Here is a 57,671-nt window from a genome sequence, read left to right on the forward strand (position 1 = left end):
TCCTGCACAGGACATAAACAGGTTTGTCCTTCGGGAGCTTTGACAGTCCTGTGGATATCTCGTCAAAGGGCACGTTGACAGAGCCCTCAAGCCCTTTTAGTTCAAACTCCTCTCTGCTCCTAATATCAAGCAATAGTACCTTTTTGGTATCGAGGCTACATAATTCCGCTGCATTTATTCTTTTCATAGTGATTTCCTTTCAGGAGGTAAAAATGATCTTATCAGATGAACAGCTCGCGCGCTATTCGCGGCATATAACATTAAAGGAGATAGGCGTAAAAGGACAGAAAAAACTCCTCGCCGCAAAAGTCCTCATAATCGGTGCAGGAGGTCTGGGCGCACCTGCCGCCATGTACCTCGCCGCCGCAGGTGTAGGGACGATCGGCATAGCCGACTGTGATGACGTTGAGCTGTCCAACCTGCAAAGGCAGATAATCCACACCACCGAAGATGTTGGCAAGTCCAAGGCAGAGTCCGCCGCGGAGACCATAAAAGCGCTGAACCCCGATGTCACAGTAAAGGCTTTTCACGGATATGTCAACAGCAGCAATATCGCCGAGCTCATAGCCGATTACGACTTCATCATCGACGGTGCCGACAATTTCCCCACAAAATTTCTCATAAACGACGCCTGTGTACTCGGGGACAAGCCCTTCTGCCACGCAGGTATACTCCGCTTTGAGGGACAGCTCATGACCTATGTCCCCGATGAAGGTCCCTGCTATCGCTGCATATTCGAGGCGCCTCCCCCGAAGGACGCGGTCCCGAGCTGCCGTGAGGCAGGTGTTATCGGCGCAATGGCAGGTATCATAGGTTCTATGCAGGCTCTCGAAGCCGTAAAATATATCACAGATCAGGGGGAACTTCTGACAGGAGCTATGCTCATATTTGACGGACTGAAGATGGAATGGCGCAAGGTTAAGCTGCCGAAAAGTGTTCCCTCCTGCCCCATATGCGGCGAAAGTCCGACTATAACAAAGCTTTACGACGAGGAACAGCCCTCGTGCAGCCTGCTATAAACTGATTATATAGCAGGCAAAAGCATTTGTCAATGGTTTATTCACAGAATTCCTATTGACAAAGTATGCAAAATGTAGTATAATATTATCATAGTGTTTCAGTATGTATTTACGGAGGTGTTTGTTATGCAAGTCTGTATTATCGGATCAGAAAATGATATGTATATAGCAAGCCGCTCCCTGTCAGCTGAAAAATAGGCTAAAACTGCCTGTAAATAATGTCTGACAGGGAGACAGGTATGTCTCTTTTTTATTTGCAGGAGGTATATATGAAAAGGATAGAAGTCATCTCCATCGACAGAATAGGTCTTGTGCAGGAGATATCCAAGGTAATAAGACGGCTTAACGGTAACATAGTCTCTCATACATCAAATGTTCTGACAGACAGCCATAGCGTTCCTGTTTCGCATTTTACAGCCGATATCCTCTTTGATACGGCGGCGGAAAACGAGTCTGTTCTTCGCAGGCTCCGAAAGATCAGAAACGTGCAAGAGGTAAAAATCACAGATCTGTGAGGCGATGAATATGAACACAAGCAAATATTTTTTCTCGGGCAGCTTTGGGCTTGAACGCGAGACTCTCCGTGTGGACGATCAAGGCAGACTTGCTCAGACTCCGCATCCGTTCGGCAATGACGAGCACATTACCCGTGATTTCTGCGAAAACCAGATCGAGCTGGTCACACCTGTCTGCCGCAGTATTGACGAGGCATTGGAGTCCCTGTCCGAGCTTGACAAGAAAGCGCGGGAGGTACTTGCCGGGAACGGCGAGAACATCTGGCTGTACAGCAATCCTCCGCATTTTGACACCGAGAACGATATCCCCATAGCAGATTTCACCGGAGACCACTCCTCAAAGCGAAGCTATCGCGAGGTACTGCAAAGGAAATACGGCAAAAAGCTCATGCTTTTCTCGGGCATACACTTTAATTTCTCATTCGCAGAGGAATTCCTCCGTGAGCTCAATACAGAAAAAGAGGACTTCCATTCATTCCGCGACAGACTGTATCTCAGGCTGTATAAGCAGCTAATGTGCCACAGCTGGCTGCTGGTGCTGCTGACAGCGGCAAGTCCATACTATGATGCTTCACTTGACAAGGACGGAAAGAGCAGCATAATCATGAGCCGATACTCCTCAATGAGAAACAGCGAACGCGGCTACTGGAACAAGTTCCTGCCCATACTCGACCACCGCGATCTGCGGACGTTCACGGGCAGCATCAAGAAGCATATCGTAACAGGCTCGCTGTATTCCGCAAGCGAGCTGTATCTGCCCATAAGGCTGAAGCCAAAGGGAGTGAACAGCCTTGAGAACCTTGCCGTCGGCGGAGTAGATCACATCGAGCTGAGAATGTTCGACCTCAATCCGTCCGCACCTCTGGGAATAGACAGCAGAGACCTTGAATTCGCCCATCTGCTCATTCTGTATCTTCTCTCGCAGGAGGACTTTGACTTTACTCCGCAGCTTCAGGAAAAGGCAGTTTCCGACCATAAGAACGCGGCACTGCTTGAGCCTGATAGCAAGCTGCTTGAGCGCGGCGAGCTGATAATAAATGAAATGTCGGAGTATTTCTCCGCTAACGAGAAAGCTCTTGAAATAATAGAATTTGAAAAGAATAAGATAAGCGGCAATGTCTGTTTAAGCAGAACTATGATGAACCATGCATGATCAATTTTGAAGGCGGTGAAAAAAATGTGCGAGCTTCTGGGCTTCACTTCCGAAAAGAATACCGACATCTCGGACTACCTGCGGACGTTCTTTTCCCACAGCAGCAGTAACCCCCACGGCTGGGGAATGATGTACGAAAACGGCAGCAGGATAATACTGAAAGAAGCTGTAAGTGCAGAGGAAAGCAGCTTTCTCAGCGACATCATAGACAGTCTTTCGCCCCAGAAAAACCTTCTCGCTCATATCAGATTTGCTACAGTAGGCTCCATAAACGAAAACAACTGTCACCCTTTCACGGGCACAGATAACTCAGGCAGGGAGTGGACTCTGATACACAACGGAACCATCTTCAACGGAAAGCATAATCACAGATATTCCGCCGTTCAGACAGGCGATACTGACTCGGAGAGATTTTTCCTTTCGCTTATTGACCGCATGAACGAGCACATTTCCCGAGCTGTCCCCAATGAACGGGAGCGGTTTGAGATAATAAACACCTTCATAGCGGAAAACGCACCGCGCAACAAGCTGAACCTGATGATATACGACGGTGACCTGCTTTATGTTCACAAGAACCTGAAGAACACCCTCTGCTTCAAACGGCTTGAAAACGGCATCGTATTCGCCACCAAGCCTCTTGACACCGGCATATGGATACCTTTTCCCATGGCGCAGGTCATAGCATACAAGCACGGTCGCGAGGTCTACCGCGGAGACCGCCATAAGGACACATTTGTCCCGACTCTCGAATACATCACCGCAATGGACGCGATGTATATATGAACATTTAAATTCCAATAAATATAAAAGAAAATGCAGGAGCGTTATACTCCTGCATTTTCTCATATTGTAAGGCCGCTCTCAAGCATTCCGAAGATGTCTGCACTTTAATATGATAATGGTTATCATTTTCATATTTATTATATCACTTTTTTTCCGTTTGTCAATACTGTTGTTATTATTTTCACACAACTTTCACATTTGATAATCATTCTCATATTCACACTTATTTATAGCAAAACCATGATAATTATGGTACAAAAATGTTATTTTATGGCATGAAAGACTATTTTTTCGGCGAAAAATATGGGGTATAATATGAGCAGAAGCAAACGGTACGGAATGATCCGTAAATAAATGAGAGGGTGATATAAATGAGAAAGATCATATCGGCAATACTTTCATCGGCACTTGCCGTGAGCGCAGTCGGCATAGCTCCCCTGCACTCGGAAGCAGCGGGCAGCCAGTACGAATTTGAAGACGGGACCATAACAAGTACGGGCGAGAACAGTGCTGAGATCGGCACACTCAAAGGTGCCAGCGGCGGCAGAGCCGTTGACCTGAAGGACGGCGGCAACACAGTAACGGTCAAAGTAAACGCCTCCGAACAGGGAATGTACAGGATAACTCTTCGCTACTGCCAGCCCTATGACGAGGACGGCAAGTATCAGAACATACTTGTAAACGGCAGGAACGCAGGCGAGATATTCTGCGAATACACAGGTGATAACGAATTCTCCACAGTCAGCATAAGCTCAGAGCTGAAAGCAGGAAGCAATGACATAACCGTTGAGGCATCATGGGGCTGGACTTATTTTGACGCACTGCTCATCGAAAAGGGCAATTTCACCGCATACACAGGCGGCGGAAAGCTTTCCAATCCCAAGGCGTCGGCTCAGGCACAGTCACTTTACAACTTCCTCTGTGACACCTATGGCAAAAATGTCATATCGGGACAGCAGGAGTCTACTTGGATGGGCAGTGAGGACTACGAATTCGATATCATAAAGAATGCCAGCGGAAAGTATCCTGCACTCCGCGGACTGGATTACATGGGCGACGACTTCGCAGGCTGCAACAGACGTGCAAAAAAATGGTACGATAAAGGCGGTATAGTCACTATCTGCTGGCACTGCGGAAGCGACTTCCGAGGCAGTCATACCGAAGCTATGAACAGCGACCTCAACTGGAACGCCGCCCTGACTGAGGGTACTGCGGAGTACAATACCCTCATTGCAGGCATGGACAAGGGCGCAAAGGCACTGAAGGAATTGCAGGAGGCAGGCATTCCCGTAGTGTGGCGTCCCTTCCATGAATTTGACGGAAAGTGGTTCTGGTGGGGCAAGGGCGGAGCCGAAAACTTCAAAAAGCTCTGGCGGATAATGTACGACAGATATACGAATTACTGGGGACTTGATAATCTTATATGGAGCCTTGGCTACTGCGGCGACGTTAACGCAGGCTGGTATCCCGGGGACGAATACGTTGATATAATAGGCTCTGACACCTATGTGAACCACACAGGCTCGCTGGCACCTATGTACAACAAGACTGCTCAGGTCGCCAACAAGCCTGTATGTCTCCACGAGAACGGACCTATCCCCGATCCCGAGAAGATGAAGTCCGAGGGAGCAAAGTGGCTCTGGTTCATGACATGGCACACCTCTTTCATCGACAGCAACGAATTCAACACTGCATCATATCTCCGACAGGTCTACAACAGCGACTATATGCTCACCCTTGATGAGCTTCCCGACATCTATCACTACGGAAGCACAGCCTCCTACGAGAGCACGGACCCTGTTTTCAAGATAGAGCCTGCCAAGGGCATAAAGGGAGACCTTAACAGCGACGGCGAGGTAAATGTTGCCGATGCAGTTCTTCTCCAGAAATTCATTCTCGGAGCAAAGGACGCAAGCATAACCGACTGGAAAGCAGGCGACCTCTGTGAGGACGAGGTACTGGACGTATTTGACATGATAGAGATGAGAAAGCTTCTCACAGCGCCTATTGTAACTCCTCCTCCCGTGGAGCCGGAGACTCCTAAGACCACATACAAATTCGATCCCGCAAAGAAATACGCCGAATACGGTCAGAACTACCGGAATAACGCCTCACAGGGCGGAACCATCGTGAAAGAGACCTACAACGGCATAAACGGCACCAATTCACTTAATGTCTATCTGCCCTACGGCTATGACAAGAACAAGAAGTACAATATATTCTACTTCATGCACGGCATGGGCGATAGTGAGAATTCGCTTTTCTACAATGACAACGGCGAGTCAGTCCGTCTCATAGACAACATGATACAGAACGGCGATATCGAGCCGATGATAATAGTTACCCCCACCTTCAACAAGGTAAGCTCCGACACATTCTACAATGCCGAGAACTTCTACAAGGAGTTCCGCGAGAGCGTCGTTCCATTCGTTGAGGGCAAGTATTCCACATATGCGGCTTCCAATTCCAAGGAAGATATCAAAGCATCCAGAATGCACAGAGCCTACGGCGGCTTCTCAATGGGAAGCGTTTCCACATGGGCAGTTTTCGAGAACTGCGTTGACATAGTGGGATACTTCATGCCCATGAGCGGAGCTCATCACTGGGGCACAGGCACAGCCGACGCAGGCGCACTGGCAAGAGCCGTTGATCGTGCAGGGCTGAAGAAGAACGAATACTTCATCATGTCAGCAACAGGCACCTCAGACTTTGCAAATCCCGTTCTGAGCCCTCAGATAGAGTCAATGAAGAATCTGAGCCAGTTTGAGTACACATCGGACTTCTCCAAGGGCAACCTCTGGTTCATACTGGCAAACGGCGGAGAGCACAGCTGGTACTATGTAAGGCAGTACATCTACAACTGTCTGCCGTTCTTCTTCCGCAATTGACAAGAGATCTACAGACATCCTCACTCCCATTATCGTGCCAATAAATATTCAAGGCATCAGCCGACCCGTTCCCCACGGGCGGCTTGCAGGAACTCCGCACCACCATGCGGAGTTTTTGCGTATTGACGTATTCCGGGGATGAGTGTATAATAAAAGCGGAGGTGATATCATGGACAGTATCGGACGCATAGCCGTTATAGTTCCCCATATCAGCAGCAACACCGAGACATCGTTTATCGACGTCATACATAGAATGGCAGAAGGATACGGCTATGATACCATAGTCATTTCGGGAGTTATAAACTACGTTGACCAGCAGCTTGACGAGGTATACTCAAAGGGTCAGACAAACATCTACGATCTTATCCTCCACGGTGGCTTTGACGGCTTTATATTTGAAGCGAATATATTTTGCAGTGAAAGACAGCGCAGGGCGATACTTGACCTTCTTCACAGGCGGGACGTTCCATGCGTGGTGGTCAATTATGACCAGCCGTACTTCCCTGTTGTTTCGGCAGATGAGACTATTCTCCTCTATCTCTCAGCAAATCACCTGATAAACGAACACGGCTGCCGAAAGCTTTACTGCATAGGCGGCACCAAGGGACACACTCCCTCAGAGGAGCGCATAAACGGCTTCCGCAGAGCCATGGACGAGGCAGGGCTCCCTTACGATGAGAGCTGTATCCTTTACGGAAACTACTGGAGAGATATCCCTCACAGGGCAGCTCTTGATATTGCCGGGGGCAGGCTCGAAAAGCCCGACGGCATAGTCTGCGGCAGCGATATCATGGCAGTGGAGCTGTGCAGGACACTTGCGGATAACGGCATAAAGGTGCCCGAGGACATAAAGGTCACAGGCTGTGACGGAAGCATCATCTCCCAGACCGAAAGGGTCTCGCTGACCACAGTTGCGGGACAGGAAAGGATAAACGGCTTCCTTGCATTCAGGAAGCTGATGAAGATACTGGGCAGGGACATAAGCGGCGGGACAGTCTCCCCCGAGCTCATCATAGGAGAGAGCTGCGGCTGCGGAGACAAGGGCGCCATATCACGCAGCAGCAGTCTTTCCGACACAAGGGAATATGCAGGAGTGATACTCAGCATACTCGAGCAGCGCAGGACCAGCAGTCAGGGCGAGATAATCAGGCGAATGTCCGAATGCAAGGACCTCTATGACGTTACGGGCACATTTCTCGGCTGCTGTTATATGATACCCACAGGCATAAGGGCGGAGCTTTGTCTTTGCGAGGACTGGCAGAGGGATATGAAGGACCCGTCCGTCTACCGCCGCGGCGGTCTCCCCGACAGGATGCTCCTTGCCATGGAAGCCTGCTATGAGGGAGGAGAGCAGATGAAGGAGTTCATGACAAAAGATATCTTCCCCTCACTTACAAAGCCACACAGTCCGCGTCTGACAGTGATATCCTCACTTCACTACAAGGGGCAGATACTGGGCTATGTTGGATTTACATACAGAAAGGCAGTCCACATAATCCTTGACGAATTCTACATGAGCTGGTGTGACGCGGTCAGCAGCGGACTCAATACCGTATGGAACAGGATGTACAAGGACTACGTCAACAAGCGTATCGAGTCACTTTCGGAGTTTGCTCCCGTACTCGGCATATACAATAAGCGCGGACTCATCAGCAAGCTCATGGGAATGATGTCCGAAAACAGCAGTGCAGAACTGACCCTCACTCTCCTTTCCTACATAAAGGAGGACAAGGTAAGATACAGCGTACCGCCGATAAATTCCATAGTCAACGCCATACGTCTCAGCGACGGCAAGGCTGTTCTTGCCAGCATAGGCGACGACATTATCGCCATAGCCCGTTCTGCGGAGAACGAATGCTCTGAGCAGTCACTTGCCGCCGAGATAGCACAGAACGTAACGGACTCCTACAAGGGAGCAGTTGACATAAGGCAGGAGCGCATAGCAGTTCTTTCCTGCTCTGTAGCGCCGTCGGATATATTCGGCATCGATGAGATAATATGCGGCATGGAGGACAGACTGAAAGGCAAGATGATAAGCATGAGCTCGGGCACATTCAGCTACAAGGATCAGTTCATCGCCATGAGGGACAATATTTTCAGGCATCCCGAAAAAGAGTGGAACATTGAAGCCCTTACGCGCAGCATGGGACTCAGCAAGAGCCATTTCCACAGGATATACAAGGAGCTTTTCGGCACAAGCTGCAAGGAGGACATAATCTCATCAAGGCTTGAAAAGGTGAAATGGCTCCTTGACAACACCTCGCTGACGGTCGCCAAGATAGCTGAGGAGAGCGGATATTCCAACACCAGCCACTTCATAAGGCAGTTCAGCAGCAGAACAGGTCTGACTCCATCAGCATACCGCAGAAAAAAGGGGCAGAAAGGCAAATAAAATGGGATAAAACCGCATTTACTGCCGCCTGTTTTTGATGTATCATAATTACAGGGGAGACAAAAGGAAGCCTTCTTCAGCCGCATTTCTGCACTTCTTTGCGGCTGATGAAAAGCATTCCGCAAAACACAATTCCTTTTATAATATCCTCCTGAGGTGGGACAGATCAGAGACCGTATCGGCAGATGCGGTCTTTTTTCTTGAAAAATCCGCAATAAACAGCTTGACATCAACATTTCTGTATGCTATACTTTAGGGGAAGTGCAGGATGTACTTCATATATCTTATTTTAAGGAGAAGTTGTTTGAAAAATAATAACAGAACAGAGATAGCAGCGTAAACGGAGGTTTGCGAATACTATCTCACACAAGCCTCCGTATGTCCCGTCAACATTTTCAGGAGGAAAAAAACAATGAATAAAAATGACTATATCATACGTAAGGAAACAGAAAAGGACTACCGCGAAGTTGAAAATCTTGCAAGAGAAGCTTTCTGGAATCTCAGCAAGCCCGGCTGCTTTGAGCATTACTTCATCCACATCATGAGGGAGCACAAGGACTTTGTTCCCGAGCTGGACTATGTCATCGAAACAGACGGAAAGATCGCAGGCTGTGTAATGTACTGCCGCGCGAAGCTCAGGGACGAGCAGGGCAATGAGAAGGACATTCTGACAATGGGACCTCTCTGCGTGCTTCCCGAATATCAGCGCAAGGGACTGGGCAAGGCACTGCTGGAGCACACCTTTGCTATCGCCGCAGAAATGGGATACGATGTGGTTATCAATTTCGGCAATCCCGATAACTATGTGGCAAGAGGCTACAAGAGCTGCAAAAAGTACAACGTGTGCTTTGAGGGAGACTTCTTCCCTGCCGCACTTCTTGTGAAGGTGCTGAAGGAGGACGCTCTTGACGGCAGAAAGTGGTTCTACCATCCCAGCGATGTTGACGCCCCCTGCGATGACGAAAAAGCAGTCGAGGAGTTCGACAAGCTCTTCCCTCCAAAGGAAAAGGGCTGGCAGCCAAGTCAGGAGGAGTTTTACATCCACAGTCATTCTTCCATAAACGGATAAACAAAAAGCTCGTATCGGATATCGCTCCGATACGAGCATTTTTTATTTGTCAAGTCCGAGGAGATGCTGCTGAATGACGAGGGCATCATTTGCAGTAACACCGTCACCGTTGGTATCGGCATTATCCCTGCCCTTTGATGTAAGAGAATACTTATCGGGATTGGCAAGAGCCTGCATAATGAAAATAGCGTCCGAGAGATCGAGGATGCCGTCGCAGTTGGCATCGCCGTATCTGACGATATCATCTCTGAGGCCGTAACCATGTGAAGATGTATTGCATAGCAGTACATCACTGCTTTTTTTGTTTATGATCCCTGAGACCAGAACGTTGCCTAAAATACCAGCTTTAAGTTTACGAATTTCGCTGAAGTCTTTGCAGTACTCACTAATATACTCAATATAAAAAGCGCCGCTGCTTGTGGCATCAAGGAACATTTCAGGTGTTCGTAATATACCGCATATGGTGCAGTTATCCTTCAGCACCATCAGGGCTTCCTTTTCACTGTAAAAACATATGGGAAAGCTGTCATCATATGACAGGATCACACCATCATCCATGCCCTCATAGAGTATTCCCCTGCTGTTGCCTCCGCAGGTGAAAGTGCCTCTTATAAAGAACCTCACCGTACCCTTGCCTGTGCTGACGGTGATGGTGTTGCCGAGGGTCAGATCGTCAAGCAGCACGATTATGTCATTATCTCCTGCATCAATAGTGAGATCATGATCCAGCGCTTTAATGGTACAGCTTCTGTTGACTGACTCATCGGTAAAGCTCTCATCAATGACACATTCAGCCACTTCCGCCTCTGCATTATCCCTTATCATTCCAATTTCAGTATAATACAGAGTATAGCTGTCCGGATCAAAGTCCGTATCTGCATCGGGAGGAAAGCTGTTTCCGCCGTCAAAAGCTCCGCCTATCTCCTGAATTCCTTTGATACCGCCTTTTCTTTCATCTTCTGCAAAAGAATTAAGACATAAAGCCGATACAGCTGTAAGCGCCGCAGCTGAAGCTGCAATTATTCTTTTGGTAAATCCGTGTAATGATCTGTGTTTCATATAGTGCCGTCCTTTCGTCAAATAGGTGTTCATGCCGCAGCAGTTCTGTCTACCATTCATTATACCATTCTTTACGCGATAAAGCAAGATGCGCGGAGAAAAAACTGCCTTTTTTGAAGCTTTGCCGCGAAACAGCCTGTGCAGCTCACCGCTTATGTTTTTTGCAGTTACTTCAGGACTCTCTTTCGATCTTCTCCAGCGTATCAGCGAGAATAGCTTTTCTGAGCTCAGTGAGCCATTCCGAGAAGGCAACAGTATCAAAGGCGTAGGTCTTGTTCAGCTCATACTCATTCTCCGACCATGTATCTATGGGAGACTCATTGTGCTGTATCAGCGCCTCCAGCTTGTCGAGAGCCTTGAAAATCTTCGCCTCGACAGTCTGCTGAGCATTCATCTCCGCATACAGCTCAGAAAACTCGCTTCCTATCCCGTCAGGCAGGGACGACACCCATCTTTCGAGGAGACTGTCCTCGGTCACGCGGTCTGCATCTGTTTTTACAAAAGTGGGGATATCTCCCGTAAAGCACTCCCCGAGATCATGGATAAGGCACATCCTGACCACCCTGTCCATATCGGCGTCGGGAAACTCATTTTTCAGCAGCATAGCCATCAGCGACACACGCCAGCTGTGCTCGGCAACGCTCTCCGTACGCCGCTGTGAGGTAGTACAGTGCCGGGGCGTATCCTTTAGTTTTTCCGCTGTATGAAGTATATCAAGAAACTCTTTTGCGTTCATTTCTCTGCCCTCCGTTAATATAATGAAAACAATTATACAGCAAAAGCCGCATGAAGTCAATGATTTTGCGTTTTTTCACTTGACACGGTGAAAAAACTGTGCTATAATGCATTCAGAAATTACTGAAAGAGGTGTGAGGATGAAAAAATAATTCACTTTTGAACACATGAATATTTTTACTGACAGTGTGAAATTTTACGGGCATACTGTCTTATCATGTTGCCAAAAGTGGATTATGTTCTCATAACCTCTTTTTTGTGCTATATATTTATCCGCGCACATTTTTGCAGGCTGATACTGCAAGTGCGCCCTGAGGTCATGGAATGTAACGGGAACTGTTTGGCAGCAAACGGTCCCCGTTTTTTTGTGGGACCGAAAGGAGGAATAAATATGTCACAGATACTTGTAACAAACCTTTCATTCGGCTATGAAGGAAGCTACGACAACGTCTTTGAAAACGTGTCATTCTCAATAGATACCAACTGGAAGCTGGGATTTATCGGCAGGAACGGCAAGGGAAAGACCACATTTCTGAGCCTGCTCATGGGCAGATACAGCTATAAGGGAACTATTTCATCTTCCGTCAGGTTCAGCTGTTTTCCCTGCACCGTCACCGATGAACAGGCACAGAGGACCGCCTCTGAATTTCTGCCCGAGCTCTCTGCGGAATGCGAGGAATGGCGCATGATATGTGAGCTTTCAGAGCTTGGCGAAACCGCCGATATACTTTACCGCCCGTTCAATACACTGAGCCACGGCGAGCGCACAAAGATACTTCTTGCGCTGCTGTTCTCCTGCGGAGAGCAGTTCAGACTCATCGACGAGCCCACCAATCACCTCGACGAGAGCTCAAGGGAAAAGGTAAAGGAGTACCTCTCGGGCAAGAGCGGCTTCATCCTTGTCTCCCACGACAGAGACCTGCTTGATGCCTGCACCGACCATGTGCTTGTGCTGAACCGCAAGACCATAGATGTCCAGAGCGGCAATTTCTCCGTATGGTGGGAGAACAAGCAGCGCCGTGACAGCTTTGCCGAGGCTGAGAACGAGAAGCACCGCAAGGAGATACGGAAGCTTCGTCAGGCAGCAAAACAGACAGCGGAATGGGCAGATAAAAGCGAGCGCACAAAAATAGGCTTTGACCCCATAAAGGAAAACGACCGCTGTATCAGCACCCGCTCATATATCGGAGCAAAGACAAAGAAGATGCAGAGCCGCGTCAAGCAGATGGAGAAGCGCATTGACCGCAGTATTGCCGAGCAGGAGGGACTTCTCAGCGACATAGAGCGAGTGCCCGAGCTGAAGCTCACTCCCCTTACTCATCACAAAAAGACCATCGTTAACTTCAGAGACTTCACCGTCAGCTACAACGCCGCCTGTCCCGTGTTCTCCCCTCTTACATTCAGCATTCAGCTGGGAGAGCGTGTGGCGCTCCACGGCACAAACGGCTGCGGAAAGTCCACTCTTATCAAGGCAGTCCTGAGTCATGCAGGCTGCATCGTTCAGCCAAACCGCTTTAGTGAGCACGGCATATGCGAGACCGCCTCGGGACTTATAATATCCTATATAGATCAGGACACCTCTTGGCTTCGCGGCAGCATATCTGCTCTGTGCGAGAAACGGGGACTTGACCTGAGTATGCTCTGTACTATCCTTAGGCAGCTCGGTGCGGAGCGCTCACAGCTTGTCAAAAACACCGAGGACTTTTCCGAGGGACAGAAGAAAAAACTGCTCATAGCGGCAAGCCTGCTGACACCTGCACACCTGTACATCTGGGACGAGCCGCTGAACTATATCGACGTTTTTTCCCGTATGCAGATAGAGTCGCTGCTGAAAAAATACGCACCTACCATGCTGTTTGTGGAGCATGACACAAGGTTCCGTGAAGCCATAGCAACAAAGACCATTGAGTTTTCCGAATACGAATAAATATTACGGCAGTCAAAAGGGGCTGCCGATTTTTTTATTCTGCCCCTTGCATTTTTCTCTGCAATGTGGTAAAATAGAAATATGCAGATATAGTATAGCGGTTATTACTTCAGTTTCCCAAACTGAGGAGGCGGGTTCGACCCCCGTTATCTGCTCCAGCGCAGAGCCTGCGCTCCCGACCACGTTGCCGCTCGCAAGCTCGCTCACTTTTACCGGAAGACACTGCTGTATATCGCTTACAGCACTGTCATCTGAATCGCACAAATAGCAGCGGTGAGCCTCGCTGCCTTGTTCGCGTTTCACTTAATGTGGAACGCGGATTTTTTTCCGCACATGATATTATTTCTAAACCTGATCATAACACAGTGGAGCCTGCGCCTCGGTTTTACGGGGCGCTTTTTTGTATCCCAAGCTGTTCACAAAATGTTTACATTTTCAGCCGCACATTTCACCGCACTCATCCGTTAATGTTTATGAAAACGCACAGAAGTGCTTTCGCTCGGCTTAATTTTATCTTACTTTTCAAGGAGGTATATTTATGAAATTCAGGAAAATACTTGCAGCAGCCGCTGCACTCTGTATCGCAGTACCCACAGCTATCGCAGGACAGGTAGCAGCCCTTGACCCTGCCCCCGTAAAGGGAGATGTGAATTCAGACTTTATATTCAATCTTGCCGACGTAGTTATGTACCAGCGCTGGCTCAGAGGTGCAGGCAAGCTCATGGCAGATACAAACGGCGACGTGAACGGTGACGGAGTATGTGACGTCCTTGACCTCAGCGCCATGAGAAAGCTTCTCATAGACTGCATGACAACAGCTCCCACACCGAACTTTGCACCAAAGGCACAGAATCTCTGTGCAGGCATAGCTTCCTCAAAGGTCACCGAATCAAGAGCAGATGAGAAGTTCATCAACAGCCAGACCGCTTTCACTGTTGAGCTGTTCAAGCAGGCATATGCCGAGAACGAGGACCACGAAAACGCTCTTATTTCGCCCTATTCGGTAATGCAGGCACTTTCCATGACAGCCAACGGCGCAGCAGGAGACACACGCACCGAGATGGAGAATGTCCTCGGCGGCGGAATGCCTATGGAGGAGCTCAATCAGTATCTCCTCTCACAGCGCAAGCGCTCCATTAATCCCGAGTACAACGACTACAACAAGTGGCAGATGAGCACCGCCAACTCTATATGGGCAATAGACGACAAAAGCCGTATCGACGTCCGTCCCGAGTTCATCCAGAACTGCGTTGACTACTACGACAGCGAGTTCTACATTGCTCCATTTGATAAAACCACGCTTGACGACGTAAACGGCTGGGTAAACGACAAGACCCACGAGATGATACCAAGTATACTTGACCATATAGGCGATAATGATGTTATGTATCTTGTGAACGCCGTAGCTTTCGCGGCTGAATGGATGGAGCCCTTTATGGATTACCAGATAAATAAGGGTGAGTTCACAAGCTATAACGGAGAGATCCAGAAAGCTGATATGCTCTGCAGCTGGGAGCACTACATCGGTGACGAGAATACCAACGGCATGGTGAAGGCATACAGCGGCGGAAGATACGAATTTGCAGCACTTCTTCCCGACGAGAGCATGACGATCGACCAGTATATCGAGGAGCTGACTCCCGAGAAGCTGAACGGGCTCCTCACTCAGAAAAACTACGATATCAAAGCCGATATAAAGCTTCCCAAGTTCAGCTACGATTACGAGAACGAGCTTTCAGGTGAGCTTGAATCCATGGGAATGCCCACAGCCTTCTCAGACGATGCTGATTTCACAAATATGTCATCGATCGCGGACAGACATCCGTTACACATAGACCGTGTTATACACAAGACATTCATTGACCTTGATGAAAACGGCACAAAGGCAGCTGCCGCAACACTGGTAGCAATGGTAGACGGAGAAGCTATGGCACGAGAGATCAAGGAAGTAAACTTTGACCGTCCCTTCGTATACTGCATTTTTGACGCACAGACCTATGTTCCCGTATTTATCGGAGCAGTAAATTCACTTTCTTAAACGCAACTTTTCTAAAAATCATTCAATAAAACATATCCTGTAAGGGGGATATTTCGGGGGACCTGCACTGTGTCCCCCTTTTTTTGCAGCTGAAGACCTTATTAAAACATCAGATTTCTCTGCGCATCTTGCTATTTAATAAATAATATGTTATAAGCGGGGTGCCCCCGCCGCCTGTTTCGCGGCATAATCACCTGAACCGGCAGTTTTCTCCGCGCATCTTGCTATTTAATAAATAATATGTTATAATAATTTCTATAAGACTTCGGAGGAGGTGGCTCTGTGTCCCTTGATATAAACGAGCAGTACGACAAGATATATCGCTATTGCTTTCTGCGCGTCCGTCACAAGGAGACCGCAGAGGACCTGACACAGGAGACCTTTCTCCGTTACCTCGAACACCCACAGTACCACAGTGAAGACAAAACGCTCCAGCTTCTCTACACTATCGCAGGCAATCTGTGTACCGACGAATTCCGCAAGATAAAGCCCTCGGAGATATCCGAGACTGCGTCCGACGGAAAGGACATAGAGGACAATATACTATCCGATGTGCAGCTGAAACAGGTACTTGACAGCCTCAGTGATGAGGACAGGGAGATAGTTCTGCTGAGATTTGTCAATGAAGTTCCCGTGAACGTCATTGCGAAGCTTTACAATATCTCGCGTTTTGCACTGAACCGCAGGCTGAACCGTATACTCGGCTCCCTGAGGGAACATCTGGGAAAGGAGGAGCTTATATGACCGAAAAGGATAAAAAGAAGATCACGGAAGCGCTTGGCATCCCCGAGCCCGACAGAAAGAAGGAGTTCGCTGAAGAATTTGCAAAGCGCTCCGAGGGAGTGCAGAAGAAGCCCATCAAGCCCATAATAATGCGTATCACAGCGGCAGCAGCAATGCTGGCGGTCTGCATAGGAGCTCTGACGCTTTTCCCGAAGCATAAGACCGATTTCGGCGGCGATGACAATATAGAGGTCATAGAGACCACTACCTATCAGTCGGTGGACGGAGCGATACACTCAGTTCCGCACACCACATCTCCCACGAATACGGAGGGCGGCGTGATAGTTACCACCGCAGCAAAGACCTCCGGCAAAACGGTAACTGCTGTTACCACGATGCAAAACGGCACAACAAAGGGTCCCGCATCTCAGCGCACAACAGCCGCAAAGACTACCGAGGGCAGGGATGAGTCCCGCACCACCACTGCTGACCACCATGAGACCGATGTCACCACAGCCGAGCCCATAGTGCAGGACCCTCCAGTTACAGCTGCTCCCCCCAGAGACCTTACAGTCTCACCCGATGTGACATACACCGTCAGGGACAACACCATAACCGAGGAGGAGCTCCTCACAGGAGAAGGCAGCGACGGCATCGGTATACCGCCGCGGGGCGAGGGAGATCCCCCTATTTCGCCAAATGACCAAAAAATTCAACATATGTTTGATATTTCCTACGCGGTAATACTTGCAAAAGTTGACAAAATAGTGTATACTTCTATTGATAGGCAAGCTGTAACCGCCGAAGACATTACTGTTGAAGCGGCATACGGCGGCAGTCTCAACACAGGAGACAGACTGACGGTGTTCCTCAGAGGCGGCTATATGCCTGCCGAGGAGTACATGAAGTACAACCGCCGCGCTCATATTGACAATGCGGAGGATTACTCCGTATATATCAGCGCAGGATGCAGAATGGCTCAGGAAGAAGGCGAAAGCTACATCTTCTTTGTTTCCGACGATGACAGCGGACTTCCCGACGGAGCATTCTCCCCTGCAGAAGACGGTTACTGCTCGGTATTCATAAAGAGAAACGGCAAATACATCTCCCTCGCAGGCGAGGAGCTCAGCTTCACCGAGGAACAGCTCTCAAGGCTGCAAAGACAGTAAAAACGCCTTTATACAGGCATAATCTATATGAAGGGGCAACTTTCGGGATCACGGAATCGGTGTCATATATTACGAAGTATTTAAAAAAATTTTCATTTTCATGTCACATTTTCTTCTGTCGCTTCGTTATGTTATTATAGATGACGTCAGATAAAACTTGAAAGGAAGATAGATATATGAAACATCCAAAGATACTTAGCCTGATGATGGCAAGTGTTATAGCAGCGACAGGAGTGCTGCCCGCAGGTGCATATGCTGCGGTAAACGGTGATTTTGACGGAAACGGAGTATTGACCTCCGATGATCTCGCTCTTTTGCAGGATCACATTCTCGCAAAGAAGACCCTTACATCCGAACAGGCAAAGCTTGCCGATATAAACGGAGACGGAACAGTTGACGTTCACGATGTTGCCGAGCTGAGAAAGCTCATTCTCAAAACTGACAGAGACCTTCAGTTCAAGAAGGATATAAACAGGGTCGACAGTTCTCTGATAAAGGACGAAATCAAGAAGCTCGCCATTGACAAGGGCGATGTGGTAGTTACTTCAAGTGCAGAGCTCAAGACCGAGCTTACAAAGTACTTTGCAGACAGCATCGTAAACAATCTGCTCACAAAGTACGATGATAAATTCTTTGCGGACTCAGTTCTTCTGCTGAAGCCCGTATATTATGACGCAGCAAAATACGGCGGCGGCACAGCCGCTGTTGAAAAGCTCTCATGCGGCTGTGACTCGTCCTATGCAGGCGTGTACACAACAGGTCCTACCGTAGATATCGGTCTTAACATCCGCAAGGAGCACGATTATAATTCACAGTCACTCGGAGTTATCCCCGCAGGAGCAAAGTTCAACGTCACACACGGAAGCGCAAACTGGGGACACGTTACATACAACGGCATTTCGGGCTATGTAAATATGAACTTCGTCACAAAGGTATCATCGGCGGCATCCGTTGTCCAGACACCCAAGTCAGGTCAGACCATCGCCATCGACTCCGTAAAGTATTCGGGCGGAACAGTAACAGTTACTGCCAAGGAAGTAGTTTCCGCAAATGACAAGTTCGTACCTGCCGAGGTAGCACAGGTAGTCGTTCCCAAGAAGGACTACTATGCAAATGAGGCAAAGTGGAAAGTAGTAACATCTACAACCACTACCACCACAACGACCACTACCACCACAACGACTACATCCTGCCCCTATCCCCTTGCACAGGCAAGACTCAATGTTATCGGCAAGGACCTGAAGAAGGCATTCAACGATGCTGCAAGCATCCCATATTACGGACGCCAGCAGGATCCCAATTTTCCGCAGGATGACAAGACCACCATGCAGTGGTATGCAGACTACGGCTTCAAGAACAGAAAGGGCAACTGCTATGTAATGGCAGCTATGTTCTGCGAGATGGCTAAACTTCTCGGCTATGACGCACATATGATATCCGGTCAGGTACCTCTTGCTGCAGGCGGCTATGGTCCTCACTCATGGGTAGAGGTCACAATAAACGGAACGCTTTATGTGTGCGACCCCGACTTCCAGAATGAAACAAAGAAAAACGGTTATATGATACAGTACCGCCAGTCAGGTACTTGGAGATATGAACCGAAATCCGTTATGAGCTAATACAAGGAGGAAAACAAAATGAAAAAATTTATCGGAACCCTTACATTTACAGCTGCACTTGCACTGGTAAGCTGCGGAAATGTAACACCTGCTGCTGAGGTATCCCAGACTGCAACAGAGGCAACTACCACTGTACAGGTATCTACTGAGCCCACGACCTCAACAGACATGATGAAACTCATCGGCGACAGAGCCGCAGGCAACTCGGTATATATCCTTACTCTTGACAACAAGACAGGCAAGGATATCAAGAGCGTAACCATCAAGGCTGATACCGAGGAGGAATATCCTGCAAACATGATCGACGAGAAGGACCCTTATATCAAGAATGAAAGACGTCTTCTTTACTACGTTCCCAACAAGGTAAGCGATGTTACCTACGGTGACAGCGATGAGATCGCAACTGTTGGCTATACAGTAAAGATCGAATTTACAGACAACAAGTCCGCAGAGCTCCACAGCTTCCCCTTCGGAGATCTTGATGAGGGTGAGATCAAGCTCGAAAAGGACATTGCATATCTCGAATATACATCAAAGGAAACAGGCGACAAGGTAAGCACTAAGGAAGCTGAGAAGGCTGCTGCAGAGCTTGCCGCAGAAAGCGCTACAGAGGCAGTATCCGAGGTAAACCCCGATGCTAACAACAATATCGACGCTCAGTATTATGAAGAGCCCGTATATACTCAGCCTGCATATGATGAGCCCGTATACACACCTCCTGTAAATCAGGAGCCGGTTACTCAGGCACCTGTTGCAACTCCTGAGCCTACTCAGGCACAGGCTGCAGCACCGATTAATCCTAATAGTGGATGTAATCCTGATCCAGAAAAAAATCCCTATATGGAATGGTAATGATTGTGAATAACAGGATATTATATCTAAGCAGATTAAAAGCTTTAGCATGTATTGGCGTTATCATACTTCATGTATTTAGTTCTTCGGGAAAATTTGCAGTATCGCAAAATCAAATGACATTGCTGCTTTCTGTTAAAAACTGTATGTCTTGGGCGGTACCCTGCTTTGTAATGGCATCGGGAGCGCTGCTCCTCGACAGAAAGAGAACGCTGACGCCAAAGAAGCTCTTCGGAAAATACATTTTCCGAATGGTCATAACTCTTGTGGTATTCTCGCTGCTGTTCTCGGTATTCGATACTTTTACCACAGCCAAGCGTTCTGCGGGCGAGACTGTAAAGGATACTCTCAGTGATATCTTCCTCGGAACAGGCTGGCCGCATATGTGGTATCTGTACCTGATGATCGCTGTTTATCTCATGCTGCCCATATACAAGATCATAAGCACAAATGCAGAGCCAAAGGACCTGAAGTACCTCCTCGCAGTATACGGTATCGGACTTTCGGTCCTCCCCTTCATAGAGACAATAACAGGTAAAAAGCTGCCATTCTATATTTGTGTGTTCACCATATATCCCCTTTACCTGTTCCTTGGTCACGTTCTGCATACGGGAGCAATAAGGCTTCCCAAGAACGCTTCGGGACTCATGTTCCTCATAAGTCTCGGAATAGTTGCAATGCTTACGGTATACAGCTGCAATGCAGTATCGGAGTCTCCCGAGACCGCAGGCAAGATAAATGCACTCCTTACAGTTTATTCCTTCCCCGTGTATATCGCGGCAGCTGTGGGTGCATACGGTTACTTCCGCAAGACAAAGAACAAGCCTGTTCCTGTTCTTGACAGCATAGCGGCAGAGCTTGACAGCTGCTCATTCGGCATCTACCTCATACATATGGCGGTGCTGAAGTTCATCTATGCAGTCCTCAATTTCAACCCCTTCAATAACGGCGGCACCATAGCAGTTATCGGCGTATGTATAGTTACACTGGCAGTATCCTATGTGATCACAAAGCTGCTTAAATTTGTTCCGTATGTAAAGACAATAATATGACACAAAGCTCCCCTCGGGGAGCTTTTCCGTTACACACTTATGCTGAGGTGATGATATGAAAGAGATACCCGCAGAAGAATACCGCTCATATATAGCAGAGGCGCAGAGCATAGCCTTCTGCGCAGTCTTTCCCACGGCTGTTGCAGAGGGGATTCAGAGCGGACGCATACACAAAGGCGGCAGCTGCACAGTTTTCCGCTGCCGTAACGGATTCACATTTGTGAGCGGCGTCCCTGACAGCGAGGATACCGCGGAGCTTCACAGGCTCATAACAAACGATGGTGCGAAGCTTCTTACAGACGACGATTCTCTCTGCAAAGCTCTTTCCACAATGGGGGGAGTGACCCTGTTTCCGCGGAATAATTACTCCTTTCCCCATGAAACGGTTCCGGCAATGAACCTCCCCGACGGCTATACACTGCGAAGTATAGACGCTGAGCTTTTTGACAGGCTCACGGGCTCTGTTGTCCCCTCCATGTTCTGGGCTGACTATGAGCAGTTCAGCGTAAACGGCAAGGGTATCTGTATAATGCATGGAGCAGAGCCTGCTTCATGGGCGTTCACCTCCGCGGTCAGCACCACGGAAGCTGATATCGGCATAGAGACCGCCGAAGCCCACCGTCACCGCGGACTTGCCTATGCGGCAGCTGCCGCCGTTATCAGAGAAGTCCTGCCGCAAAGGCGTCCTGTGTGGGGCTGCCATCAGTCCAACAAGGGCTCAGCCCATACCGCGGAGAAGCTCGGCTTTGTAAGGGCTCTCCCCTGCACTCTTATTAGAAAAGCGGACTGAGTTCACGCTTTTTGCTTTCGCCGCATAATATAACGGGAAAGGAGTGGTAATATGGAACCTGCCGAGATAACCGCGCTTACCGTTGTATTTTTCATTGCTGCTGTGGAGATATGCTGTTTTTTTGTGATCTCAAAGCTCCGCGGAAAGAGCTATCCCCTGTACACTGTGATACCCGTTTTTGCTGAGGATAGCGAGCTTTCCCAACGTCTGAGCTACATAGGCTCCCTGATTGAGGACGGGAGCAGCCTTACCGAACACATTATACTCATAGACTGCGGCGGAACCGCCGAACAGCTTGAGCTATGCAGGACTTTCTGCACCTCACATCATGCCGCGGAGCTGATACTTCCCGAGGAAATCGAAGAAACCCTGAGGAACTATCAGCATTTTCACTGATAAAACAGGCTGTTTCGCGGCGCAGCTTCACAGATCAAAACTTTTTCTCCGCGCCACTTGCTTTATTACTAAAAATAATGTATAATATAAGTTGAATGTTTATGTGCAGAGGTGAAAACGTTGGAGCATGAGGTCCTTCACATTGAGGGCACCGTTGAGAATGTCCTATACAAAAACGAAAATAACGGATATATAGTGCTGGACCTTGATGCAGGCGGTGAGCTCATAACAGTTGTTGGCGAGCTTGGCGATATCGAGGAAGGCGAAGGTCTTATCCTCGAGGGAAGCTACATCAGCCATCCCCGCTTCGGTACTCAGTTCAGTGCGGTATACTGCGAGAGAAAGCTGCCCGAGACCGTGGTCAACATCGAGAAGTATCTGGCTTCCGGAGCAGTCAAGGGAATAGGTCCGGGACTGGCGAAGAAGATAGTTGACGTATTCGGTGACCGCACCCTTGATATCATGGAGAATGCGCCTTTCCGTCTGGCGGAGATAAAGGGCATATCCCCGAAAAAGTGCGAGGAGATAGCCGCGGAAGCGCAGAAGCTGTTCTGCCTTAGAAACCTCATGTCATTTCTCTCCCAGTACGAGGTGAAGTCGCGCTTCGCCATGAATACATACAGAAAATTCGGCTCCGATGCCATGACTCTGCTGAAGCTAAATCCCTATCTGCTCTGCGGCGACGCCATCGAGCTTGATTTCGGCAAGGCTGATACCATAGCTCACGATATGCACATCGCCCGCAATGACAGCAAGCGCATAATCGCAGGAGTTCAGTACATACTCCGCGCCAATGCCGGAATAGGTCACACCTGCCTGCCTCTTGAAGTGCTTGCAAAGAAAACTCAGGACACTCTGGGAGTTTCCGAGAGTGATTTTTACAGCGCATACAACGCCGCACTTGAAGACAACGAGCTGTTCGAGTACATAAAGGGCGAGATAGAATTCGTCTACCTGCCCGACTACTTCTATGCAGAGAGCTTCATCGCCGACAGGATACACATTCTGAAGAACTTCTCCTCCCCCGAGGACTTCAATTACGATCTCCTCATAAACATCGAGGAGGAAGAGCATAACATAAAATACGAAAAACTCCAGCGGCAGGCTATCACCACCGCTGTTTCAAGGGGACTAATGGTGCTGACGGGCGGTCCGGGTACAGGTAAGACCACCACCCTCAACGCTATAATCTCCATATTTGAGAAAAAGGGCATGAGGGTACTCCTTGCCGCTCCCACAGGTCGTGCGGCAAAGCGAATGTCCGACCTTGCAGGCTGTGAAGCCAAGACCATACACCGACTGCTGGAGGTGGTCTACGATTCGGGAGACAGGCTGACATTTGCCCACAATGAGAACAATCCTCTGGACTGCGACGTGCTCATCATCGACGAGATGTCCATGGTGGACGTAGTGCTTTTTGAGAAGCTTCTCCGTGCAGTGCGGCTGGGATGCAGGCTCATAATGGTGGGCGACAGCGACCAGCTCCCCTCGGTAGGTGCTGGCAACCTGCTTGGCGATATCATCGACAGCGGCATAGTCCCCGTCACCGAGCTGAAAGAGATTTTCCGACAGGCACAGCAGAGCTGCATAGTCACCAATGCCCACAGGATAGTGGCAGGAGAATATCCCGACCTTACCCGAAAGGACAGCGATTTCTTCTTTTTCAAGCGCACGGACTATCAACAGGCGCTGAAGCTCATAGTGGACCTCGCCAAGACGAGGCTCCCGAAGGCATACAACTATTCCCCCACTGAGGATATACAAGTGCTGACTCCCTCGAGAAAGGGCGTCACGGGAACTGTTGAGCTTAACAAGCTCCTGCAGGACGAGCTCAATCCGCCTGCAAAGAACAAGCAGGAGAAGAAGGGCTACGTCTATACCTACCGTGAGGGTGACAAGGTCATGCAGACCCGCAACAACTATGACATTACATGGTCAAAGGACGGCGAGCAGGGCGCAGGCATCTTCAACGGAGACATAGGACGCATAATCAGCATCGACAACAGGAGCTCCCTTGCGGTCATAGACTTTGACGGACGCAAGGCAACATATACCTTTGACCTGCTGTCACAGGTGGATCTTGCCTATGCAGTAACGGTACACAAGAGTCAGGGCTGCGAATTTGAAGCGGTCATACTTCCCATTATGGGCGGCTTTGACAAGCTGTGCTACAGAAACCTGCTGTATACAGCGGTAACAAGAGCAAAAAAGCTCCTCATACTCATCGGCAGTGAGGAGAATATAAATAAAATGGTAGACAACAACAAGCGCACAAGGCGGTACACCTGTCTGCGCCATATGCTCGCAGGAGCGGCAAAGCAGAAAAGCTCCTCTCCCTTTGAGCAGTAAGAAAGGAACGTAAAAATGGCAAATACTGATATCGGAATAGACCTCGGTACATCAAATATCGTAATGACCATGGGCAACAAGGGAGTAGTGCTCAGCGAGCCCTCGGTCATCGCATACAACACAAGAACTGAGCGAGTGCTTGCTGTCGGCAAGGAAGCCTATGAGATGATAGGAAGAAATCCCGACTATATCGCTGTTAAGCGGCCTATCAGTGAGGGAGTCATCTCCGACGATGACCTTACCCACAGCATGATAAGAGAGTTCATACTCAAAGTAACGGGCAGACAGCTCATGAAGCCCCGCATCGTTATCTGCATTCCATCATTCATCACCGACATCGAGAGCCGTGCGGTAGTTGACGCTGCAAAGAGCGCGGGCTCAAGGCAGGTCTACCTCATTCAGGAGCCCATTGCCGCCATGATAGGCGCAGGAGTCAACATCACCAAGGCAAAGGGACACATGATAGTAGATATCGGCGGCGGTACCACAGATGTAGCCATCGTTTCCATGAACGGCGTGGTGACCTCCCACACGGTCAAGGTGGCAGGAAACTCCATAGACCGCTCCATCATCAAGTATATGCAGAACAAGTACAAGCTCCTCATCGGCGAGAGAACAGCGGAAAAGGTCAAGATAGAGCTCTGCAACCTCTACGACCCCAGCGAGGAGATGACATATCTGGTAAAGGGCAGGAGCCTGCTGAAGGGTCTTCCCGCGCAGGTGCTTCTCAGCGAGACAGAACTCTTTGAAGCCATCGAGGACGACACCTTTGCCATTATGGAAGCTATCCGCAAGGTGCTGGAGGATGCACCTCCCGAGCTTGTGGGAGACATCTACGACAACGGACTTCTTCTTACGGGCGGCGGAGCGCTTCTCGGCGGACTCACCCAGCTCATCAAGCGTACACTGGGAATAAGCTGCAATATCGCCAAGGACTCCATAAACTGCGTAGCTAAGGGCACAGGCATGGCATTCGGAAGAATGACTACTCTGCTTGACGGATTTGAGGCAGCAACGGTATATAAGTACAGATAAAGCGAGATATTCTCTTGTAGGGAACGCCGCCCTCGGCGTTCCGCAATTCAAAATTAATGCGTTTGGGCGGATAATATCCGCCCTTTTCTTATACACGTTAAACAGACAAAAAAAGAACGGCGCGGACGCCGTTCCCTTAAAAAATCACTTTTCCAGTGAAGCTATCTTCTCAGCAGCCTCTGTGAGCCACTCGCCCTCGAACAGCTCGATAGTACCCTGATCGCAGAGCTTAGCAAGCTGGGGATCGATAGGGAGCTTAGCCAGCACGGGGATATCGTACTGAGCAGCGATCTCCTCTATATGGCTCTCGCCGTAGATGCTGTGGCGCTTGCCGCAGTCGGGACATTCAAAATAGCTCATATTCTCGATGATACCGAGGATAGGTATATTCATGAGCTTAGCCATCTTGACAGCCTTCTCAACGATCATTGAGACAAGCTCCTGAGGAGAAGTAACTATAACGATACCGTCAACGGGAAGCGACTGGAAAACAGTCAGCGGAACATCGCCTGTTCCGGGGGGCATATCAACGACCAGACAGTCAATATCCTTCCAGATAACGTCTGTCCAGAACTGCTTTACAACTCCTGCGATAACGGGACCTCTCCATACAACGGGGTCGGACTCATTTTCCAGAAGAAGATTGATAGACATGATATCAAGACCCATCTTGCTCTTAGCGGGGATAATGCCGAATTCGCAGGCATCAGCCTTCTGATGGATACCGAAAGCCTTGGGTATAGAGGGACCTGTTATATCAGCGTCCATGATACCGACATTCTTGCCCAGTCTCTGGAGAGAAACGGCGAGCAGAGAAGAAACGAGGGTCTTACCGACGCCGCCCTTACCGCTGACAACGCCGATGACCTTGCCGATATTGCTCATGGCATTGGGCTTTTCGAGAAGGCTCTGGGGCTCTGTTCTGCTGCCGCAATCGCTGCCGCAGCTTGAGCAGTCGTGTGTACATTCGCTCATAGAAAAACACTCCTTATGATGTAATGATAATATTATACCCCTTTTTGAAGATTTAGTCAATAGCGTATTGACAAATGTATAACACAGTGATATAATAACAGTTGAGAGTTAAGAGTTGAAAATTGAGAGTTAATGTGTCTGCTTCGCAGACTTATTTAAATAACATCGCCGTCAGGTGATACAATAACTGTCAACTCTAAACTATAACGATTATCTTCGGGGCAGGGTGTAATTCCCTACCGGCAGTATAGCCTGCGAACCATTTGGTTGATTCGGTGTGATTCCGAAGCCGACGGTAAAGTCCGGATGAAAGAAGATAAACCGCACAAAAAGTGCAGTATAAGCAGCTACGCCCCGATAAACGGGGCTTTTTTCTATTTCCGCACACGGGAGGGCAGAATGAAGGATCAATTACGGAACGTATTCCTCACAGTAGGACTGGGGACACTCATATTCGTCCCCATGCTTATAATAGACAACGGGCTCAACGATTCCATGAAGTCGGTGCTTATATGGCTTGGCGCGTCAATTCTTTACGGAATGAGCTTCTCCATTCTTGAGCTGAAGACTATCTTCCGCATACCGCTGCATTTTGCAGCCTGCTTCGCCATAACATTTGCAGTAAGGATAGGCTATGCCTATTTCACAAACGGCGAGGTACATCTGAAAAAGCTCTTCATCGTGACGCTGCCCGTATTCATAATAATATATGTACTGCTGTATTTTTACATAAAGAATTTCGGCAGTATTGGCAGCGGAAACAGCAAAGAGGAGGAAACATGACTCACGAAGACTATATGCGAAAGGCTCTTGAACTTGCAAGGAAAGGCATGGGATTCACCTCGCCCAATCCGATGGTTGGAGCAGTCATCGTCCGTGACGGTGAGATAATAGGCACAGGCTATCACAAAAAATACGGTGACCTCCACGCAGAACGCACCGCATTTGCATACTGCGACGAACGCGGCATAGACTGTAAAGGCGCGGATATGTACGTCACGCTGGAGCCCTGCTGTCATCACGGCAAGCAGCCCCCCTGCACGGAAGCTGTCATAGCCCACGGCATAAAGCGTGTATTTGTAGGCTCCTCGGACCCCAATCCCCTTGTAGCAGGAAAGGGCACGCAGATACTCCGCAGCCACGGCATAGAGGTAACGGAAGGAGTGCTGAGAGAGGAGTGTGACGCTCTCAACGAGATATTCTTCCACTTTATAACGACGGGACTCCCCTTTGTTACCATGAAATACGCAATGACACTTGACGGCAAGATAGCCTGCTATACGGGCGAGTCAAAGTGGATAACGGGAGAAGCTGCCCGTGCTCATGTCCAGCAGGAAAGGCTGCGTCACAGCGCCATAATGGCAGGAGTCGGAACAGTTCTTGCGGATGACCCAATGCTCACCTGCCGTCTTGAAAACGGCAGAGACCCCATACGCATAATATGCGACAGCTCTCTGCGGACTCCTCTTGACAGCAATATAGTCAGGACAGCAAAGCAGGTCCCCACCATAATAGCCACCGTATCCGAGGACAGCGCAAGGGCGGCGGAGTACGAAGCCGCAGGCTGCCGGATTATAAAGACAGTCCCAAAAGACGGACACGTTGACCTGTCGGCGCTCATGAAGCTCCTCGGCAGCGAAAAGATCGACAGCATACTCCTTGAAGGCGGCGGCGAGCTTAACTGGTCGGCGCTGAGGGAGGGCATTGTAAGTAAGGTGCAGGCATACATAGCGCCAAAGCTCTTCGGCGGCAGCGGAAAAACTCCGGTAGGCGGAACGGGTGTCCCTTTCCCATCGGAAGCCTTCATGCTTGAAACGTGCAGCGTTACCTCTGTCGGCGACGATATTCTCATAGAAAGCAGGGTGAAAAATGTTCACGGGAATAATTGAGGAGGTTGGCACAGTCAGCCGCGTGCAGCGGTCGGGCAGCTCCTCATTCATTGAGATACAAGCAAAAAAAGTGCTTGAGGACGTCCACTTGGGCGACAGTATCGCCGTCAACGGCGTGTGCCTTACGGTGACCCACTTCGGCAGCGGAACATTCAGGGCAGACGTCATGAACGAGACTCTCAGCCGCTCGTCACTGGGCTCCCTCACCTCGGGAAGCCCCGTCAACTTAGAACGTGCCATGGCAGCAGGCGGACGCTTCGGCGGACACATAGTCTCGGGGCACATCGACGGCACAGGCACGGTCTCGGACATCAGCAATGACGGTATCGCCGTATGGTACACCATAAGCGCCTCCCCTGCACTTCTGCGGTATATCGTGGAAAAGGGCTCCATCGCCATTGACGGCATAAGCCTTACGGTAGCAAAGGTCACCGATACAGCATTCAGCGTCTCCATAATCCCCCACACCGCCGCACAGACCATTCTGGGCAGCAAAAAAGTCGGAGACATCGTTAACCTTGAAAACGACATTATCGGCAAGTATGTGGAAAAGCTCATGAAGCCTGCTGATGATACTCCCAAGCAAAGCAATATAACAATGGATTTTTTGATGAAGAACGGATTTTAACAGGGAGAACGCCATGAAAACAGCAATTATAAAACTCACTTCAGCATTTCTTTCAGCCGCCCTGCTCACTGGATGCAGCAGTGACCTGATAGTAAAAGTTGAAAATGCCAAATACAGAAACTACTTCAGTGACAGCAGAACTGTCAGCATAGACCTTTCGGACGATATATCCTCAGCGGATATAAGCCTCGGCACAGGCGGCATAACCGTAGTCCACACCGATGAGGCTGAGGCTTCGGTATACCTTGATTATACAGTCCGCAGCAATGACAAGGAGCTCTGCAAGGAAGTTGCTGACCACATCGACGCTCTCAGCGAAGAAAAGAACGGCAGTCTCATCATTAATATCGCCGAAAAGAAAACAGGCGATGACATTCAGAAGTGGACACATGACAAGGGATACAAGTGTCAGGTCGAGTTAAATGCCGAGGTAAGACTGCCTAAAACAATAGATACCGTCACCGCAGAAACAAATGTAGGCTCTCTCGATTTCAGAGACATAAAAGGCTGCTTCAGCGGTGAAGTCGACACAGGCAGCATCACCTGCGTAAACACGGAGTTTACTGACAGCTCGTCCATGAAATGCGGCACAGGCAACATCACCATGAGGAACTGCACTTATTCGGAGGATATGACCATTTCAGTTGACACAGGACAATTGCTGTTCAGGCTCCCCACAAAAGGCTCAGCAGCAGACATCGACCTGTCAGTAGATACTGGAAATATGGAAATATGGGACGCTAAGTCCTATGAAATAACAGACGGCTCCGCAAAAGACGGAGAAGTCACACTGGAGTACAAGGATACCAAGGTGTCCGCTTCGGTAAAAACAGGCAATATCAGTATAGATAAGGAGTAATCAAATGTTCCGTTACAACACTGTAGAGGAAGCCGCAGAGGCTCTCCGCAACGGCGAGATAATACTCGTCACCGACGATGAAGACCGCGAAAATGAAGGCGATATGATATGCGCCGCTCAGTTCGCCACCACGGAGAATGTCAACTTCATGGCAGCTCACGCAAAGGGACTCATATGTATGCCCATGAGCATTGAGCTCTGCCGCAAGCTCCATCTTCATCAGATGGTGGACTTCAACACCGATAACCACTCCACGGCGTTCACAGTCTCCATCGACCACATTGACACCACCACGGGAATATCCGCCGCAGAGCGCGGCTACACCGCAAGGATGGCAGTCTCTCCCGGTGCAAAGCCCGATGATTTCCGCAAGCCTGGGCATATGTTCCCGCTTATGGCTAAGAAAAACGGCGTCCTTGAGCGCGAGGGACACACCGAAGCCACAGTGGACCTTATGCGTATAGCAGGTCTTGAGGAGTGCGGACTGTGCTGTGAGATAATGCGCGATGACGGTACAATGATGAGGTCTGCGGAATTGCAGGAAAAGGCACAGGAATGGGGCATGAAGTTCATAACCATACAGGCGCTGAAGGAGTACAGAAAGGTACATGACAAGCTGGTGGAGTGCGTAGCCAACACCAAGCTCCCCACAAAATACGGTGAATTCAGAGCGCTTGGCTATGTCAACAAGCTCAACGGCGAGCACCATGTGGCACTTGTAAAGGGCGACATCGGCGACGGACAGGACATACTCTGCCGCGTACATTCCGAGTGCCTCACAGGCGATGCATTCGGCTCACTTAAATGCGACTGCGGACAGCAGTTTGCGGCAGCAATGACCGAGATCGAAAAGGAAGGCAGAGGAATACTCCTCTATATGAGGCAGGAGGGACGAGGCATAGGACTCATCAACAAGCTCCGCGCCTATGAGCTTCAGGACAAGGGCATGGACACCCTTGAAGCAAACCTTGCACTGGGCTTCCCCGGAGATATGCGCGAGTACTACATCGGCGCACAGATACTCCGTGATCTTGGCTGCAAGACTCTGCGACTGCTGACCAACAACCCCGACAAGGTCTACGGTCTCAGCGGCTTCGGACTGGAAATAAAGGAGCGCGTACCCATACAGGTAAACGCTACCGCCTACGACCTGTTCTATCTCAAGACAAAGCGCGATAAAATGGGTCACATTCTTGATTATTGAGGTGATTTATAATGAGTATCTGGTGGTATTTTGCGACCATTGTACTTTCCGTGGGAGTTCTTCTTATGGTGCTCAACACCATAAACCTGCTCCGCGGTATGCTTAAATTCAAGGACAAGGTCATTGTCATGAATCTTCCCGCGCTGCTGCTCTACATAATCGCTATTGCAGTAGGTATCGCACTTGTCATATTCAACAAGGGCTTCCGCGTTCCTTGGATACTTATGGAAGTCATACTCCTCCTTTCAATATTCAGTCTTTGCGTCCCAATCACTTCTCAGGGAGTTGTCAATGAGGGACCTTTCGGCTGCAAGCTGCTTCCCCGTGAGGAGTACAGCTATGAATTCGGCAAGGACAAAATGGGCGAATGTATGAAGCTCTACCGCAAGGGCGTGGAAAAGCCTGCGGTATTCCATCTGGGCATAAAGAAAATGAAGACCGTAAAGATGCTGGCGGACTGGTACGGCAAGCACGGCTACGAAAACCCGCTGACAAAGTAAGGAGAGACTTCAATGTTTAAAATAATCACGATATGTATTCTCTGCTTAATGATATTGATATTGATCCTCGATATCGTGGGCTTCTTCATCTTCCGCAGAAGGGTCGCAAATAAAAAGACAGCAGTAAAGCTTAAAAGGGAACGCAAGAAGGACCTGCTCTGGTGGGGATGCTGCTGGGCAGCATGGATGGTGTCGGGGCTTCTCAACTGGAACGGTGCAAGGCGGATGAACGATACCTACCATATGCAGTGCTACGGATTTCTTTTCCTCGCAGGCATTATACTTACGATAATACTGGTGCTTGACTTCACTGTCGGCAAGTACGCATATGTGACCTCACAGAGAGTATACTTCCCCGACAATTTCGGACTTGCAAGACAGAAGAAAAACGTCAGCTATCAGCTTTCGGGCTCAACACTGAGCCTGTGGTTCAACAACGGCATCATGCCGAAAAAATTCACAGTCATCGAAAAAAAGGAAGAGCTTGCAAAGCTCCTGAAGGACAATTACAAGCTCAACAGAACTATATAAAAAGGAGTAATCATCATGAAGACTTATGAAGGAAAACTTGTATCAAAGGACATCAGAGTAGGAATAGTAGTAGCCCGTTTCAACGAGTTCATCACATCCAAGCTTCTTGGCGGAGCCATCGACACTCTCAAACGTCATGACGTAAGTGACGGAGCCATCGACGTAGCATGGGTACCCGGCGCATTTGAGATACCGCTTATCGCCTCAAAGATGGCGAAGTCCGGCAAGTACGACGCCGTTATCTGTCTCGGTGCCATCATCAGAGGAAGCACCTCTCACTATGACCTTGTCTGCAACGAAGCTGCAAAGGGCATCGCACAGGTATCTCTCCAGAGCGATATCCCCGTAATGTTCGGCGTTATCACCACCGAGAACATCGAGCAGGCTATCGAGCGTGCAGGCTCCAAGGCAGGCAACAAGGGCAGCGAGTGTGCTGAGGGCGCTATCGAGATGATAAACCTCATCAGAGAGATCGAGGCATAATGACCAACCTGATCTTTGATTACGACGGCACTATCCACAACTCCATGCTGACCTACGCCCCTGCATTCCGCGGCACCATGAAATGGCTGTCCGACAGGGGCTATATCGCAGACAGAGAATACACCGACAAGGAGATAAGCTACTGGCTGGGCTTCAATTCCACGGATATGTGGGGACAGTTCCACCCTGAGCTTGATCCTGAGATACGGGAGAAAGCCCGTGTCATGCTGGGCGAGGACATGGCTCGCCGTGTTGAAGGCGGTGAGGGAGCATTATATGACGGAGCCGAGGAGGTCCTTGCAGACCTGAGAGAAAAGGGCTTCATCCTTATCTTCCTCAGCAACTGCCGCTTCCACTACCTTGAGCGCCACAAGCGCGTATTCGGTCTCGACCGTTTCTTCCACTATTTCTACTGCTGCGAGGCTTTCGACTTTATACCCAAATATGAGATATTCCGCAAGATAGCTCCACTGCATGAGGGAAACTTCATCGTTATAGGAGACCGCTTCCACGATATAGAGACCGCCGCTGTGAACGGGCTCCCGTCAATAGGCTGCGGCTACGGCTTCGGCAGCAGAGAGGAACTTGCCAAGGCTGACATCATCGTGGACAACATACGTCAGATACCATCGGCTGTGGAAAAACTCCTCAGCTGACGCGAAAGGAGTATGTATGAAACTCTCACGCATATCCGCGCTCCTCACCGCAGGAGCGCTGACCTTTTCACTTTTATCATGCACTGACAATAATGTTCCGCGTCAGTCCAGAGTAAGGAACAGCGAACGCGAGTTTGCCATAGGGCATCCTACAGATGAGGAGCCGATCTTTGACACCGACATAGACTGTCCCGACCTTGACGAGGTGCAGGCGTCGGTCCAGCAGCTCCTTGACGATCTTGACTCAAAGGACAGTAAAGCTGTAAATGATGATATCGATCAGCTGCTCGGTCTCTACGACGAGATATACGAGGCATTCGCCTACAAGGAAATGAGTTTCTACGCCAACTATTCCGACAACGATATGGAGGAGGAATACAACGAATACTACCGTGATCTCTATGTTGCAGGCGACATGATAAGGTTCGGCTTTATCAGGGGCTTTTACAGCAGCTTCAGGAGCCGCTTCGAGGAACTTGTAAGCAAGGAGGACATTAAGTTATACAGTGATATCACAGACCTGTTCAGCCTTGATACAGCCCGTTCCGACTCCGAAGCCAGCTTCGATGAGATGTCGGAATACCTTGGTGAATACTACGACATCATTGCAGATGACAGTCTCAGCGATGACGAAAAGGACCTTGAGTGTGCAGAGATACTCATAGACATTCTTCGGGACTATGACGAAAAAACTCTCTATTCCCAGTATGACAGGGATTATACGGGAAGCGAGATACTGGCGCTGGGTGACTCCATAACCGACGAACTCATTCCCGTCATGGACGACCTTATTGACCTGTATGTGGACAACTATGCGTGGGACGATGACTCCGCGGGACGCTCATACGCTGATGTGCCCTTTGAGACGATAAGAGAATACGCGCCAATGCTCTCCGAAGATATTGCCGCGAGTGCCGACCTTATCTGCGACGAAAAGCTTTACAGGATATGCGATAAAAACGATGCTTTTGAGGGAGCCTTCACAGAGGAGCTTCCAGTTGATAATAAAGCGATGATCTTCATAGGAAACGTGGGCGAAGACGAGATACTTCCCACAGCCATACATGAGTTCGGCCACTTCCATGCTTCCTTCTATGACCGCACTCCCACATTTCTTTCACGCAACAATCTTGATATCGCCGAGGTGCAGTCTCAGGGACTGGAGCTTATCTTCACCCGCTTCTACGATGATATCTATGGTGATACAAGTGACACAGAGAAGCTTATGCAGGTCATTGACCTGCTCGACTCGGTGATAAGCGGCTATCTTATCGGTGAATTTGAGTACAGAGCAGTTCAGGACATAGACAATATGACTCCCGAGAAGCTTGTGGAGCTTTTCAACGATAAGCTCAGCTACTATGACGGAGCCTGCTCTCTCTATATGATATCCCATCTCTTTGAGAGCCCGGGGTACTATATAAGCTATTCCACCTCAGCACTTGCCGCCTTTGACCTGTTCGATGATGTGAACAATGACCCTGACAAGGCGCTTGAACGCTATGAGAAGATAGCCAAGATATCCTGCAACTCAGGTGAATACAAGTTCCGCAGGGCACTCAGCGAGTGCGGATTCAGCAATGTACTGACCAAGGATTACATTTCTAAGCTTGCAGACGATATAAACGACTTTATCGCACAGTACAAGTAATAAAAAAGGACTGCAAACGGTTTCTCCGTGCAGTCCTTTTATTATATCCGGTTTTATTCTGTCCTGAGAGCCTCCACAGGGTCCTTTCTTGCGGCAACACCCGCAGGGATAAGACCTGCTATAAGCGTGAGTATCATGCTTATGAGCACCAGCACCACAGCTCCCACAACAGGAACGTGAGCGCGGAGTTCATCCAGACTTGTAACACTGTGAATGATAGCATTTATCGGAATTGTAAGCAGTACCGAAACGCCGATACCTATAAGACCTGCCGCAAGTCCCACAAGCAGGGTCTCTGCATTGAACACAGTCTTTACATTGTGCTTTGAAGCACCGATAGCTCTGAGTATACCGATCTCTCGTGTACGCTCAAGAACCGAGATATAAGTGATGATACCGATCATGATGGAGGAAACCACCAGAGAGATACCAACGAAAGCGATAAGCAGATAGGAAATACCGCTTATGATGCCCGTGATAGAGGACATGAGCAGAGCCACCATATCGGTATAGTGGATTTCATCAGCCTCCTTGACGCCCTTGTTATAGCGCTTGATAGCGTCTGCGATATCGTCCTTGTCCTCGAAACTCTTTACATAGATACGGATGCGTGAGGGATCAGACTCATCGGCAACGCCGAAGAGCTTCAGATTATCCTCATAAGTAGACTTTGATATCTCCTCGGGAGTATACTTTTCAAATACAACGCCATAGTTCTCAGTGCTTATAGGAGTTGAATCCAGCATCTTAGCAAGCTCGGCATTGGTGAGTGAACCAAGCTGTTCCTGAGCCATCTGAGCGTACTGCTCTGTGACCTGCTGACGGATAGCCTCCTCAGCGTAGGACTTTATATCCTCATCGCTCATCTGATCGACGAAGGCGGTTATCTGAGAGGTATCAACGCCCAGCTCATCGGAGTACATAGAAGTGATCTGCTCCACGAACTGCTTTCTGTCGAAGTCCTTCATGGCAGCCTCAACCTGAGCATCGAGCTGCTCGGGATCGGGCTGTGATACCACCAGTCTGTATATATCAGCCTTTGTATCGGTATCAGCCTTTTCTATGAACGCCTTTGCAGTCTCAGCCTTCTCCTCGGGAGTAGGCTCAACATAGTCATCGGTCATGAACTTTGTGCCTGTGATGAGGTCGTTCTCCTTGTCGGCGATCTGATCCTTTACGAGAGCGCTGTCATTTGTCTTGTTGATAACGTACTCTGTAAGCTTGCTGGTATAGCACATATATCCCTGAAGCATGGGAGCCTTTACGCCGTCCTTGGGGTGGATAAGACCCACGATCCTGATATCCGTGCCCATATCCGCAGAATTATAGAGATATTCGATACCTGTCTTGTTGGCAGTGAGGTCAACGCAGCCCTTGCCTGCCTCGTTCTTCTGATAGTACTCACAAGGGAGGATCATCTTGAACTTCTTGTTCATGATATCGTCCATGGTCCATTCCATCTGACCGTAGTCCTTGATCTCCTCGTTGCTCATGGCAGCCTTGAGCTTTTCGTTGAAGCCCTCCTGATCCTTCAGACCCATAGCATAGGTGATGATATCAGGAAGCTCGTTATTCTGTCTGAGTACCAGAACTACCTCGTTGTAATCCTTGGGCCAGTCGCCCTTGACAAGCTCATACTGCTCCTTGATGAGGTCGCTGACGTACTCGCCGTTCTCACCGGGGAGAAGCTCCTCCATAACGTTGAGACCGAAAGCTGACATTTCCATGCCTGCCATAGGATTATTCATAGTGGCAGTCATAACATCCGACTCGCCCATACCCAAAGCCTTGCTGTACATATCCATGAAGTCCACCTTTACGATCTCGCCCGAGGGAGACTCGGTGAACACAGGCATTTTCACATCGTATGAATAGCCGATGGAAGTAGCCTTATCGGCAACAACGCTGTCGTTTTCGAGGAATTTACGGAAGTCCTTCATATTGTTGATCTGCTTTGCAGAGGAATTGAAGGAGTTGAACATATCGTACACCTGAGTATTTGAATAGATCTTATCGTCCTCGAATGTACGGGAATTATATTCCTCCTGACTCTTCATAAGAGCCTCGATCATACCCTGAGTATCAGTATTTTCCCTCATGATCTCCAGCGGGTAGGACGAAAGAGTTTCCTCCTGAATATTATCGATATACTCATTTATACCCGTTGCAAGTGAGAGGATAAGAGCGATACCGATGATACCGATAGAGCCTGCAAAAGCGGTGAGAAGTGTCCTTCCCTTTTTGGTCATAAGGTTGTTGAGTGACAGTGATACCGCGGTACCGAAGGACATTGAGACCTTCTTTTTCTTGCCGTCGGTGCTCTTCTCTGTCTTTTCAGCCTTGTCCGACTTGGACTTCTTGGACTTTTTCTTCTTGTCCTTGCTCTCCGCCTTTGAAGGATCGAATGGATCGCTGTCGGCAGTGAGCTCGCCGTCCTTTATCCTGACGATACGGGTAGCGTACTGCTCAGCCAGCTCAGGGTTATGAGTTACCATGATAACCAGTTTATCCTTGGCGATCTCCTTGAGGAGCTCCATTACCTGAATGGAGGTCTCCGAGTCGAGAGCGCCCGTAGGCTCGTCGGCGAGGAGTATCTCGGGGTCATTGATGAGAGCACGGGCGATAGCCACACGCTGCATCTGTCCGCCCGACATCTGGTTGGGCTTTTTGTGGATCTGATCTCCCAGCCCTACCTTTTCAAGGGCTTCCTTGGCGCGTTTGCGTCTTTCCGACTTTGAAACGCCCGAGATAGTCAGAGCCAGTTCAACATTTGAGAGAACAGTCTGATGAGGAATAAGGTTGTAGCTCTGGAAAATGAAACCGATAGAGTGGTTTCTGTACGCATCCCAGTCTCTGTCCTTATACTGTTTAGTAGACGTACCGTTGATGATGAGGTCTCCCGAGGTATAGTGATCGAGACCTCCTATGATGTTTAGCAATGTGGTCTTTCCACAGCCTGAATGTCCGAGAATAGCGACAAATTCGTTCTCACGGAACGTAATGCTCACCCCGTTCAGAGCTGTTACGACGTTATCCCCTACGCCGTATTTTTTGACGATGTCTTTCAGCTGAAGCATTTAATCTCCCCTTCATAAATCATTTGACAGTAGATAACTGCCGCAAATTAAAATTTGCAAGTATAATTATAGCACTTTGACGAATATTTGTCAATATTATTGTGAGCTTTAAACAAAGGTTTCACACAAATTTTACAAAAGAAAAAGGCACTGTTTGTTTACAGTGCCTTAACATTTATATTACTTCATGCCGTACTTCTTGAGCAGGTTCTCGATCTTGATGTGAGGATCGATGATCTTGCTGATAGAAACGTCGTGGTTGATAGCTTCAATGAAGTAAGCGATGTACTTGGAAACATCTACCTCGTGGAACCAAGGCCTGCTGAGGAGCTCAGGAGTCCTGTATGTGAGGTTTGTACCGAATACGCCGTCGAGAGTGCCTTCCTCGTAAGCCTTGTCAAACTTCTCAAGGCCGTTTGTGAAGATGGTATAGGTAGCATAAGCGAATATTCTGCCTGCCTTCTTCTCCTTGAGGGCATAAGCGAGGTCGAGCATGGACTCACCTGACGAGATGATATCGTCGGAAACGAAGATGTCCTTGCCCTCAACAGGGTTGCCGAGGTATTCGTGAGCAACGATGGGGTTGCGGCCGTTAACGATAGTGGAGTAATCTCTTCTCTTGTAGAACATACCCATCTCAACGCCGAGAACAGAAGCGTAGTACATATTTCTGTTGAGAGCGCCTTCATCGGGGCTGACTACCATGAACTTGTCCTTGTTGAAGTCAAGGTCCTTTATATCCTTAAGCATTGCCTTGAGTACCTGATATGTAGGCATTACATTGTCAAAGCCCATGAGCGGGATAGCGTTCTGGACTCTGGGGTCGTGAGCATCGAAGCATACGATATTTGATACGCCCATTGCCTCAAGCTCCTGAAGAGCGCAGGCACAGTCAAGTGACTCGCGGTAGCTTCTTCTGTGCTGGCGTCCGCCGTAAAGAGTAGGCATTATAACAGTTATGCGGTGAGCCTTACCGCTTGCAGCCTGAATGATCCTCTTGAGGTCCTGGAAGTGATCGTCGGGAGACATTGCGTTCTGCATTCCGAAATAGTCATACTTGATGCTGTAGTTGCCGACATCAACGATGATAAAGAGATCCTTGCCGCGGATAGTGGACTTGATGAGTCCCTTGCCGTCACCCGAAGAAAAACGGGGGCATTCGCTCTCAACGAGGAAGGTATCGACATTGATGCCGCCCTTTCCTGCCCAGTCAACGAGGTAATCGTCGATCTTCTTACCAAGCTCGGTAACGCTGTTCATAGCGATGATACCGATAGGTGCAACATTTGAATCGCTGCCGAATAAAATTTCACTTGAAGCTGTCATAAAACTGTTTTCGCGCATATTTACGCGCGATACTCCTTTCGCTTTTTAGTCATTTTCGGTACGAGCAGTGCTTACTTGCAGAAGCTGTCGATATAGCGTTCGATATCTCCGCTTATTATCTCCTTTGCAATGTCTGCATGATCGACCTCGTTAACGGCTGTTGTTTTGTTTTCAAGTTCCTTGTAGACTGTGAAGAAATGAGTCATCTCATCGAAAACGTGCTTCGGAAGCTCCTCGATATCCTTGTACATATTGTAGTTCGGATCGTCAAAGGGTATCGCAATGATCTTGTCGTCACGGTGACCGTTGTCAAGCATTCTGATAACGCCGATGGGGTAGCATCTTACCAGTGTAAGCGGCATGAGCTGCTCCGAGCAGAGCACCAGAACGTCGAGGGGGTCGTTATCGTCTGAATAGGTCCTCGGGATAAATCCGTAGTTCGCGGGATAGTGAGTGGAGGTATAGAGGATACGGTCCATAATGATAAGACCTGTTTCCTTGTCAAGCTCATACTTGATCTTGCTACCCTTGCCGATCTCTATGACCGCGATAAAATCTTCGGGATTTATTCTTTTGGGACTGATCTTGTGCCAGATATTCATAAATTCCCTCCGCAGCATATCCGCCCGTGCATCGGGCACAGGAACGGAATGATTTTGATAAAGCCATTAAGAATGACGTTATCCCCTACTAATTATTATACAGTTTTTTGGGGATTTGTCAATATACCCCATGATTTTCGGCATTTATTATAAATTATCCAAAAATCCGAGAAATTTTTCGGCTTATCGTCATTACGGGACTTTTGTTGATAACTGCAGGCATATTACTCTCGGGATAATTATATTAATAAAACGTAAATATATCCAATGAATATTATAATAAAAATCTATTGATTTTCCTCAAAAAATATAGTAAAATATATATAGAGTTTTCTCAGATAAATACAAAAAGGGAGAAAGGGGGATGTGAAATGGGTGTAAAGAGAATCGCCGTCATCATCGAGGAGATAGGACAGAGCTACCAGAGTGCTATACTCAGCGGAATAGCTGCGGGAGCTGCCGAATTTGATCTCAATATAGCTGCATTCGTATCATTCAGCGGCGAGATGAACAATCCACGTCACGAGATAGGCGAGCTCAACATATTCAGTCTCACCGATTTCACTTGCTTTGACGGAGCTATACTTCTGACCAATACCCTCTCCTGCCAGAAAGCTGTAAATGACATAATCGAAAAAATAAAGCTTGCAGGCATACCCACAGTCAGCATAGACAAGTATATCCCCTGCTTTTATCATATCGGCATAGATAACAAGACAGCCATGCGCAGCATAACCGAGCACATGATAAACACCCACGGCTACAGGGATTTCGCCTATATCTCGGGACCTCCCGAGAATTCCGAGAGCTCTGACAGGCTTGCTGCTTTCTGCAGCGTTCTTGGTGAGAACGGACTGGATATAAGCGAGGAAGCCATTTACTACGGCGACTTCCGTGCTCCCTCGGGAAAGGCAGCGGTGGAACACTTCATCGAGTATCTTCCAAATATGCCCCGTGCCATAATATGTGCCAACGATGTAATGGCTGCCGCAGCCATTACCGCTCTCCGTGCCCACGGACTGAGAGTCCCCGACGACGTAGCGGTGACAGGCTTTGACAACACCTACAACAGTCACAATTATCAGGTGGAGCTCACCTCTGTCGAGCGCCCCCTTACCATGTCGGGCAGACTTGCCTGCAAGCTACTCAACGAGCATTTCAAGGGCATTCCCCAGCAGCGCAATGTCATACTGAATATGTCCGCCAGATTTACAGAGAGCTGCGGCTGCTGCCATAATGTGCTCTCGGACGTTACCACGCTAAAGGAGCTCAACTTCCGCAACTATTCAAACTTTGAAAGTGTGCAGTCCTACATGGCTGTGCTGAACAGGATGTCCACCCAGCTCGAAGCCTGCAACAACTTCAACGATTATATCGCCACATTGAAGCGCAACGCCGTTGAGATACATCCCGACGAGTTCTACTTCTGTCTCTGTGACAACTGGGACTCCGAGCTTGCATTAGACCGTTCAACAGCCAGAAACGGCGCTGAACCCGGGATACCCACCACCTACACCGAGGAGGTAACAGTTCCCATCGCCTATGTAAACGGCGAGTTCATGGACTGCGGCAGGATAAAGTCAAAGGATATATTCCCGTCAGCGGCGAAAACAGGCGAAACAGGCAAATTCTACTTCGTCACTCCCCTGCACTTCGGCGAGCGCTGTCTCGGATACATGGCAATACGGAGCTCACGGATACCGCTCCAGAACATCATGTTCGAGACCTTCTGCATAAACATCTGCAACTCACTGGAAAACCTCCGCAAGCTCATGTGCCTCGAATATGCAGTGGACCGCCTTGTGAACCTTTATACCAAGGACACATTTTCGGGCATCTACAACCGAAACGGCTTCGTTCAGGCGACCGAGGACATATACCGCGAGTGTACGGAAAAACAGCGTGATATCATGCTCATGTTCATCGACCTTGACGGGCTGAAGATAATAAACGACACCTACGGACACGACATCGGCGACCGCGCAATATGCAACATAGCCGATGTTCTCCGCGACTCCTGCACAGGCGGCGAGATATTCTGCCGTTTCGGCGGCGATGAGTTTATAGTATTCGGAGCGGATTACACCGAGCAGATGGCACAGCAGCTCACCGAGCGCATTGAAGCAAATATCGCAAAGATCAACTCAAGCGGCGAGAATCCCTTCGTACTCAGTGCAAGTCTCGGTTGCACCATAGCCAAGCCGAAAAAGGGCGAGGACATCTTCTACTTCGTCACCGAAGCGGACAACGTGATGTACGCGGAAAAGCGCAAGAAAAAGCAGTCCCGCCACCTTAAAAAGCTCTGATATAAGTAAAACAAGCCTGACAGCAGACCATTCTGCTTTCAGGCTTTTCTTATGTATTCACTTTTTCCACCGCAGCAGATAGTTCTGAAGCTTGTTGAAAAGGAAGGTAACTGCAATAACTACGAAGCCGATGACCAGCAGTCCCGTGATAGTCCTTGTGTAGTCGCCGAAGTCCGAATAGTACTTGACATAGTAGCCCATGCCGTCCCTTGCGCCGATCATCTCCGCGGAAGTGAGGAGGATGAATGACACGCTGAGACCCTGATTGCAGCCGAGGAAGATCTGCTGCAGCGACGCAGGAAGTATGACCGAGAACAGCATCTCGGGCTTGCTGACATTGAGCACCTTCGCGGAGTCGATGATCTTCTTGTCAACGCCGAGGACACCGCTCATGGTACCTGCAAACACAGGCCAGAATGTAGCGAGGAAGATAACGAAAACCGATACCGATCTGAATGTGGGGAGCAGCGCTATACCGTAAGGGATATACACGATAGGCGGTATGGAGCTGAAAAACTTGGTGATATATGTGGCAGCACCGCCGACTCTTGCGCTCCAGCCGATAAAAAGTCCGAGGGGAACGGCTGTGACTACCGCAATGAGAAATCCCTGAATGGTTATTCCGACGGAGCTCTTTATGTTAATGAGTATCTTCTGCCTGTCCTCAACGAACTGGGCGATGACCTTGCCGGGAGCCGGGAAAAGCATATCGTTGAGCACATTGTACTTTGCGGTGGCGAGGCTCCATACTATGAGCAGGAAGTAAACAAATCCCACTATATCCAGCAGCAGCGACAATGACTGGGGCTTCTTTATGATGAAGCTTGCCAGCAGGGTCACAACTTCAACGCCTATTGCAAAAACCACCAGCTTTCCCGTAAAGACCTCCTTTGTGGACCTGTCAGGAAGCAGCTGTACCAGAAGAAGTATGACGAAAAGGATGTGAGTTACTCTCAGGAAGCGTTTCTTCCATGTCATAATACCACCTCGTCTCCGCCGATGCGCTCTCTGATGTCGTTGTACAGCAGACCCAGCAGTCTGTTTCTGAACCTGCCGTACTCCTCTGTGCCAACCAGAGCCGAGCGGCTTCTGGGGCGCTCAAAAGGGACCTGCACTATCTCATTGACAGTACCGGGGTGAGCAGTCAGCACAACTATCTTATCCGAGAGCAGGATAGCCTCGTCGATATCATGTGTAACAAAGACAACAGTCTTGCGCTCCTCCTTGCCGTCGCCTTCCCAGAGGGACAGAAGCAGCTCTTGGAGCACTACTCTGTTCTTAGCGTCAATGGCGCTGAAGGGCTCATCCATGAGGAGTATCTCCGTATCCATGGCGAGAGCTCTTGCGATAGCGGCTCTCTGCTGCATTCCGCCCGAAAGCTGTGAAGGGTACTTGCTGCCGAAGCCGTCAAGTCCCACCTTATGGAGGAATTCATCCGCTATCCTTGTGCGCTCACTGCGCTTGACATCGTGTCTTGCCTGTTTGATTCCGAATTCTATATTCTTTCTTGTGGTCATCCACGGGAAGAGAGAGTAGTGCTGGAACACTACTCCTCTCTCTGTACCTGTGCCGTGAAGCTCTTTGCCGTCTATCTGCACAGTACCCCCCGCAGGAGAATAAAGACCCTCGAGAACACTGAGGAGTGTTGACTTGCCGCATCCGCTGGCGCCGATGACGCTGACGAACTCTCCCCTGCCCACGCCGAATGATACATCATTCAGTGCGTTGAAGCTTTTCTTGTTCTCTATGTAGTTTACAGTGAGATTTTTTATCTCGATCTTGTTGGCAACTGCCGTATTACTCGTACTCATTGAAATGCTCCTCTAATTCCTTATAGATATCATCAGAGCCTTCCGCGATAATACTTGCCAGAGCGTTTTTGTAAATATCGGTGTTATAGTATGGCTCGATGTCGTAATCGTTTGTATAGCCCAGATCTACGATCGTTTCCTTGAGTGTGACGGTACCCTGCTTGTCGGGATCGGGGCTGGAAACGCTGTAACCTCCGTAAACCTCAGTCTCGATAAGGTCATTCTCAATATCGATGTATTTCTTGATATCCTTGATGGTCTTGTCGTGGTCGGTCTGTGTAAAGTGATAAGCCTTTATGAATGCTCTTTCGATAGCAGTAAATGTATTGGGATTGCTGTTAAGTGCTGATGTCTTGGCGATCTGACGGCAGCAGGGCTGATTCTGGAGAGCCTCCTCATGAGCGCAGTAGTAGACTACTCTGTATCCCTGTGACTTAGCCAGTGAAGCGTATGGCGAATAAACTGAAGCCGCATCGATGGTAGCATTTGAAAGTGCGGCATAAGCGTCCTTCTGGCTGTCGAAGTAAACGATATTTACCTCGTCCTTGCCCTCGCCGATACCGATATTAGCATTTTTGAGAAGTATCTGGAGTTCTGCGTCCTGAACGCTGTTCTTGACTGAAGCAACGTTCCTGCCCTTGAGTATCTCAACGCCAAGCTCGTCCTCATCGGCATATTCCGACTTGATAACATAGCCGTGACCGTTTGTCATTGCACCGCCGAAGATGGAAATATCATGTCCCTGACTCTGGAATGTAAGTGTGGGTACCGAACCAACGAAAGCAACGTCCAGCTTATCGGATTCAATACCGTTTACCAGCTCTGCTGCACTGGAGAACTGAGTAAGAGTAACATTAAGCCCCTCCTCCTTGAAGTAGCCTTCCTCAGCAGCAACAAATGCAAGGAGGTGAGCTGTTGAGTTGAGGTGTCCGATATTGATATTTGTCTTTTCGGGAGCTCCGAGTGTTACTGCCTCGGCGCTGTCACCGCAGCAGTCCGCAGGCTCATCCTTGCAGCAGTCATTTTCCTTATCCTCGCAGCAGTCCGTTGTAGTATCGGAAGCTGCTGTGGTTGTCTTATTTTCTGTGGTTGTTTCTGTGCTCTCCGAGCTGTTGAATGCTCCGCAGCCTGTAAGGAGAGCGGCAGCAGTAAGAACTGCATATAACTTTATTCTTGTTTTCATATTTATCGACCTTTCATCACATATAATTCTTTCATATCCACTTATTAATTCTTTCCGTCACCATTATCTGCAACATCGCATTCGCTCTGAATGTATCAGTGCTCTGTAAGAACCTTTCATATTCTCACTCCCTGTGTTTTCTGTGTTCTTATCATACCATACCTATAGGTTTTTGTCCAATACCTAAACCCTATGATGTCTTATAGGGAAAATCTATCGCAGACACAGCCTTACAAAAAACAGCGCCTGCATAAAGCAAGCGCTGTTTGGCTTTTTCTGTTGAACTGCGCGTATTACCGCACGCAGTTTGCTATGAAGCGATGTTATCATTAAGTGAATTGAGGGTATTCCTTATCTTCTGCCATCTCTCGTTGTTGAGCTCGCCGCGGAGACCGAACTTGTACACCTTATCCTTATAGGTGACCTTTACATATGAGAGATGATCGCAGCCTGCAAAAGCATATTTACCTATCTCCTCAAGACTTGAAGGGATAGTCAGATCGCTGAGACTGCGGCAGCCGCGGAAGGCATACCAGCCAACTCTTAAAGTGCCCTCGGGGAGTGCGATACATTTAAGGTTCTCACAGCCGCTGAAAGCCGTATCGGAAATGACCTGAACGGTATCGGGCATGAGTATCCTCACAAGATTGGTGCAGTCGCAGAAAGCGCCCTCGTCGATGATTCCGACGCTATCGGGAATAAAGATCTCGGTAACGCCTTTCTCGTCCTTGTACTTTTTGAGTACACCTCTTTTGATCTTGTAATTCATTAAATTTTCTCCTTATCGAAATAAACATCGATCCATATCCCCCGAACCCTTTGGTTCACTTATATAATAGCACAATAATGACAAAATGTCAACTTACGGAGCATATTCCGAAGCGTATTCATAAGAATTGCACAAAAAAACTCCCTCGTTTTTTCAGAGGGAGTAAATTTCACCATATTTAAGTTCATCATTCAATTGATTTAAGAGACTCAGCCATATTAATTTTTTCAAGTTTAAGCTCCATAAACAGGTCAACAATAAAGTTGAAAAGGAAAGTGAGAAGAACGCTGTACAGGAAGCTTTTTGGTAGCACCTTTACACTGAAATCCACAAGATCAACTCTTATCTGAGCCATAACGAAGCGGTGGACAAGTATCCCCAGTCCCAGACCAACGACAGTACCGAAGGCAGTGAGAGCAAGATTTTCCCTGAGCACATACGATGAGGTCTCCCGTCGGAAGAAGCCCAGCACCTTTATGGTGGCTATCTCGCGGACGCGCTCTGTAATGTTGATATTGGTGAGATTATACAGCACGATGAATGCCAGTCCCGCAGCGCAGATTATGACGATGAGGACGATATAGTCAAGACTGCTCATCATTTTGCTGAGTCTGACTTTAAGGTCGCCGAACAGTATCACCGCCGTAACATTGCCGTTTTTGGAGAGAGCCGCCGAGGTCTTATAGGTATCGGCGCCCTCTCTGAAGTTGAGCAGCGCATAATTGATATCCGTCTTTTCGCCAAGCTGCGCTTCCATAGTATCCCTGCCCATGAACACCACATTATAGACATGGTTCTCAAAGATACCCGTGACCTTCACATTGAGCTCGCGCATATTATCGTCGCGGAGCCTTATGCTGTCGCCCTTTTTCACATTATACCTCTCGGCGATGCTGTGACTTACCACAGCCTCCCCCATAGCAGGAGCGTCAAGAGCATTTCCCTCCATATCACGGAGCACGAAATATTTATCCAGACCGTCGAAGCTGTCCACAGCGTTTACGGTGACGCTCTTGACCTTTTTCCCGTAGAGCAGGTCCCACGAGCCCGTGTACATAAGCCTGTGATCGGCGGTATTCTCGTCAAGGAGCTGACTGAGAGCCTCGGGAAGCTCCTCCCCTATATTCTTGAGTGAAGCCGAAGCGTCAGCCACCTCTATCTCCCCGTACTGAGTATCGGCAAAGCCTGCGATGGAGTCCTTGAGACCGAAGCCCGTGACCAGCAGTGCGGTACAGCCGCCTATGCCCAGTATCATCATGAACAGTCTTTTCTTGTAACGGAATATATTTCTGATAGACACCTTGTGGAGGAATTTCAGCCTTTTCCAGATAAAGCCCACATTTTCAAGGAGTACTCTCTTGCCTGCTTTTGGAGCCTTAGGTCTCATAAGACCTGCGGAGGTCTCCGCCAGCTCCAGACGGCAGCTGAACCATGTAGTGCCGACTGAACAGATAAGGGACACCGCCAGAGCGATGAGCGCCAGCTTGGTGTCAAAGAGGTAAGGAATTGGAAGTCTCAGGTACATGAGCTCATAGGTCTTCCAGATGACCTTGGGGAACAGGAACGTTCCGCCGAAGTAACCCAGAGCGCAGCCAATGAGAGCAGCGCTTCCCGAGTAAAACATGAACTTGCCCATAACCGTGCCCTCGGAATAGCCAAGGGCTTTGAGAACGCCTATCTGAGTACGCTGCTCCTCCACCATGCGGCTCATTGTGGTCATGCATACCAGAGCAGCAACAAGGATAAAGAACACAGGGAAGATACGGGCTACCTGCGCAACTATCTCGGAGTCGCTCTCAAAGCAGGCGTAACCGATATTTGTGTTCCTATCCAGAACGTAGACCTCGGGCTCGGTGAGCTTTTCAAGCTCCTTTTCACCGTCGGCGATATCCTTTTCCGCGTCCGCTATCTGCTTATTGAAGTCCGCGAGGGAGCTCTCATAGTCAGTCTCCCCTTTTTCGTAATCCGCAAGGGCAGCGTTATACTGCTCCATACCTGCGGCATACTGTTCCGGACTGATATCCTTTATCTGCTGAAGCTGAGAAGCCTGTCCGTCCAGCTGAGCCTTTGCGCTGTCAAGGTCGGCTCTTGCGCTGTCAAGCTTCTGCTGACCCTCGGCGCGCTTGTCGTCCAGTTTTTTTCTGCCGTCGTCCAGTTTTTCCTGTGCCTCGCTGCGGAGCTGCTCAAAACGGATACCGGCTCTTGAACCGGCGATATCCTCCCACTGCTTGTCTCTGCCGTCCATGAAGCTGTCGTACTCATCGGAATACAGCTGATAGTCCTGCTGAAAGCGAACATAAGCCTCGGTGTAGACATCCATATCGAAGGCTTCCTCGGGAAGGTAAATGAAAGCGGTTATCTCGCCGTTCCCGACAGAGGTGGTGCCCCGCTCGAAGTTGATATACAATGATGAGTCACACACTCCCACGATCTTCAGCTTGTCAGCTTTAAGAGCATTTCTGACTCTTTCTGAGTTCTCCCCCGACACGGTAAAGACCTTGCCGATATCGAAGCCCTCTTTGTCACCGTCCACGATACATTCATCGGGAGCCTCGGGCATTCTGCCCTTTGTGAGCCTGATACCGTTGATATCCTTTGTAAGTGAATGTGCCCTGAGAACGTGTTCTCTTTCTCCTGCGGTGAGGATATCGAGACTGTAAGCTCCCTCTGCACTTCTCACATCGGGACGGCTGCGGAAGTCCGCGATATCCTCCTCCTGCCAGCCCAGAGAGGACAGGAGTCTGTAATCGTAGAACTGTTTCTCATTCATAAAGCCGCTTACGGTATTCACCATAGCAGGAGTGGTTATCCTTACCCCCGTAAAGAAGCCAACACCGAGAGCGATTATCGCCATTATAGCAAAAAAACGCCCGAATGTGCCTTTTATTTCGCGGAGAGTAGTTTTTCTTATAGCCGAACCCATACCGTCACCACTCTATATCCGCGATATCAACGATATTATCGTTCATACGCACACTCGAAACGGTACCGTTCTTGACAGTGATTATGCGGTCAGCCATAGGTGTAAGCGCCTGATTGTGGGTAATGACCACCACTGTCATACCGTTTTTGCGGCAGGTGTCCTGAAGCAGCTTCAGAACCGCCTTGCCTGTTTCGTAGTCGAGAGCACCGGTAGGCTCATCGCAGAGGAGGAGCTTGGGATTTTTCGCGAGGGCTCTTGCGATAGCGACTCTTTGCTGCTCACCGCCCGAAAGCTGAGCAGGAAAATTCTTTATACGCTCTCCCAGTCCCACCTGCTGAAGGACCTTTTCCGCGTCAAGGGGGTCTGTGCATATCTGAGCGGCAAGCTCCACATTTTCCAGAGCTGTCAGATTCTGCACCAGATTATAGAACTGGAAAACGAAGCCCACATCATAGCGTCTGTAAGCGGTGAGCTTCTTTTTATTAAGGGCAGATATCTCCGTACCGTCGAGAAGGACGCTTCCCGAGGTAAGGGTGTCCATTCCGCCGAGGATATTGAGGATAGTGGTCTTGCCTGCGCCCGAAGCACCGACAATAACGCAGAACTCACCTTTGTTTATCTCAAAATTCACGTCACTGAGAGCGTGTATCTCTATCTCGCCTGTCCTGTATGTTTTTTTCACATTTCTGAACTCAACGTAAGCGCTCATAACAATCCTTTCGTACAAATGAATTAATTTCGCCCATTACGCCGTGCATGGACGCAGGCGTCCGACGGGTTCGGCACCTTACGAAAACGCAGCGGCATAATGAAAGAAGCCGAAACCGTCAGGCTGCGCTTCGCGCAGCCTATGCACGGCTGACTTTAGTATGGCACGCGGAGTAATTTTTCCCTTCCTGTGACCTACACCGCGAACATGGGAGTGGAGGCTCTCCACCCGCCTATGCACGGCTCAATATGGATAAATTATACCACAACGGAGGGAGTCTGTAAAGCGAAGTGATAAGATTAAAATTTTTAAGTCAAAATATCACCACATTCTGCATATTTTCTGTTTACAAATGCAGACAATTAATGTATAATATAATAAGTATTAATTTCAGAAAGGAGTTTTTCCATGAAGCTTTTCAGGAGGATATTATCCGCAGCAGCGGCAATGACAGTATTTGCGACAACATTTGCAGCAGTGCCCATGAGTGAGTCTGCGGCAGCGACAGTGGTTACGGTATCGCCCTACGACGTATACGACATAAACGGAGGAAAATTTGAGGGCTGGGGAACCTCGCTTTGCTGGTGGGCAAACCGAGTGGGATATTCGGACAGTCTCGCCCAGCAGTGTGCGGACACATTTTTCAGTCCCGACGGACTGGGACTCAACATCGCCAGATTCAACATCGGCGGCGGCGACGACCCGAGCCATACACATATAACCCGAACCGACTCAAATATGCCGGGCTACACCAAGTACAATAACGGAAACGTCACCTACGACTGGTCTGCTGACCACAACCAGAGGAACGTACTTGAGCGCTGTATCAAGGCGGCAGGAGATGACATGATAGTCGAGATGTTCTCCAACTCTCCCCCCTACTATATGACCAACAGCGGATGCAGCACGGGAGCAAAAGACTCAGCCAAGAACAATCTCCGCGATGACAAGTACACGGATTTTGCGGAGTATCTTGCAGAGGTAACAGCCCACTACGAAAACGACTGGGGCATACACGTCCAGAGCATAACCCCCATGAACGAGCCATACACGAACTACTGGGGAGCTTTCAGCAATAAGCAGGAGGGCTGTCATTTCGATCAGGGCGGCTCAATGGACAAGATATATCAGGAGCTTGCAAAGTCCCTGCAAAAACGCGGACTGAACAATATAATCATCAGCGCCTGCGACGAATCCATCATAGACACCCAGATAACCTCATGGAACAAGATGTCCGACACCACCAAGTCCCTCATCGGACGAATAGACACCCACACCTACGGCGGCAGCCAGCGCAGCCAGCTCAAGGACACCGCCATAAAGGCAGGCAGGAACCTGTGGATGAGTGAGGTGGACGGCGGCTCAACAGCAGGCACCAACGCAGGAGAAATGGGCGCAGGCCTCTGGCTGGCAGACCGCATAACCACCGACCTCAACGGACTCAACTCCTCAGCGTGGATACTATGGCAGGTAATCGACAACCATATCTCAAAAGTCGGCATGAACGGCAACAAGGACAAGGGCATGGTAAATACACAGGGCGGCTACTGGGGACTTGCAGTTGCCGACCACGACAACGACAGGATAATCCTCACCAAGAAATACTACTCCATGGGACAGTTCTCCCGCTACATCCGCCCGGGAATGACCATGCTCAAGAGCAGCAACAACTGTGTGGCAGCCTTTGACGAAAAGGGCGGCAGACTTGTTATCGTAGCCACCAACGACGGCTCCTCGGACAAGCAGCTGACATTTGATCTTTCGGGCTTCAGCGCACTGGGCAATACAGCACAGACTATCCGCACCAGCAATTCCGAGAACTGGAAGGACGTCGGCAATGCTAATGTATCAGGCGGCGCACTTCAGGCAAATCTTGCAAAGCAGTCCGTTACCACCTTCATCATTGACGGAGTAAAGGGCGGCATTGACCTTACTGACAAGATAGATCTTTCCGCAGCGACACTCAGCGGCTCCGACTCATGGCACAGCGACTCATCCACGAACTACGCAAAGGTATTCGACGGCAACACAGCCACCTACTTTGACGGTGTAAGCAACGGCTGGGTACAGGCAGACCTTGGCGAGCTCTATGACATAACCGCATTCGGCTATGCTCCCAGAAGCGGCTATGAATACCGCATGACAGACGGCAGATTTAAGGTATCACAGGACGGTCAGACATGGACTAACCTCTATACCGTGCAGGGCAAGCCATCCTCGGGAATGCACTACATAACCTCCATCCCCGAGAACACCACCATCCGCTATATCCGCTACGAGGTCCCCTCGGGACAGCCGCAGAACGAGTACAACAAGGACAGCTCCTACTGTGCAAATATCGCGGAGATAGAGCTTTTCGGAGTTCCCCACGGACAGGGCACCAGACCTGCGTATGACAAGCTCACTGCCAAAGAGGTAACAGGTACACGTTCATGGCACGACTCCACAGCCACATCAGCAGACAAGGCATATGACGGTGACCTGAACACCTACTTTGACGGACTCCAGAGCGGAAACGTCACACTTGACCTCGGTACCGTATGTGATATCGAAACCATTGCATACTGTCCGAGACGTGATTACGAAACCAGAATGATAGGCGGATATTTTGCAGTATCCACAGACGGCGCAAACTGGACAAAGGTCTTCACCGTCGAGAACAAGCCTTCATTCAGAATGAACTACACTCCGAACCTTGAAGGCGTAAAAGCACGTTATGTGCGCTACGAGGTACCTGAGGGAGCTCCCACAAATCCGCTCAACAAGGACGCCGAGTATCTCTGCAACATAGCTGAGATAGCGGTATACGGATTTGAAGGCACAGCAGTAACAATAGGCGACGTTAACAACGACGGCTTTGTAACTGCGGCAGACATTGTTTCGCTCCAGCGCTATCTGCTGAAGAATGAGTCACTTGCCTCCCCCGAGAATTCGGATATAAACGGTGACGGAGAAATAGACGTATTCGACATGATACCTCTGAGGAAGCTTGTACTTTCAAAGATTCAGACAATATGAAACAAAACAGCCCCGAAGCATTTCAAAGAGCTTCGGGGCATTGTATTTTGTATGTCTGCTAATATAAATCATAATTTTGCGGAGCAAAATTATGATTTAAGCCGTTAGCCCATAGCCATTAGCCGTTAGCCTGATGTAGGGGCGGCGAAGCCGCTTCCTAATGGCTAAAAGCTAAAGGCTAAGGGCTTCGGAATTTAACACCTTCGGTGTTAAATTCCGATTTACCTTATCTGTTTGCTATTCTCTCAACTACCCATATGATGAAGTAATGCAGCGGATAGAAGATATAGAAGAACCACTTTGCGAATGTGGGATGTTTGCCTTTTCTGCCGTTGTAGAACACTGTCATGCAAAGATAAGCTGCTGCGAACATAAGCAGCATGGTAGCTATCTCCACAAGCAGAGGCACTGTTGGCACCGTACCAAGGCTGAACAGATTTGCTCCGAAGTAGACAACGGACAATCCGAAGAAAGCGATAGCGCGAGCCTTTGGTTTTTCACGGAAGCAGTGCAGAAAAAGTATATACAGTATACCGAAAAGGAACCAGTCCGACTGTATCGCCGCAGTTGCGCCGATACACAGCAGAACGAGACCTATCCTCTGCCAAAGCCTGAATCTGCTCTCCCACGCCATAACCGCAAGGAGTCCGAAGAACAGGGTGAATATCACATTTGTATGCCACCAGCCGAAAGCCTTGTGACAGCACAGCCAGTCAAAAGGCTGAGCTATGCAGGCAAAGATAAACAGCCTTTTGGCGTATTTTTTCCTGTCGTGGGTGTATTTGTAGCCGTCCGCGACAAAGAAGAACATGACAGGCGGGCAGAACAGCGACGTATATATAAGCACCAGCTCCCAGAGAGGAAGCTCATAATATTTTGAGACATCGCCGTCGTACCTGTCCATGAGCACCCAGCCCAGCAGATGCCCCCAGAACATGATGAATATGGCAAGGCATTTCATCATATCGCGGTTGAATATCTTGTATTTTTTAGTTTGTTCCATTCAAGTAATTACCTTTTTAGTTTATTATCCGTACAGATGGCACATTCAGCGCTGTAAGGCTTATCAATAGTTTTCCTTTCTCACCTCGAAGTAGCTCTGGGGGTGGAAGCAAACAGGGCAAACCTCGGGAGCCTCCGTACCTATGACGATGTGACCGCAGTTGCGGCATTCCCACATAGTCACGCCGCTCTTTCTGAACACCTCCATAGCTTCAACGTTGTGGAGCAGAGCACGATAACGCTCCTCATGGTGCTTTTCGATGGCACCGACGCCGCGGAACTGCTCTGCGAGGTCATGGAAGCCTTCCTCATCGGCTTCTCTTGCCATTCTCTCATACATATCTGTCCACTCGAAGTTCTCGCCCTCAGCTGCATGGAGAAGATTTTCCGCAGTAGTTCCGATACCGCCCAGAGCCTTGAACCACAGCTTTGCGTGTTCCTTTTCATTTTCCGCAGTCTGGAGGAACAGGGCAGCTATCTGCTCATAGCCGTTCTTCTTTGCAACAGAAGCATAATATGTGTACTTGTTTCTTGCCTGCGACTCTCCTGCAAAAGCCTCAAGGAGGTTCTTTTCGGTCTTTGTGCCTGCGTACTTATTGGCGGAAGTGCTCTCGGCAGGAGCCTCGCTTATCTTCTCGAACATATCCGCGCCGACTCCGCAGAGAGGACACTCAAAGCCCTCGGGGAGCTCGTCGCCAATATACTCGTATCCGCATACTGTACATCTCCAGATAGTCTGACCGCCCTCGGTCTTTCCAACGGGGACCATGTCCTTGTCGGAAGCCTTGGTCACCTTCTCAAAGTCGGAAGCGCCGTGCTTGCATATAGGACAAATGAAGTCCTCGGGAAGCTCCTCGCCCACATATTCATAGCCGCAGATAACGCATCTCCAGATAGTCTGACCGTCGGACGCAGTACCCACAGCCTCGGGCTTTGGCTTGATACTGCTCTGATAGTATTCATATGTAGCTGAGGGTGCATCGGAGAGCACCTCCATATCAGTAACATCTGCGATGAACATGGTATGTGTGCCCAGGTCAAGAGTCTGACAGACCTTGCCCGAGATAAAGGCATTTGTGCCCTTGGTTATGATGAGTGTGCCGTTCTCTGCGCGCTTACAGTCGGCAAAGTCCGCAAACTTGTCCACGTCCCTGCCCGACTGAAAACCGAAATGCCTGAACAGCTCAAAATCAGCATCAGTACTTATAACGGAAGCTGTAAATGCTCCTGAATCCATTATCATGTCATGCGTGAAATTGGTCTTTGCAACAGTAAGACTTACCCTGTTGGGAGCCGAAGTCACCTGAGCAAGGGTATTTGTGATACATCCGTTATCTCTGCCGTCTCTCTGTGCTGTAACAACGAAAAGTCCGTAGCTTATTTTATACATAGCCTTCTTGTCCATAGTTTTTACCTCCGTTTTTAACATATAATAGCTGAAACCAGCTTCATATACTGATTTTACCAAAAATCGCCTGTCAAATCAAGTATATTTTATTAATTTTCTTTAATCAGCATAAAAAAACGGTGCTCCATCCCGCTGAATCCTTTCAAAATAATTCAGCAAATGGGGAGCCGATATCTCTTGACAATTCATATAAAAGTGGTATAATTATAAAAAAGGGAGCTTGTGAACAGGCTGAGAGGGAGTTGTAAACTCCGACCTTACCTGATTTGGATAATGCCAACGGAGGGAAATACTTTTGCAATGAAGGTGTGTCTCTTTGCGCGGGCACACCTTTTTCAATTCATAATCAAAAATCCATAATTCATTTTTTTGGTGTCCGCTTACGCGGACAGAACATAATTATGAATTATGCATTATGCATTATGAATTATCAAAAGCGGGACATCGGGGGCACCACCTTGTTTCGCTATACAAAATTAATGCTGGGGAGATATCCCGAATTTACCGAAAAGGAGAAATGTACATGAAAACAGCATTAACGATCGCAGGAAGCGACTCCTGCGGAGGCGCCGGCATTCAGGCGGACATTAAAACAATGACCATGAATGGTGTTTACGCTATGAGCGCGATAACCGCTCTCACAGCCCAGAACACGACCGGCGTAACAGGTATTATGGAGGTAACGCCTGAATTTTTATCCATGCAGCTTGACGCAGTGTTTACGGACATACGTCCCGACGCAATAAAGACAGGCATGGTATCCTCCGATAAGCTTATCCGCACCATAGCTGCAAAGCTCCGCGAATACAAGGCGGAGAACATCGTTGTGGACCCCGTAATGGTAGCGACCAGCGGCTCAAGACTCATCGCCGAGGAGGCTGTGGAAACTCTCAAATCGGAGCTTCTCCCCATTGCCGCCGTGGTAACGCCAAACATTCCCGAGGCGGAGATACTTGCGGATATGAAAATATCCTCGCAGGAGGATATGGCAAAAGCCGCAGAGGTCATCGGCAGCAGATACAGCTGTGCAGTGCTCTGCAAGGGCGGTCACAGTCTCAGCGACGCCAACGACCTGCTCTATAACGGCGGAAAGACCACATGGTTCAACGGAAAAAGAATAGACAATCCCAACACCCACGGCACAGGCTGCACTCTTTCCAGCGCCATAGCTTCAAATCTGGCTAAGGGCTTCGGACTTGAGGAGTCTGTGGAGAGGGCTAAGGAATACATATCGGGAGCTCTGGCTGCAATGCTGGACCTCGGAAAGGGCAGCGGTCCTATGGCTCACGCCTTCGCTCTCTCTGGCAGATTTGCTCAGGAGGCTGAGTAATGGAGAAAAAGCGCACCTCAATATACGAAAACGGTCTTATCTGGTTCGGCGCAGGTGTATCCATTGCCGAGATAATCACGGGAACATATTTTGCTCCCCTCGGCTTCGGAAAGGGACTTCTTGCCGTCATCATCGGTCACATTATCGGCTGCACCATGCTGTTCCTTGCGGGACTCATCGGCGGCAGGACACGCAAAAGCGCTATGGAGACCGTAAAGATGAGCTTCGGAAGCAAGGGCGGTATCTTCTTCTCAGCCCTTAACGTACTCCAGCTGGTGGGCTGGACTGCTATCATGATATACGACGGTGCCCTTGCTGCAAACGGCATTTTCGGTGCAGGACGCTGGGTATGGTGTCTGGTCATTGGCGGACTTATCATACTCTGGATACTCATCGGCATAAAAAATCTGGGCAGGATAAATACAGTCGCCATGGCTGCACTGTTCGTACTCACGCTCATACTCTGCAAGATAATATTCTTTGACGGCAGCGAGCTCCCCATTTCCGAGGAGAGCATGAGCTTCGGCGCAGCTGTAGAGCTCTCCGTGGCTATGCCTCTTTCATGGCTGCCACTTATCAGCGACTACACCAGAGAAGCTGAAAAGCCAGCTGCTGCCACTGCTGTCAGCGCCATCGTCTACGGCATTATAAGCTGCTGGATGTACGTTATCGGCATGGGAGCTGCTATCTTCACAGGCGAATACGATATCGCTCAGATAATGGTGAAGGCAAGCCTCGGCATTGCAGGTCTGCTCATCGTGGTATTCTCAACAGTTACCACCACCTTCCTTGATGCCTATTCCGCAGGTATCTCGGGAGAGTCCATCTTCGCCAAGCTCAAAGGCAAATGGATAGCTGTTGCTGCTGCGGTGATAGGTACCGCAGGAGCTATCATCTTCCCAATGGACGATATCACGGACTTCCTCTATCTCATCGGCTCGGTGTTCGCACCTATGATAGCCGTTCAGATAGCGGACCATTTCATACTGAAAAAGGACAGCTCGGACAAGAACTTCGACATAATAAGCTGTATCGTGTGGGTGCTGGGATTTGCGCTTTACATGGTACTTATGAGGGTGGATATCCCCGTGGGAAATACTCTGCCCGATATGGCGGCAACAGTAATAATGTGCGCTGCCGCAAAGAAGATATTTGCTAAAAAACAATAACGGGAAGTCGGGAGACAGGAGCATTACCTGCTCCTCTTACGGCTCCCGACTCCATAATATATGGAGGAAATAAAAATGAGAAATTACAGCACACAGATG

The 57,671-nt window shown here is 49.1% G+C and carries 48 protein-coding genes, 1 tRNA gene and 2 riboswitches (2 of these 51 running past the window's edge); of the genes, 34 read left to right on the forward strand and 15 right to left on the reverse strand.

What is annotated here, in order from left to right:
* Positions 1-187 carry the 5' portion of a rhodanese-like domain-containing protein gene (locus tag DSZ37_RS02125; RefSeq protein ID WP_109725307.1) on the reverse strand. 116 nt of this gene lie to the left of the window's left edge, so the window shows 187 of its 303 coding nt (coding positions 1-187); the start codon lies at positions 185-187; the stop codon falls past the left edge of the window.
* A 25-nt stretch (positions 188-212) separates the two neighbouring features.
* Here DSZ37_RS02125 and DSZ37_RS02130 point away from each other — a divergent pair, with 25 nt between their 5' ends.
* From DSZ37_RS02130 to DSZ37_RS02165, 7 genes are all read left to right on the forward strand, one after another.
* Entirely contained in the window at positions 213-1,019 is an 807-nt protein-coding gene (locus DSZ37_RS02130; RefSeq protein WP_109725308.1) for a HesA/MoeB/ThiF family protein, read from the forward strand.
* A 269-nt stretch (positions 1,020-1,288) separates the two neighbouring features.
* On the forward strand, positions 1,289-1,534 hold the full coding sequence (locus DSZ37_RS02135; protein ID WP_181380200.1) for an ACT domain-containing protein: 246 nt from the start codon (positions 1,289-1,291) through the stop codon (positions 1,532-1,534).
* A gap of 10 nt (positions 1,535-1,544) precedes the next feature.
* A complete protein-coding gene (locus DSZ37_RS02140; RefSeq protein WP_109725310.1) occupies positions 1,545-2,687 on the forward strand; it encodes a glutamate-cysteine ligase family protein in 1,143 nt (380 codons plus the stop codon).
* A gap of 24 nt (positions 2,688-2,711) precedes the next feature.
* On the forward strand, positions 2,712-3,470 hold the full coding sequence (locus DSZ37_RS02145; protein ID WP_109725311.1) for a class II glutamine amidotransferase: 759 nt from the start codon (positions 2,712-2,714) through the stop codon (positions 3,468-3,470).
* 371 nt (positions 3,471-3,841) lie between these two features.
* Positions 3,842-6,358, forward strand: a complete 2,517-nt coding sequence (locus DSZ37_RS17560; RefSeq protein ID WP_181380201.1) for a glycosyl hydrolase — start codon at positions 3,842-3,844, stop codon at positions 6,356-6,358.
* A gap of 169 nt (positions 6,359-6,527) precedes the next feature.
* Complete coding sequence (locus DSZ37_RS02155) at positions 6,528-8,750, forward strand: substrate-binding domain-containing protein (RefSeq protein WP_109725312.1); 2,223 nt, start codon at positions 6,528-6,530, stop codon at positions 8,748-8,750.
* 412 nt (positions 8,751-9,162) lie between these two features.
* Positions 9,163-9,819 (forward strand): GNAT family N-acetyltransferase, encoded by a 657-nt coding sequence (locus DSZ37_RS02165; RefSeq protein WP_109725314.1) that lies wholly within the window; start codon positions 9,163-9,165, stop codon positions 9,817-9,819.
* Between the two features lie 42 nt (positions 9,820-9,861).
* Here the strand turns inward: DSZ37_RS02165 and DSZ37_RS02170 are convergent, their stop codons facing one another.
* Both DSZ37_RS02170 and DSZ37_RS02175 read right to left on the reverse strand, forming a co-directional pair.
* On the reverse strand, positions 9,862-10,878 hold the full coding sequence (locus tag DSZ37_RS02170) for a dockerin type I repeat-containing protein (RefSeq protein ID WP_109725315.1): 1,017 nt from the start codon (positions 10,876-10,878) through the stop codon (positions 9,862-9,864).
* A 172-nt stretch (positions 10,879-11,050) separates the two neighbouring features.
* Positions 11,051-11,614: an HD domain-containing protein gene (locus DSZ37_RS02175; protein WP_109725316.1), complete on the reverse strand. Its 564-nt coding sequence runs from the start codon at positions 11,612-11,614 to the stop codon at positions 11,051-11,053.
* A 390-nt stretch (positions 11,615-12,004) separates the two neighbouring features.
* On the opposite strand from DSZ37_RS02175, the gene abc-f reads away from it, so the two are divergent.
* The 12 genes from abc-f to DSZ37_RS02235 all read left to right on the forward strand — a co-directional run bounded on the left by abc-f (position 12,005) and on the right by DSZ37_RS02235 (position 25,563).
* Positions 12,005-13,540, forward strand: a complete 1,536-nt coding sequence (abc-f, locus tag DSZ37_RS02180) for a ribosomal protection-like ABC-F family protein (RefSeq protein WP_109725317.1) — start codon at positions 12,005-12,007, stop codon at positions 13,538-13,540.
* Positions 13,541-13,623: 83 nt separating this feature from the next.
* Positions 13,624-13,698 (forward strand) — tRNA-Gly (locus DSZ37_RS02185).
* Between the two features lie 380 nt (positions 13,699-14,078).
* A complete protein-coding gene (locus tag DSZ37_RS02190; RefSeq protein WP_109725318.1) occupies positions 14,079-15,578 on the forward strand; it encodes a serpin family protein in 1,500 nt (499 codons plus the stop codon).
* A gap of 282 nt (positions 15,579-15,860) precedes the next feature.
* Positions 15,861-16,322 (forward strand): RNA polymerase sigma factor, encoded by a 462-nt coding sequence (locus DSZ37_RS02195; protein WP_109725319.1) that lies wholly within the window; start codon positions 15,861-15,863, stop codon positions 16,320-16,322.
* A complete protein-coding gene (locus DSZ37_RS02200) occupies positions 16,319-17,470 on the forward strand; it encodes a hypothetical protein (RefSeq protein ID WP_109725320.1) in 1,152 nt (383 codons plus the stop codon). Before DSZ37_RS02195 ends, DSZ37_RS02200 begins: the two co-directional genes overlap by 4 nt.
* A 176-nt stretch (positions 17,471-17,646) precedes the next feature.
* A complete protein-coding gene (locus tag DSZ37_RS02205) occupies positions 17,647-19,089 on the forward strand; it encodes a dockerin type I domain-containing protein (protein WP_109725321.1) in 1,443 nt (480 codons plus the stop codon).
* 18 nt (positions 19,090-19,107) lie between these two features.
* Positions 19,108-19,941 (forward strand): hypothetical protein, encoded by an 834-nt coding sequence (locus tag DSZ37_RS02210; RefSeq protein WP_109725322.1) that lies wholly within the window; start codon positions 19,108-19,110, stop codon positions 19,939-19,941.
* Positions 19,941-20,993, forward strand: coding sequence for an acyltransferase (locus DSZ37_RS02215; protein WP_181380202.1), 1,053 nt, complete (start codon positions 19,941-19,943; stop codon positions 20,991-20,993). Before DSZ37_RS02210 ends, DSZ37_RS02215 begins: the two co-directional genes overlap by 1 nt.
* A gap of 55 nt (positions 20,994-21,048) precedes the next feature.
* A complete protein-coding gene (locus DSZ37_RS02220; RefSeq protein WP_109725324.1) occupies positions 21,049-21,783 on the forward strand; it encodes a GNAT family N-acetyltransferase in 735 nt (244 codons plus the stop codon).
* Positions 21,784-21,834: 51 nt separating this feature from the next.
* Positions 21,835-22,179 carry a hypothetical protein gene (locus DSZ37_RS02225; protein WP_109725325.1) on the forward strand — a complete coding sequence of 115 codons (345 nt, stop codon included), beginning with the start codon at positions 21,835-21,837 and terminating at the stop codon, positions 22,177-22,179.
* 111 nt (positions 22,180-22,290) lie between these two features.
* Positions 22,291-24,528, forward strand: coding sequence for an SF1B family DNA helicase RecD2 (gene recD2, locus DSZ37_RS02230; RefSeq protein WP_431768060.1), 2,238 nt, complete (start codon positions 22,291-22,293; stop codon positions 24,526-24,528).
* 15 nt (positions 24,529-24,543) lie between these two features.
* Positions 24,544-25,563 carry a rod shape-determining protein gene (locus DSZ37_RS02235; protein WP_028520248.1) on the forward strand — a complete coding sequence of 340 codons (1,020 nt, stop codon included), beginning with the start codon at positions 24,544-24,546 and terminating at the stop codon, positions 25,561-25,563.
* Between the two features lie 144 nt (positions 25,564-25,707).
* On the opposite strand, the gene DSZ37_RS02240 is transcribed toward DSZ37_RS02235, so the two are convergent.
* Entirely contained in the window at positions 25,708-26,538 is an 831-nt protein-coding gene (locus DSZ37_RS02240) for an Mrp/NBP35 family ATP-binding protein (protein WP_109725327.1), read from the reverse strand.
* Positions 26,539-26,746: 208 nt separating this feature from the next.
* Positions 26,747-26,860, forward strand: a riboswitch (FMN riboswitch).
* Positions 26,861-26,937: 77 nt separating this feature from the next.
* On the opposite strand from DSZ37_RS02240, the gene DSZ37_RS02245 reads away from it, so the two are divergent.
* The 10 genes from DSZ37_RS02245 to DSZ37_RS02290 are packed head-to-tail and all read left to right on the forward strand — an operon-like array spanning position 26,938 to position 34,939.
* Positions 26,938-27,321 (forward strand): hypothetical protein, encoded by a 384-nt coding sequence (locus DSZ37_RS02245; protein ID WP_109725328.1) that lies wholly within the window; start codon positions 26,938-26,940, stop codon positions 27,319-27,321.
* On the forward strand, positions 27,318-28,427 hold the full coding sequence (ribD, locus tag DSZ37_RS02250) for a bifunctional diaminohydroxyphosphoribosylaminopyrimidine deaminase/5-amino-6-(5-phosphoribosylamino)uracil reductase RibD (protein ID WP_109725329.1): 1,110 nt from the start codon (positions 27,318-27,320) through the stop codon (positions 28,425-28,427). Before DSZ37_RS02245 ends, ribD begins: the two co-directional genes overlap by 4 nt.
* Positions 28,408-29,055 carry a riboflavin synthase gene (locus tag DSZ37_RS02255; protein ID WP_109725330.1) on the forward strand — a complete coding sequence of 216 codons (648 nt, stop codon included), beginning with the start codon at positions 28,408-28,410 and terminating at the stop codon, positions 29,053-29,055. The genes ribD and DSZ37_RS02255 overlap by 20 nt, the downstream gene beginning before the upstream one ends.
* Before the next feature lie 13 nt (positions 29,056-29,068).
* Positions 29,069-29,914, forward strand: a complete 846-nt coding sequence (locus DSZ37_RS02260) for a hypothetical protein (RefSeq protein WP_109725331.1) — start codon at positions 29,069-29,071, stop codon at positions 29,912-29,914.
* Positions 29,915-29,918: 4 nt separating this feature from the next.
* Complete coding sequence (locus DSZ37_RS02265; protein WP_109725332.1) at positions 29,919-31,118, forward strand: bifunctional 3,4-dihydroxy-2-butanone-4-phosphate synthase/GTP cyclohydrolase II; 1,200 nt, start codon at positions 29,919-29,921, stop codon at positions 31,116-31,118.
* Between the two features lie 11 nt (positions 31,119-31,129).
* On the forward strand, positions 31,130-31,618 hold the full coding sequence (locus DSZ37_RS02270) for a hypothetical protein (protein WP_109725333.1): 489 nt from the start codon (positions 31,130-31,132) through the stop codon (positions 31,616-31,618).
* A gap of 12 nt (positions 31,619-31,630) precedes the next feature.
* A complete protein-coding gene (locus DSZ37_RS02275; protein WP_109725334.1) occupies positions 31,631-32,149 on the forward strand; it encodes a hypothetical protein in 519 nt (172 codons plus the stop codon).
* Between the two features lie 15 nt (positions 32,150-32,164).
* Complete coding sequence (ribH, locus tag DSZ37_RS02280) at positions 32,165-32,632, forward strand: 6,7-dimethyl-8-ribityllumazine synthase (RefSeq protein WP_109725335.1); 468 nt, start codon at positions 32,165-32,167, stop codon at positions 32,630-32,632.
* Positions 32,632-33,288, forward strand: a complete 657-nt coding sequence (locus DSZ37_RS02285) for an HAD family hydrolase (RefSeq protein ID WP_109725336.1) — start codon at positions 32,632-32,634, stop codon at positions 33,286-33,288. Before ribH ends, DSZ37_RS02285 begins: the two co-directional genes overlap by 1 nt.
* Before the next feature lie 16 nt (positions 33,289-33,304).
* Positions 33,305-34,939, forward strand: coding sequence for a hypothetical protein (locus tag DSZ37_RS02290; protein ID WP_109725337.1), 1,635 nt, complete (start codon positions 33,305-33,307; stop codon positions 34,937-34,939).
* A 53-nt stretch (positions 34,940-34,992) separates the two neighbouring features.
* Here DSZ37_RS02290 and DSZ37_RS02295 read toward each other — a convergent pair whose 3' ends face one another.
* The 3 genes from DSZ37_RS02295 to DSZ37_RS02305 form a co-directional block, all read right to left on the reverse strand.
* A complete protein-coding gene (locus DSZ37_RS02295; RefSeq protein WP_109725338.1) occupies positions 34,993-38,016 on the reverse strand; it encodes an ABC transporter ATP-binding protein/permease in 3,024 nt (1,007 codons plus the stop codon).
* Positions 38,017-38,196: 180 nt separating this feature from the next.
* Positions 38,197-39,342: a ribose-phosphate pyrophosphokinase gene (locus DSZ37_RS02300; protein WP_109725378.1), complete on the reverse strand. Its 1,146-nt coding sequence runs from the start codon at positions 39,340-39,342 to the stop codon at positions 38,197-38,199.
* A gap of 71 nt (positions 39,343-39,413) precedes the next feature.
* On the reverse strand, positions 39,414-39,944 hold the full coding sequence (locus tag DSZ37_RS02305; protein WP_109725339.1) for an inorganic diphosphatase: 531 nt from the start codon (positions 39,942-39,944) through the stop codon (positions 39,414-39,416).
* A gap of 371 nt (positions 39,945-40,315) precedes the next feature.
* On the opposite strand from DSZ37_RS02305, the gene DSZ37_RS02310 reads away from it, so the two are divergent.
* Complete coding sequence (locus tag DSZ37_RS02310; protein WP_109725340.1) at positions 40,316-42,250, forward strand: substrate-binding and GGDEF domain-containing protein; 1,935 nt, start codon at positions 40,316-40,318, stop codon at positions 42,248-42,250.
* Between the two features lie 57 nt (positions 42,251-42,307).
* Here DSZ37_RS02310 and DSZ37_RS02315 read toward each other — a convergent pair whose 3' ends face one another.
* The 6 genes from DSZ37_RS02315 to DSZ37_RS02340 all read right to left on the reverse strand — a co-directional run bounded on the left by DSZ37_RS02315 (position 42,308) and on the right by DSZ37_RS02340 (position 49,645).
* Complete coding sequence (locus DSZ37_RS02315; RefSeq protein WP_109725341.1) at positions 42,308-43,228, reverse strand: ABC transporter permease; 921 nt, start codon at positions 43,226-43,228, stop codon at positions 42,308-42,310.
* On the reverse strand, positions 43,225-44,061 hold the full coding sequence (locus DSZ37_RS02320; protein WP_109725342.1) for an ABC transporter ATP-binding protein: 837 nt from the start codon (positions 44,059-44,061) through the stop codon (positions 43,225-43,227). Before DSZ37_RS02320 ends, DSZ37_RS02315 begins: the two co-directional genes overlap by 4 nt.
* Positions 44,048-45,244 (reverse strand): ABC transporter substrate-binding protein, encoded by a 1,197-nt coding sequence (locus DSZ37_RS02325; RefSeq protein ID WP_109725343.1) that lies wholly within the window; start codon positions 45,242-45,244, stop codon positions 44,048-44,050. Before DSZ37_RS02325 ends, DSZ37_RS02320 begins: the two co-directional genes overlap by 14 nt.
* Positions 45,245-45,554: 310 nt before the next feature.
* Positions 45,555-46,013 carry a leucine-rich repeat domain-containing protein gene (locus DSZ37_RS02330; RefSeq protein ID WP_109725344.1) on the reverse strand — a complete coding sequence of 153 codons (459 nt, stop codon included), beginning with the start codon at positions 46,011-46,013 and terminating at the stop codon, positions 45,555-45,557.
* A 187-nt stretch (positions 46,014-46,200) separates the two neighbouring features.
* Positions 46,201-48,936, reverse strand: coding sequence for an FtsX-like permease family protein (locus DSZ37_RS02335; protein ID WP_109725345.1), 2,736 nt, complete (start codon positions 48,934-48,936; stop codon positions 46,201-46,203).
* Between the two features lie 4 nt (positions 48,937-48,940).
* Entirely contained in the window at positions 48,941-49,645 is a 705-nt protein-coding gene (locus tag DSZ37_RS02340; protein ID WP_109725346.1) for an ABC transporter ATP-binding protein, read from the reverse strand.
* A gap of 408 nt (positions 49,646-50,053) precedes the next feature.
* Between DSZ37_RS02340 and DSZ37_RS02345 the strand changes: the two genes are divergently transcribed.
* Entirely contained in the window at positions 50,054-52,663 is a 2,610-nt protein-coding gene (locus DSZ37_RS02345) for a discoidin domain-containing protein (RefSeq protein WP_109725347.1), read from the forward strand.
* A 226-nt stretch (positions 52,664-52,889) separates the two neighbouring features.
* Here the strand turns inward: DSZ37_RS02345 and DSZ37_RS02350 are convergent, their stop codons facing one another.
* Both DSZ37_RS02350 and rbr read right to left on the reverse strand, forming a co-directional pair.
* Positions 52,890-53,666 (reverse strand): TraX family protein, encoded by a 777-nt coding sequence (locus DSZ37_RS02350; protein WP_109725348.1) that lies wholly within the window; start codon positions 53,664-53,666, stop codon positions 52,890-52,892.
* Between the two features lie 63 nt (positions 53,667-53,729).
* The gene (gene rbr, locus DSZ37_RS18095) at positions 53,730-55,070 is read right to left on the reverse strand and encodes a rubrerythrin (protein ID WP_109725349.1); all 1,341 of its coding nucleotides are present in this window, start codon (positions 55,068-55,070) and stop codon (positions 53,730-53,732) included.
* Positions 55,071-55,275: 205 nt separating this feature from the next.
* Positions 55,276-55,378, forward strand: a riboswitch (TPP riboswitch).
* 218 nt (positions 55,379-55,596) lie between these two features.
* On the opposite strand from rbr, the gene thiD reads away from it, so the two are divergent.
* The 3 genes from thiD to thiC all read left to right on the forward strand — a co-directional run.
* Positions 55,597-56,403, forward strand: a complete 807-nt coding sequence (gene thiD, locus DSZ37_RS02360; RefSeq protein WP_109725350.1) for a bifunctional hydroxymethylpyrimidine kinase/phosphomethylpyrimidine kinase — start codon at positions 55,597-55,599, stop codon at positions 56,401-56,403.
* Positions 56,403-57,572, forward strand: coding sequence for a putative hydroxymethylpyrimidine transporter CytX (gene cytX, locus DSZ37_RS02365; protein WP_109725351.1), 1,170 nt, complete (start codon positions 56,403-56,405; stop codon positions 57,570-57,572). Before thiD ends, cytX begins: the two co-directional genes overlap by 1 nt.
* Before the next feature lie 75 nt (positions 57,573-57,647).
* A protein-coding gene (thiC, locus tag DSZ37_RS02370; protein WP_109725352.1) for a phosphomethylpyrimidine synthase ThiC crosses the window boundary here: on the forward strand, positions 57,648-57,671 show its beginning. The gene runs 1,290 nt beyond the window's last position; the window shows 24 of its 1,314 coding nt (coding positions 1-24); it begins with the start codon at positions 57,648-57,650; its stop codon lies beyond the right edge, outside the window.

The organism is Ruminococcus flavefaciens (assembly GCF_900116855.1).
GTDB lineage: Bacteria > Bacillota > Clostridia > Oscillospirales > Ruminococcaceae > Ruminococcus > Ruminococcus flavefaciens_R.

What these genes read in the sequence shown, in the direction of transcription:
- DSZ37_RS17560 (WP_181380201.1), top strand. Translation starts at nt 3,842, where the DNA reads ATGAGAAAGATCATATCGGCAATACTTTCATCGGCACTTGCCGTGAGC.
- DSZ37_RS02140 (WP_109725310.1), top strand. Translation starts at nt 1,545, where the DNA reads ATGAACACAAGCAAATATTTTTTCTCGGGCAGCTTTGGGCTTGAACGC.
- DSZ37_RS02170 (WP_109725315.1), bottom strand. Translation starts at nt 10,878, where the DNA reads ATGAAACACAGATCATTACACGGATTTACCAAAAGAATAATTGCAGCT.
- DSZ37_RS02205 (WP_109725321.1), top strand. Translation starts at nt 17,647, where the DNA reads ATGAAACATCCAAAGATACTTAGCCTGATGATGGCAAGTGTTATAGCA.
- DSZ37_RS02245 (WP_109725328.1), top strand. Translation starts at nt 26,938, where the DNA reads ATGAAGGATCAATTACGGAACGTATTCCTCACAGTAGGACTGGGGACA.
- DSZ37_RS02235 (WP_028520248.1), top strand. Translation starts at nt 24,544, where the DNA reads ATGGCAAATACTGATATCGGAATAGACCTCGGTACATCAAATATCGTA.
- DSZ37_RS02320 (WP_109725342.1), bottom strand. Translation starts at nt 44,061, where the DNA reads ATGAGTACGAGTAATACGGCAGTTGCCAACAAGATCGAGATAAAAAAT.
- ribD (WP_109725329.1), top strand. Translation starts at nt 27,318, where the DNA reads ATGACTCACGAAGACTATATGCGAAAGGCTCTTGAACTTGCAAGGAAA.
- DSZ37_RS02190 (WP_109725318.1), top strand. Translation starts at nt 14,079, where the DNA reads ATGAAATTCAGGAAAATACTTGCAGCAGCCGCTGCACTCTGTATCGCA.
- thiD (WP_109725350.1), top strand. Translation starts at nt 55,597, where the DNA reads ATGAAAACAGCATTAACGATCGCAGGAAGCGACTCCTGCGGAGGCGCC.
- DSZ37_RS02200 (WP_109725320.1), top strand. Translation starts at nt 16,319, where the DNA reads ATGACCGAAAAGGATAAAAAGAAGATCACGGAAGCGCTTGGCATCCCC.
- DSZ37_RS02210 (WP_109725322.1), top strand. Translation starts at nt 19,108, where the DNA reads ATGAAAAAATTTATCGGAACCCTTACATTTACAGCTGCACTTGCACTG.
- DSZ37_RS02285 (WP_109725336.1), top strand. Translation starts at nt 32,632, where the DNA reads ATGACCAACCTGATCTTTGATTACGACGGCACTATCCACAACTCCATG.
- DSZ37_RS02255 (WP_109725330.1), top strand. Translation starts at nt 28,408, where the DNA reads ATGTTCACGGGAATAATTGAGGAGGTTGGCACAGTCAGCCGCGTGCAG.
- DSZ37_RS02225 (WP_109725325.1), top strand. Translation starts at nt 21,835, where the DNA reads ATGGAACCTGCCGAGATAACCGCGCTTACCGTTGTATTTTTCATTGCT.
- DSZ37_RS02265 (WP_109725332.1), top strand. Translation starts at nt 29,919, where the DNA reads ATGTTCCGTTACAACACTGTAGAGGAAGCCGCAGAGGCTCTCCGCAAC.
- DSZ37_RS02300 (WP_109725378.1), bottom strand. Translation starts at nt 39,342, where the DNA reads ATGACAGCTTCAAGTGAAATTTTATTCGGCAGCGATTCAAATGTTGCA.
- DSZ37_RS02260 (WP_109725331.1), top strand. Translation starts at nt 29,069, where the DNA reads ATGAAAACAGCAATTATAAAACTCACTTCAGCATTTCTTTCAGCCGCC.
- DSZ37_RS02290 (WP_109725337.1), top strand. Translation starts at nt 33,305, where the DNA reads ATGAAACTCTCACGCATATCCGCGCTCCTCACCGCAGGAGCGCTGACC.
- DSZ37_RS02135 (WP_181380200.1), top strand. Translation starts at nt 1,289, where the DNA reads ATGAAAAGGATAGAAGTCATCTCCATCGACAGAATAGGTCTTGTGCAG.
- DSZ37_RS02305 (WP_109725339.1), bottom strand. Translation starts at nt 39,944, where the DNA reads ATGAATATCTGGCACAAGATCAGTCCCAAAAGAATAAATCCCGAAGAT.
- cytX (WP_109725351.1), top strand. Translation starts at nt 56,403, where the DNA reads ATGGAGAAAAAGCGCACCTCAATATACGAAAACGGTCTTATCTGGTTC.
- DSZ37_RS02325 (WP_109725343.1), bottom strand. Translation starts at nt 45,244, where the DNA reads ATGAAAACAAGAATAAAGTTATATGCAGTTCTTACTGCTGCCGCTCTC.
- DSZ37_RS02295 (WP_109725338.1), bottom strand. Translation starts at nt 38,016, where the DNA reads ATGCTTCAGCTGAAAGACATCGTCAAAAAATACGGCGTAGGGGATAAC.
- DSZ37_RS02220 (WP_109725324.1), top strand. Translation starts at nt 21,049, where the DNA reads ATGAAAGAGATACCCGCAGAAGAATACCGCTCATATATAGCAGAGGCG.
- abc-f (WP_109725317.1), top strand. Translation starts at nt 12,005, where the DNA reads ATGTCACAGATACTTGTAACAAACCTTTCATTCGGCTATGAAGGAAGC.
- DSZ37_RS02340 (WP_109725346.1), bottom strand. Translation starts at nt 49,645, where the DNA reads ATGAGCGCTTACGTTGAGTTCAGAAATGTGAAAAAAACATACAGGACA.
- DSZ37_RS02335 (WP_109725345.1), bottom strand. Translation starts at nt 48,936, where the DNA reads ATGGGTTCGGCTATAAGAAAAACTACTCTCCGCGAAATAAAAGGCACA.
- DSZ37_RS02330 (WP_109725344.1), bottom strand. Translation starts at nt 46,013, where the DNA reads ATGAATTACAAGATCAAAAGAGGTGTACTCAAAAAGTACAAGGACGAG.
- DSZ37_RS02130 (WP_109725308.1), top strand. Translation starts at nt 213, where the DNA reads ATGATCTTATCAGATGAACAGCTCGCGCGCTATTCGCGGCATATAACA.
- DSZ37_RS02275 (WP_109725334.1), top strand. Translation starts at nt 31,631, where the DNA reads ATGTTTAAAATAATCACGATATGTATTCTCTGCTTAATGATATTGATA.
- DSZ37_RS02165 (WP_109725314.1), top strand. Translation starts at nt 9,163, where the DNA reads ATGAATAAAAATGACTATATCATACGTAAGGAAACAGAAAAGGACTAC.
- rbr (WP_109725349.1), bottom strand. Translation starts at nt 55,070, where the DNA reads ATGGACAAGAAGGCTATGTATAAAATAAGCTACGGACTTTTCGTTGTT.
- DSZ37_RS02315 (WP_109725341.1), bottom strand. Translation starts at nt 43,228, where the DNA reads ATGACATGGAAGAAACGCTTCCTGAGAGTAACTCACATCCTTTTCGTC.
- DSZ37_RS02175 (WP_109725316.1), bottom strand. Translation starts at nt 11,614, where the DNA reads ATGAACGCAAAAGAGTTTCTTGATATACTTCATACAGCGGAAAAACTA.
- ribH (WP_109725335.1), top strand. Translation starts at nt 32,165, where the DNA reads ATGAAGACTTATGAAGGAAAACTTGTATCAAAGGACATCAGAGTAGGA.
- DSZ37_RS02345 (WP_109725347.1), top strand. Translation starts at nt 50,054, where the DNA reads ATGAAGCTTTTCAGGAGGATATTATCCGCAGCAGCGGCAATGACAGTA.
- DSZ37_RS02215 (WP_181380202.1), top strand. Translation starts at nt 19,941, where the DNA reads ATGATTGTGAATAACAGGATATTATATCTAAGCAGATTAAAAGCTTTA.
- DSZ37_RS02310 (WP_109725340.1), top strand. Translation starts at nt 40,316, where the DNA reads ATGGGTGTAAAGAGAATCGCCGTCATCATCGAGGAGATAGGACAGAGC.
- DSZ37_RS02145 (WP_109725311.1), top strand. Translation starts at nt 2,712, where the DNA reads ATGTGCGAGCTTCTGGGCTTCACTTCCGAAAAGAATACCGACATCTCG.
- DSZ37_RS02270 (WP_109725333.1), top strand. Translation starts at nt 31,130, where the DNA reads ATGAGTATCTGGTGGTATTTTGCGACCATTGTACTTTCCGTGGGAGTT.
- DSZ37_RS02155 (WP_109725312.1), top strand. Translation starts at nt 6,528, where the DNA reads ATGGACAGTATCGGACGCATAGCCGTTATAGTTCCCCATATCAGCAGC.
- DSZ37_RS02350 (WP_109725348.1), bottom strand. Translation starts at nt 53,666, where the DNA reads ATGGAACAAACTAAAAAATACAAGATATTCAACCGCGATATGATGAAA.
- DSZ37_RS02240 (WP_109725327.1), bottom strand. Translation starts at nt 26,538, where the DNA reads ATGAGCGAATGTACACACGACTGCTCAAGCTGCGGCAGCGATTGCGGC.